Origin of the sequence: Aeromicrobium sp. IC_218 (assembly GCF_004336805.1) — a bacterium.
GTDB lineage: Bacteria > Actinomycetota > Actinomycetes > Propionibacteriales > Nocardioidaceae > Aeromicrobium.
Window position 1 is genome coordinate 166,156 of sequence record NZ_SJXM01000003.1, and the last position, 57,047, is coordinate 223,202.

A 57,047-nucleotide genomic window follows, 5' to 3' on the forward strand; every position below is an offset into this window, starting at 1 on the left:
GCACGCCGCCGTGGTGGGCACCATCGGCACCCGGGTCAAGGGCGTGCCGGCGGCGTCCGCGCTCACCACGCCCGAGGCGCCCCAGCTGCAGGCCCTGTTCGCGGTGATGCGCGAGGAGCAGGTCCGGCTGTGCGCGATGGAGGTCTCCAGCCACGCGCTCGTGCAGGGCCGCGTCGACGGGTTCGCCTTCGACGTCGCGGTCTTCCTGAACCTGGGCCGCGACCACCTGGACTTCCACGGCGACGTGCAGTCGTACTTCGAGGCCAAGGCCTCGCTGTTCACCCCCGAGCACGCGCGCCACGCGGTGCTCAACGCCGACGACGAGCACGGCCGGCTGCTGGTGGAGCGCACGAGCCTGCCCGTCACCACGTTCTCGGTCGAGGGACGCGCCGCCGACTGGCGTGCGGTCAACGTCCGCCCGCACCGGCTCGGCTCCGACCTCACCGTGCTCGGCCCCGACGGGCTCGAGCTCGAGATGAGCGTGCCGCTGCCCGGCGTCTTCAACGTCTCGAACGCGCTGGCCGTCGTGGCCGCGCTGAGCACCGCGGGGCACGACCCGGCCGGCCTGGTCGCGGGCATCGGCCGCAGCACCGGCGTCCCCGGACGCATGGAGCGGGTCGAGCGCGGCCAGGAGTTCACCGCGGTCGTCGACTACGCCCACAAGCCCGACGCCGTCACCGCGGTGCTCGCCGCGCTGCGCCCGGTCACGCCCGGCCGCCTGGTCGTCGTGATCGGCGCCGGAGGCGACCGCGACCACGGCAAGCGCCCGCTCATGGGCGAGGCCGCCGCCGAGTGGGCCGACGTGCTCATCGTCACCGACGACAACCCGCGCACCGAGGACCCCGCGACGATCCGCGCCGCGGTGCTGGCCGGCGCCCGTGACGCGTCCGGCGTCGAGGTGGTCGAGATCGGTGGCCGCCGCGAGGCGATCGCCCACGCCGTCTCCCTGGCCCGTCGCGGCGACACCGTCGTGGTCGCCGGCAAGGGTCACGAGCAGGGCCAGGAGGTCGCCGGCGTCGTGCACCCGTTCGACGACCGCGAGGTGCTGGCCGAGCTGATCGACGCCGCGGGGGAGGGACCCGCGTGATCCCGCTGACCCTGGCCGAGCTGGCCGAGACCACGGGCGGGACGCTGCACGGCGACCCGGCCACCGTCGTGTCCGGCGCGCCGTTCGTCGACTCCCGGGCCGTCGAGCCCGGCGGCCTGTTCGTGGCCGTGGCCGGCGAGCACGTCGACGGGCACGACTACGCCGACGCCGCCCTGGCGGCCGGTGCCGCTGCGGTGCTGGCGTCGCGTCCGGTCGACGGGCCCAGCGTCGTCGTCGACGACGTGGTCGTCGCGCTCGGCCGCGTCGCCCGCCACGTCGTCGACCGCCTGGACGACCTCAAGGTCGTGGGCGTCACCGGCTCGGCCGGCAAGACGAGCGTCAAGGACCTGCTCGCCCACCTGCTGGCCGGCTTCGGCCCGACGGTCGCGCCGACGGGCTCCTTCAACAACGAGCTCGGCGTGCCGCTCACCGTGCTGCGCGCGGATGCCGGCACGCGCTTCCTGGTCGTCGAGATGGGTGCGCGCGGCATCGGGCACATCCGGCTGCTGTGCGACATCGCCCCGCCGGACGTCGGCGTCGTGCTCAACGTGGGCTCGGCCCACCTGGGCGAGTTCGGCTCGCCCGAGCGCACCGCCCAGGCCAAGGGCGAGCTCGTCGAGGCGCTGCGTCCCGACGGCGTCGCGGTGCTGAACGCCGACGACGCGCGCGTCGCGGCCATGGCGTCCCGCACCGTGGCGCCCGTCCTGACCTTCGGCGGTGAGGGCGCGGACGTCGGCGTCGTCGACGTCGCCCTGGACGCGTCCGGCGAGGTCGACCTCGTCGTCGCCCACCAGGGCCGGCGGCGTCCGGCCCACCTCCCGCTCCTCGGCGAGCACCAGGCGGCCAACGCCGCCGCCGCGCTCGCCGTCGTCCGCGCTCTCGGCCTGGACGTCGACCAGGCGGTCGACGCCCTCGCCTCGGCCCGCCCGGCGTCCCCGATGCGCATGCAGCGCGAGGAGCGCGCCGACGGGCTCGTCGTGGTCAACGACGCCTACAACGCGAACCCCGAGTCCGCGGCCGCCGCCGTCGACGCGCTCGCCGCCATGGGCGGTGAGGGCGCGACGTACGCCGTCCTGGGCGAGATGCTCGAGCTCGGGGAGGGCAGCGTCGCCGCCCACCGGGCGCTCGGCGAGCACGCCGTCGCCCGCGGCGTCGACCACGTGCTCGCCGTCGGCCCCGGAGCCGCTCCGGTGGCCGAGGGCGCGGGGGATCGCGGCCACGCCGTGCCCGACACCGACGCCGCCGTCGCGTGGCTGCGCGACCGCGTCGGCCCCGGGGACGCGGTGCTGGTCAAGGCCTCCCGCGGCTCGCGGCTCGAGCGAGTCGCCGACGCCCTCCTGACGGGGTGACGGCATACTTCTCGTTGTCCTGCTCGCCCTTGACTGTCGTCCCCCGAACGGAGCCCCTGCTCGATGAAGGCCATCCTGATCGCCGGTGCGGTCTCGCTGCTCGTGACGCTCCTGGGCACCCGGGTCGCCATCAGCGTGCTGGTGAAGCAGGGGTACGGGCAGCTGATCCGCGACGACGGCCCGACCTCGCACCACACCAAGCGCGGCACCCCGACGATGGGCGGACTGGTCATCATCCTGGCCGTCGTCATCGGCTACGGGGCGGCGATGCTGTTCACCCAGACCCAGCCGAGCGCGTCCACGCTGCTGCTGCTCTTCCTGTTCTGCGGCCTGGGCCTGATCGGCTTCCTGGACGACTTCATCAAGATCTTCAAGCAGCGCAGCCTCGGCCTGCGCAGCAAGGCCAAGCTCGTCGGGCAGACGCTCATCGGCCTGATCTTCGCCGTGCTCGCGATCAACATCGAGGACGACGAGGGCTCGACGGTCATCACGCACGCCGTCTCGTTCACGCGTGACATCGACGGCTGGGTGCTGCCCACCGTCCTGCTGGTCATCTGGGTGCTGGTGCTCATCGCCGGCACCAGCAACGGCGTCAACCTGACCGACGGCCTCGACGGCCTGGCCACGGGCACCTGCGCGATGATCTTCGGCGCCTACGTGATCATCAACATCTGGCAGAGCAACCAGAACTGCGACACCAACCCGCTCGTCTCCAAGTGCTACGAGGTGCGCGACCCGCTCGACCTGGCCGTCGTGGCGTCCGCCCTCATGGGTGCCTGCATCGGCTTCCTGTGGTGGAACGCGGCCCCCGCCAAGATCTTCATGGGCGACACCGGCTCGCTGTCGCTCGGCGGCGCGATCGCCGGCCTGGCCCTCATGACCCGCACCGAGCTGCTGCTCGTCGTGCTCGGCGGCCTGCTCGTGGCCATCACGATGTCGGTCATCCTGCAGGTCGGGTTCTTCAAGCTCACCAAGGGAAAGCGGCTGTTCCGCATGGCCCCGCTGCAGCACCACTTCGAGCTGCTCGGCTGGGCCGAGGTCACGATCGTCGTCCGCTTCTGGCTGATCAGCGCGCTGTGCGTCGCGACCGGCCTGGGCATCTTCTACGCCGAGTGGGTCGCTTCCCTGTGACCGGCAGCGACGTCACGCAGCTGGGTCGCACCTCGGACTGGAGCGGCGTCCGCGCCGTCGTGGCCGGCTTCGGCCGCAGCGGGTTCGCCGCCGCCGACACCCTGCAGCACCTGGGCGCCCAGGTCGTCGTCGTGGACGAGCAGGAGCCCACCGCCATGGCCGAGCAGGCCGAGCTGATGCGCGTCCTGGGCGTCGACCTGCGGGTCGGCCCGGGCAGCACCGCGACGCTCCCGGAGCCGGTCGACCTCGTCGTCGTGTCCCCGGGATGGCGCCCGGACGCTCCGCTGCTGCGCCAGGCGCTCGACGCCGGCGTGCCCGTGTGGGGCGAGGTCGAGCTGGCCTGGCGCCTGCGCGGCGACGACGCCGCGCCGTGGCTCGTCGTCACCGGCACCAACGGCAAGACGACCACCGTGCAGATGCTCGAGGCCATGCTGCTCGCCCACGGCGAGCGGGCGATCGCGGTCGGCAACGTCGGCACTCCCGTGCTCGAGGCGGTCATGGACCCCGAGCCGTGGGACGCGCTGGCCGTCGAGCTGTCGAGCTTCCAGCTGTACTGGCAGACGTCCATGTCGGCGCAGGCGGCCGCGGTGCTGAACCTCGCGCCCGACCACCTGGACTGGCACGCCGCCGAGCCGGGCGGCGCCGACGACCCGATGGGCCACTACGCCGCCGCGAAGGGCAAGGCGTACGAGCACGCGCAGGTCGCCTGCGTCTACAACGTCGACGACCCCGCCACCGAGCGGCTGGTCGAGGAGGCGGACGTCGTGGAGGGCTGCCGCGCGATCGGCTTCACCCTCGGCGTCCCGGCCCCGAGCATGGTGGGCCTGGTCGAGGACGTGCTCGCCGACCGCGCGTTCGTGGAGAACCGCACGACGTCCGCCGCCGAGCTGGGCACGCTCCGCGACCTCGAGCAGGCGCTGGGCCGCACGCCCGCCCCGCACCAGGTGGCCAACGCGCTCGCGGCGGCCGCGCTCGCGCTGGCCCACGGCGTGCCGCCGAAGGCGGTCCGCGACGGGCTGCGCTCGTTCCGGCCCGACGCCCACCGCATCGAGCAGGTCGCCGAGTCCGGCGGCGTCACCTGGGTCGACGACAGCAAGGCCACCAACACCCATGCCGCGCTCGCCTCGCTGCGCGGTGTCGAGCACGCGGTCTGGATCGCCGGCGGCCTGGCGAAGGGCGCCTCGTTCGACGAGCTCGTCGAGCAGGCCGCCGACCGGATGCGGGCGGTGGTGCTGATCGGCCGCGACCGCGAGGTGATCGCCGAGGCGCTGCGGCGACACGCGCCCGATGTGCCCGTCGTCGAGGTCGAGCCGGGGGAGACTGACCTCATGGACCGCGTCGTGGACGCGGCCGCGTCGTTCGCCCGGCCGGGCGACACGGTGCTGCTGGCCCCCGGCTGCGCGTCCATGGACCAGTTCGAGAGCTACGGCGCCCGGGGGGACGCGTTCGCTGCGGCGGTACGACGAAGGGTGCACGAGCAGCCGTAACGGCGCAGACGAGGGAGCGGGATGGCCACCAGCACGGAGCCGGCACGCCCGACCCGCCACGGCTTCCTGGCCGGGGTGCGCAGCGCCTTCGACCGGCCGCTGACCTCCTACCAGCTCGTGCTGGGCGTCGGCACGATCCTGCTGTGCCTGGGCCTGGTCATGGTGCTCAGCGCCAGCTCGGTGCTCGCCCTGCGCCAGCACGACAACGCCTTCTACTACTTCGAGCGCCAGCTGCTCTTCGCCGTCGTCGGCGGCGTCGGAGCGGTCGTGGCCGCCAAGCTGCCGTTCCGGACGCTGCACTGGCTGACCTACCCGGTGCTGATCGGCAGCGTCGCGCTCATCGTCGCCACCTACGTGATCGGCGTCGAGATCCGGGGCAACCGCAACTGGCTCCCGCTGGCCGGCGGCTTCATGCTGCAGCCCTCGGAGTTCGCCAAGCTCGCCGTCGTCCTGTGGGTGGCGCACCTGTACTCGCGCAAGCAGAAGCTGCTCGGCCGCACGTCCCACGTGCTCGTGCCGATGCTGCCCGTGACCGCGGGCGTCGCGCTGCTCGTCGTCGGCCAGAACGACCTCGGCACCGCGCTGGTGCTGTTCGCCGTCATGCTCGGCATGCTGTGGGTGGCCGGCCTCAAGAGCCGCCCGCTCATGGCCATCCTGCTCACGCTCGGCGCCGTGCTCGTGTTCTTCGTCGCCGCCGCGCCCCACCGCGTCGCCCGTCTGCTGACGTTCATGGACCCCATGTCGGCGCCCGACACCGACGGCTACCAGTCGATCCACAGCCGGATGGCGTTCGCCAGCGGCCAGTTCTGGGGCGTCGGCCTCGGCGGCAGCCGGCAGAAGTGGGGCACGCTGCCCGAGGCCCACAACGACTTCATCCTGGCCATCATCGGCGAGGAGCTCGGCCTGTTCGGCGCCTGCGTGGTGCTCGTGCTGTTCGGCTTGCTGGCCTACGCCGGCATCCGCATCGCCACCCGCACGCGCGAGCCGTACGCCCGCTACCTGGCCGCCGGCATCACCATCTGGCTGCTCGCCCAGGCCCTGATCAACATCGGCATGGTGCTCGGCCTGCTGCCCGTCATCGGCATCCCGCTGCCGCTGATCTCCTCGGGCGGATCCAGCCTGATGACCACCCTGGTGGCCGTGGGCCTTCTGGTTAACTGTGCCAAGAGCGAGCCCGGCGCGAAGCGTGCGCTGGAGGCCCGCGCCGCGCGTCGCTCCGGCCGCGGACTCATCGGGATCGGACGGAGGGGCTGACGGGGTGCGAGTGCTGCTAGCCGGGGGAGGGACCGCCGGCCACACGTCACCACTGCTCGCGACCGCGCAGGCGCTCACCGAGATCGACGCGTCCGTCGAGATCACGTGCCTGGGCACCCCGCGCGGCCTGGAGGTGACGCTCGTCCCGCAGGCCGGCTACGACCTCGAGCTCGTCCCGCCCGTCCCGCTGCCGCGCTCGGTCGGTGCCGACCTGCTCAAGGTGCCGGTCCGGCTGCGTCGAGCGGTCAAGGCCACCGCGGACGTCATGGAGCGCGTGCGGCCCGACGTCGTGGTCGGCTTCGGCGGGTACGTCTCGGTGCCGGCCTACCTCGCCGCCCGCCGCCGGGGCATCCCGATCGTCGTCCACGAGGGCAACGCCCTGCCCGGCGTCGCCAACAAGCTGGGCGCGCGGCTCACCTCGCACGTCGCCACGAGCTTCCCCGCCACCGACCTGCCGCACGCCGACTACCTCGGCCTGCCCATCCGCCGGGCCATCTCCGGGCTCGACCGCGCCGCCACGCGAGCCGAGGCGCGGGCGTTCTTCGGCCTCGACCCCGACCGTCCGACGTTGCTCGTCACCGGCGGCTCGCAGGGCGCCCGTCGCATCAACCACGCCGTCTCGGCGGCCGCCGGCGCGCTGGCCGAGGCCGGCGTCCAGGTGCTGCACGCCGCCGGACGTCCCGAGGAGGTCCAGCCCGAGCGCGTCGAGGGTGGCCCGCCGTACGTCGTCGAGCCGTTCATCGACCGCATGGACCTGGCCCTGGCCGCCGCCGACCTCATCGTGTGCCGCTCCGGCGCGAACACGGTCATCGAGGTCGCCGCCGTCGGGCTCCCGGCGGTCTTCGTGCCGCTGCCGCACGGCAACGGCGAGCAGGCGCTCAACGCCAGCGCCGTCGTCCAGGCCGGCGGCGCGCTGCTGATCGACGACGAGGCGCTCACCGCGGCGTGGATCACCGACGTCGTCACGCCGCTCGTGCGCGACCCCGAGCGCCTGGCCGCGATGTCGGCGGCCGCGTCCGACCTCGTGCCGCGCGACGCGGACGTCCGCCTGGCGCACCTGGTGCTGCAGGCGGCCGACCGATGAGGATCGACGTCCCCGAGCACGTCGTCCCGGCCGCCGAGCTGCGCCGCGTCCACCTCGTCGGCGTCGGGGGCGCGGGCCTGTCGGCCATCGCCCGGCTGCTGGCCGCCCGGGGCGTGGAGGTCTCCGGCAGCGACGCCCACGACTCCGCCGTCCTGCAGGCGCTGCGCTCCGAGGGCGTCACCGGCCACGTCGGCCACGCCGCCGAGCACGTCGGCGACGTCGACGCCGTCATCGCCTCCACCGCCGTCCGCGAGGACAACCCCGAGGTCGTCGCCGCGCTCGAGCGGGGCGTCGCCCTGTGGCCGCGCTCGGCCGGCATGCAGTCGGTGCTGACCGGCCACCGCGTCGTGGCGGTCGCCGGCACCCACGGCAAGACCACGACCACCGCGATGCTCGCCGTCGCGCTGACCGAGGCCGGGCTCGACCCGTCCTACGCGATCGGCGCCGAGGTGCCCGCGCTCGGCACCAACGCCCACCTGGGCGGGGAGCTGTTCGTGGCCGAGGCCGACGAGAGCGACGGCGCCTTCCTGGTCTACACCCCGGCCGTCGGCGTCGTGACCAACGTCGACGCCGACCACCTCGACACCTGGGGCACGGTCGAGGCCTACGAGGAGGCGTTCGAGCAGTTCGTCTCGCACCTCGGCGAGGCCGTCGTCCTGTGCGCCGACGACCCGGTGGCGGTGCGGCTCGCGGGTCCGGCGCGCGAGCGCGGGCTGCGGGTCGTCACGGCGGGCCTGGCCGACGACGCCGACGTCCGCGCCAGCGACCTGCGGGTCGAGGGTGGCCGCACGTCCTTCGACGTCATTGCGTTCGGCGAGCCCCTCGGCCGCGCCGAGCTGGCGGTGCCCGGACGTCACTACGCGGTCGACGCGCTGCTGGCCCTGGCCGCGGGTCTGGTCGTCGGCGGCGATCCCGCGGCGCTGCTGCGCGGCCTCGGACGCCACCAGGGCGCCAAGCGCCGCATGGAGCACCGCGGCGACGCGGGCGGCGTCCGCGTCTACGACTCCTACGCCCACCACCCGACCGAGATCGCCGCCGACCTCGAGGCCGCCCGGTCGCTGGCCGGCGACGACCGTCTCGTGGTCGCGTTCCAGCCGCACCTGGTCAGTCGCACGCGCACCCACGGTGCCGCGATGGGCCGCGCGCTCGCCGCGGCCGACGAGGTGCTGGTCGCCGACATCTACCTCGCCCGCGAGGACCCGGACCCCGAGGTCACCGCCGCGCTGGTGGTCGAGGCCGCGGGGGCCGAGCACGTCCGGGCCGGCGGCTCGCTGGACGACGTCGAGCGCGAGCTCGTCCGCGTGCTGCGTCCCGGCGACCTGCTGCTCACGCTCGGTGCCGGCGACGTCACGACGCTCGGACCGGCGGTGCTGGCGGCGCTGGAGACTCGGTGAGCCAGCGGCTGTTCGAGCAGCGACGTCGCGCCGGCCGCTGGCAGCGCTGGCGGTGGAGGGTCCTGGCCCTCCTCGTGGTCGTCCTGCTCGGCGCCGCCGCCTACGTGCTCTGGTTCTCGGACGTCCTCGGCGTCCGGGACGTCGAGGTCCGCGGCGTCACCACCCTCGAGCCCGCCCAGGTGCTCGCCGTCGCGAAGGTGCCGACGGGCGAGCCGCTGGCCCGGCTCGACACCGGCGCCGTCGAGCGTCGCGTCACCGAGCAGCTGCCGCGGGTCGCCACGGTCGAGGTCCGCCGCGACTGGCCGCACGGCGTGGTCGTCGACGTCACCGAGCGGGTCGCCGTGGTGTGGACGCGCGACGACGGCACGGTCCGCGCGCTGGACGCCGAGGGCGTCGCCTTCCGCACCTTCACGCGGGCGCCCAAGGACCTGCTCGAGGTCACGTCCACGGCGACGGGGGAGCGGAGCCGCCGCCGGGCCGTCGCGGCGGCCGCCCAGGTGCTCGCCGACGTGAAGCGACGCGCGCCCGAGCTGTACCAGGACGTCCGCAGCGTCCGCGCCGACACCCGCGACGACGTCCGCCTGGAGCTGCGTCGCGGCCGCACGCTGGTGTGGGGGAGCCCGGACCAGACCACGGCCAAGCTGCGCGTCGTCGACCGGCTGCTCGACCTGCGGGCGAAGGTCTACGACGTCAGCGCGCCCGACACGCCCACCACCAGCTGACCCGTCCGAACCCGAGCACGTCCGTCGGCGTGTCGGCGCCGCGCACGGCGGTGCGGTCCGTAGATTCAGTGGTGTCGAGGTTGACATAACTATAACCCTGAGGTCAAGGGTTAGGGTTCAGCTCCGGCCCCGAGTCTTCGAAGTATCAGCGAAAGGTGCGAGCCGATGGCCGTGCAGAACTACCTCGCCGTCATCAAGGTCGTCGGTATCGGCGGTGGCGGTGTCAACGCCGTCAACCGCATGATCGAGGTCGGCCTCAAGGGTGTCGAGTTCATCGCCATCAACACCGACGCGCAGGCGCTGCTCATGAGCGACGCCGACGTCAAGCTCGACGTGGGCCGCGAGTCCACGCGCGGCCTGGGCGCCGGTGCCAACCCCGACATCGGCAAGCGCGCCGCCGAGGACCACGCCGAGGAGATCGAGGCGGCCATCAAGGGCGCCGACATGGTCTTCGTGACGGCGGGCGAGGGCGGCGGCACCGGCACCGGTGGCGCCCCGGTCGTGGCCCGTATCGCGCGCTCGCTCGGGGCCCTGACGATCGGCGTGGTCACGCGTCCGTTCAAGTTCGAGGGCCGCAGCCGCTCCATGCAGGCCGAGGCCGGCATCGAGGCGCTCCGCGAGGAGGTCGACACCCTCATCGTCATCCCGAACGACCGCCTGCTGAGCATCAGCGACAAGAACGTCAGCCTGCTCGACTCCTTCCGCCAGGCCGACCAGGTCCTGCTGCAGGGCGTCTCGGGCATCACCGAGCTCATCACGACGCCGGGCCTGATCAACCTCGACTTCGCCGACGTCAAGTCGGTCATGTCCGACGCCGGCTCGGCGCTCATGGGCATCGGCTCGGCCCGCGGTGAGCAGCGTGCGGCGGTCGCGGCCGAGATGGCCGTCTCCAGCCCGCTGCTCGAGGCTTCCATCGAGGGGGCCCGCGGCGTGCTGCTGTCGATCGCCGGTGGCTCGGACCTCGGCCTGTTCGAGATCAACGAGGCGGCCGGCCTGGTCGCCGACGCGGTCCACCCCGAGGCGAAGATCATCTTCGGCGCGGTCATCGACGACGCCCTGGGCGACGAGGTCCGCGTGACCGTCATCGCCGCCGGCTTCGACGGCGGCGAGCCCAAGGCGCGCGACGCCGAGCGTCCGGCGCTGCTCAAGGAGCGGCCGACGACGGCCGGCGAGGTGGCCGAGGCCTCCGCGTCGCCGGCCGCCGCCCCGGCTCCCGAGCCGCGTCGCGAGGTCCCGCCGGCCGCCCAGCCGATGAACGTCGACTACGACGACGACCTCGACGTCCCGGACTTCCTGCGCTGATCGTGGATCGCGACGCCGTGCTGCACGACCGGGCCAAGGCCGGCCCGGTCGTCGTCGCGCTCACCGCGCGCGCCGGCGGCGTCAGCGAGGGGCCCTACGGGCGCCTCAACCTCGGTGACCACGTGGGCGACGACCCCGCGGCGGTCGCCGAGAACCTGCGCCGGCTCGCCGACGCGCTCGACGTCGAGCGGGTCGTCGCGATGACGCAGGTGCACGGCCACGACGTGGCCGTCGTCGGGTCCGGCTCCGAGGAGCCGACCGCCGACGCCATGGTCACCGCCGAGCCGGGCGTGGCGCTGCTGGTCCGCGTGGCCGACTGCCTGCCCGTCGTCCTGGCCGACCCCGAGTCCGGGGTCGTGGGCGTCGCCCACGCCGGCCGCAAGGGGCTCGAGCTCGGGGTCGTCCCGCGCACCGTCGGGGCCATGCGCGAGCACGGTGCCGCGGGCCTGCACGCGTGGATCGGCCCGCACGCGTGCGGCCGCTGCTACGAGGTGCCGGCCGACATGGCCGCCGAGGTCGAGCGGGCGGCACCCGGCAGCGCGTCCCGCACGTCCTGGGGCACCGCCGCCATCGACCTCGCGGCCGGCGTGACGGCCCAGCTCACCGCCGCCGACGTGCTCGTCGAGCAGCTGCCCGGCTGCACGATCGAGGACGACACCTTCTTCTCCCACCGCCGTCAGGGCGGCACCGCCGGACGCTTCGCCATGGTGGTGGTCAACCGTGGATAGGCGCGCCGAGCTCGAGCAGAACCTCGCCGCGGTCGAGCGCCGCATCGCCGCCGCGTGCGACGACGCCGGACGCGTGCGCGCCGACGTCCACCTGGTCGTCGTCACCAAGACCTACCCCGCGTCCGACGTCGATCTGCTCACCGGGCTCGGCGTCACCGACGTGGGGGAGAACCGCCACCCCGAGGCCCGCGACAAGCGCGAGCAGGTCGCGGGCGACCTGCGCTGGCACTTCGTCGGCGGGCTGCAGTCCAACAAGGCCGCCGCCGTCGCCCGGTACGCGGACGTCGTACAGAGCGTCGACCGGGTCAAGCTCGTCGGCGCGCTCTCGCGCGGAGCCGCCGAGTCCGGTCGCGAGGTCACGTGCCTCGTGCAGGTCGACCTCGACGACCCCGCGTCGCACGACGGACGCTCGGGGGCGACCCCTGCCGACGTCCCGGCCGTGGCCGACGCGATCGCCGCGGCGGACGGGCTCGTGCTCGGCGGCGTCATGGCCGTCGCGCCGCTCGGGGCCGACCCGGCTCCCGCGTTCGACCGGCTCGCGGAGGTCGCGGAGCGGCTGCGGACCGACCACCCCGGGGCCACCACGATCTCGGCGGGCATGAGCGGCGACCTCGAGGCCGCCGTCCACGCCGGCGCGACACACCTGCGCGTCGGGCGCTCGGTGCTCGGCGAACGCGGCACCACGCACTAATCTCAGACTTGTCATTTCCCCAGGAGGAGCAACCATGGCTGGCGCAATGCGGAAGATGGGCGAGTACCTCGGTCTCGTCGTCCAGGCCGACGACGAGGACTACGTCGAGGAGCCCACCCCGGCGCGCACCCCCGCGCCCCGTCAGCAGCCTGCGCCCGTGGCGCACATCGAGGAGCGGCGCAAGCCCGCCCCGGTGGCGACCGCGGCGGCTCCGGCGGTCGAGTCGCTGGCGCGCATCGAGACGGTGACGCCGCGCTCGTACAACGACGCGCGCACGCTCGGCGAGCACTACCGCGCCGGCGTCCCGGTCATCATGAACCTCTCCGAGATCGACGAGGACGACGCCAAGCGGCTGGTCGACTTCGCGGCCGGGCTCGTGTTCGCCGTCCGCGGCACCATCAACCGCGTCACCCCCAAGGTGTTCCTGCTGTCGCCGGAGAACGTCGTCGTGAGCGACGAGGACCGGCAGCGGATCGTCGAGGGCGGATTCTTCAACCAGAGCTGAGCGCGCGTGGAAATCGTCGGATCCTTCATCGCGCTGGTCCTGTGGCTGGCGCTCGTCCTGCTCATCGCGCGGTTCGTCCTGGACTGGGTGCAGCTGCTCGCCCGCAGCTGGCGTCCCAGCGGCTTCGTGGCCGTGCTCTGCGAGGCCATCTACACCGTCACCGACCCGCCGCTGCGGCTCGTGCGGGGCGTCGTCCCGCCGATCCGTCTGGGCGGTGCGTCGCTCGACCTGTCGCCGATGATCCTCATCATCGTGATCTACCTGCTGCAGATCATCAACCGCATCATCTTCTTCTGAGCCGTCGGCACGGAGCCTGTGGCAGCCAGCCGTCGGCACGGAGTACGGTGGACCCTGAACATCTTCCTGACCGTGACACATTTGAGGTGAACTCATGCCGTTGACGCCCGAGGACGTGCGCAACAAGCGCTTTACCCCCGTCCGTCTTCGCGAGGGCTATGACATGGGCGAGGTGGACCAGTTCCTCGACGAGGTGGAGGCGGAGCTCGAGCGCCTGACCAAGGAGAACGAGGAGCTCAAGGCCCAGCTCGCGGCTGCGTCCAGCGGTGAGGCCACCGGTGTCATCTCGGCGGTCCCCGCGCCCGCCACGACCGGCACGTTCCCGGCCGTCCAGGAGCAGGCCCCGGCCCCCGAGCCGGAGCCCGAGCCGGAGCCCGAGCCCGAGCCGGAGCCGGCCCCGCAGCCGGTCGCCCCGCCCGTCGTGGCCGCCGTGCCCGAGCCCGAGCGCAAGACGAGCATGTCCGAGGCGTCCACCGCCGCGGCCCGCCTGCTCGAGATCGCCTCGACCAACGCCGACCAGCTCATGGAGTCGGCGAAGGAGGAGGCCGACCGCATCGTCGGCGAGGCCAAGACCAAGGCCGAGCGCATCCTCAACGAGGCGCGCGGCAAGGCCGACCGCCTCGAGACCGAGTCGCGCATCCGTGCGCAGAAGCTCGACGAGGAGACCAACGAGCGTCGTCAGCAGTCCATCGCCGCGATCGAGCGGGAGCGCTACGAGCTCCAGCGCGACGTCGAGCACCTGCGGGCGTACGAGCGCGAGTACCGCGCCCGGCTCAAGAACTACTTCCAGAGCCAGCTCGACGGCCTGGAGGTGCAGGAGAACGGCACCTCGACCCCGGTCGAGGCCCCGGCGCAGGCCGAGCCCAAGCGACTCCGCTCGCTGCTCGGCGACGACGACTCCTCGCTGTAAGCACGTCAGGACCACGAGGGCCCCGCACCGTTCGGTGCGGGGCCCTCGTGTGTCCGGGGCGGTGGGGCCCGGGTCAGCCGGTGACGGGGTCGGCCCGAGCCGGCCGACGCGGGCGACGGGTCGCGAGGACGCCGAGGCCTGCCGTGGCCAGCACGAGCAGCGGGGACAGGCCGAGGAAGACCCGGGCGTCCCGGCTCAGGCCGACGTCGTGCGTCGTGCCGGCCACCTGCACGGTGCCGGACCACCGGTCCTTGCGGACCTCGTCGCCGGGCTCGAGCAGCCGGGCGACCCGGCGGTCGAGGTGACGCGGAGGGCCGTCGTCGAGGGCGACCATCCAGACGTCGTCGACGCCCGGATGCTTCTCGTGACGGACCTCGACGGACGTCACCGTGCCGTCGAGCGACAGGGGGAGCGTGGAGCGGGCGACGAACGCCCAGGCGCCGATCCCGACGAGCAGCACGCCGGTCACGACCAGTGCCACGACGGGCCCGCGCAGGCGCTCAGGCGAAGGCAAGGACGAACCCTCCCACCAGCAGCACGAGCGCGGCGACGCCGGCCACGAGCGCGGACCGGTCGCGGGGCGCCGCCGCGACCATGCCGAGGCCGGCGAGCACCGCGCCCAGGCTCTGGTTGGCCAGGTCGACGGGATCGAACTCGGCGAGGCGGAAGATCGTCGCCTCGGTGCCGACGCCGAGCAGGACCGCCAGCCAGGTGAGCGCGACCACGACCCGAGGTCGTCCCGGAAGCACGAGCGCGGCGACCGCGAGCAGGGCGTACGTGCCGCCCGCACCGGCCAGGAAGTGCCCGGCGTAGTCGGTGCGGTCGGGGAACAGCACCCCGTACGCCGCGCCGACGAGCAGCACGACGACCACCGACGGCAGCGCCGCCGGGACGCGCACGAGCGCGTCCCCGGCCGGTCGCTGCGCCGTGCTCACGCCTTGGCGAGGTCGAAGGCGAGGCCCAGCTCGTCGTCGCGGAACGCCGACGCGTCCGCCGACTCCTCGACCGAGACGGCCAGCACCTCGTCGGCGATGAGGCCGGCGTGGGCGCGCAGCGCCTCGGCGGCCTCGCCGGTCGCGGTCCAGCGCAGCGTGATGCGGTCGCTGACCTCCAGGCCGGACGACTTGCGCGCCTCCTGCACGAGCCGGACGGCCTCGCGGGCCAGGCCGGCGCGGCGGAGCTCGTCGTCGAGCTCGAGGTCGAGCGCGACCGTCTCGCCCTGGTCGTTGACGACCGACCAGCCCTCGCGCGGACGCTCCGACAGCAGCACCTCCTCGGCGCTCACCTCGACGTCCTCGCCCTCGACGACGACGGTCGCGGTGCCACTGCCGGCCAGCGCGTGGGCCAGCGCCGCGGCGTCGGCCGCGGCGATCGCGTTCGCGACCAGCGGGGTGCGCTTGGCGAAGCGCTTGCCGAGCACGCGGAAGTTGCCCTTGGCGCTGTAGTCGACCAGGTCGCCGCCGGCGTCGGCGAACGAGCCCAGCTCGCGGACGTTGAGCTCGTCGCACACCTCGCGGCGCAGCTCCTCGTCCAGGGCGGCGAAGGCGGCCGACGGGACGAGCGCGCGGCGCAGCGGCTGGCGCGTGCGCACCTTCGCCTCGGCGCGGGCGGCCCGGCCCAGCTCGGTGACGCGGCGAGCCAGGTCGACCGAGTCGGCCAGCCCCTCGACGGCGAGCGAGGAGTCGGCCGTGGGCCACGCGGCCAGGTGCACCGACGGCGCGGCGTCCGGGTCGACGGAGCGGACGACGTCCTGCCAGACGCGCTCGGCCAGGAACGGCGCGAGCGGGGCGAGCAGGCGCGTGACGACGTCCAGCACCTCGTGCAGCGTCGACAGTGCCGCGGCGTCGCCGCGCCAGAAGCGGCGGCGCGAGCGGCGGACGTACCAGTTGGACAGGTCGTCGATGAAGGTCGCGAGCAGCGAGCCGGCGGCCTGCGTGTCGAAGCGCTCGAGCGCCTCAGTGACGTCGCCGACGAGCTCGTGGGTCTGCGACAGCAGCCAGCGATCCAGCACCGGACGGTCGGCGGGCGCCGGTGCGGTGCTGGTGGCCGGCGACCAGCCCTCGGTGTTGGCGTACAGGACGTGGAAGGCCACGGTGTTCCAGTACGTCAGCATGACCTTGCGGACGATCTCGGCCAGCGCGTTGTGACCGATGCGGCGGGCCGACCACGGCGAGCCCGAGCAGGCCATGAACCAGCGCAGCGCGTCGGCGCCGTGCTCGTCCATGAGCGGCATGGGCAGCAGGATGTTGCCCAGGTGCTTGCTCATCTTGCGGCCGTCCTCGGCCAGGATGTGGCCCAGGCAGACGACGTTCTCGTACGAGCTCTGCTCGAAGACCAGGGTGCCGACGGCCATGAGCGAGTAGAACCAGCCGCGGGTCTGGTCGATCGCCTCGCAGATGTACTGCGCGGGGTAGGCGCGCTCGAGCTTCTCGGCCGAGCCCGGCACGTGCGGGTAGCCCCACTGCGCGAACGGCATCGAGCCGGAGTCGAACCACGCGTCGATGACCTCCGGCACGCGGCGGTAGGTGCCGGCCTCGCCGTCGACGGTGAAGGTCACGTCGTCGATGTAGGGCCGGTGCGGGTCGAGGTCGGCCAGGTCGCGGCCGGCCAGCTCGCCGAGCTCGGCCAGCGAGCCGACGCACACGACCTTGCTCGGGTCGGCGTCGTTGCGCCAGATCGGCAGCGGCGTGCCCCAGTAGCGGCTGCGCGACAGCGCCCAGTCGATGTTGTTGTCGAGCCAGTCGCCGTACCGACCGTGCTTGATCGTCTCGGGGAACCAGGACGTCTTCTCGTTCTCGGCGAGCAGCTGGTCCTTCACCTCGGTGGTGCGGACGTACCAGGCCGGCAGCGCGTAGTAGAGCAGGGCCGTGTGGCAGCGCCAGCAGTGCGGGTAGGCGTGCTCGTAGGCCAGCTCGCGGAACAGCAGGCCGCGCTGCTCCAGGTCGGCGACCAGGGTCGTGTCGGCGGTCTTGAAGAAGACGCCGCCGACGAGCGGCACGTCGTCCTCGAAGTGGCCGTCGGGGCGCACCGGGTTGACGACCGGCAGGCCGTACGCCTTGCCAACCGCCATGTCGTCCGCGCCGAACGCGGGGGACTGGTGCACCAGGCCGGTGCCGTCCTCGGTGGTGACGTACTCGGCCAGGACGACGAAGTGGGCGTCCGCGTCGAAGTCGACGAGCGCGAACGGGCGCTCGTACGTCCAGCGCTCCATGTCGCGGCCGCTGATCGTGTCGGTGACCTCCCAGCCCTCGCCGAGCGCCTTGGCCACGAGCGGCTCGGCGACCACGACGGACTCGGTGCCGTTCGTGGCGCGCACGTAGGCGACGTCGGGGTGGACGGCGACGGCCGTGTTCGAGACGAGCGTCCAGGGCGTGGTCGTCCAGACCAGCAGGGGGGTGCCGGCCCACGGGCCGCTGGTCAGCGGGAAGCGGACGTAGACCGACGGGTCGACGACGTCCTCGTAGCCCTGCGCGAGCTCGTGGTCGCTCAGGGTGGTGCCGCAGCGCGGGCAGTAGGGCGCGACGCGGAAGTCCTCGCTGAGCAGGCCCTTGTCGAAGATGGTCTTGAGCGCCCACCAGACGCTCTGGACGTACTCGCTGTCCATCGTCCGGTACGGGTCGGACATGTCGGTCCAGTAGGCCATGCGCTCGGTCATGTCCTCGAACAGGTCGACGTTGCGCAGCACCGACTCGCGGCACTTGGCGTTGAACTCGGCGATGCCGAACGCCTCGATGTCGGGCTTGCCGTTGAAGCCCAGCTCCTTCTCGACCGCGATCTCCACGGGCAGGCCGTGGCAGTCCCAGCCGGCCTTCCGCTCGACGTGGAAGCCCTGCATCGTCTTGAAGCGGGGGAAGACGTCCTTGAACACGCGGGCCTCGACGTGGTGCGTGCCGGGCGTGCCGTTCGCGGTCGGCGGGCCCTCGTAGAACGTCCAGCGCGGGGCGTCCCGGGTGGCCTCCAGGGACGCGTCGAACGTCCGGTTCTCGTCCCAGAACGACAGGATCTCGCGCTCCATCGCCGGCAGGTCGACGTGGGCGGGGACGGGGCGGTACCGAGGCGTCTGCGTCACGACGTGGAAGTCTACGGGGGAGCGCCCGGCTGGACGTCCACGGCCGAGGGCCGCCGAGTTGTCGCGCGCCCGGGGCGGGTCTACTGTCCGGGCATGCCCACCGAGAAGCTGGCCGTGCGCGAGGGCGAGGAGCCCTGGACCGACGCCGAGCGCGACGAGGTCCGCGCCGAGCTGCAGAACGACCTGGAGCGGCTGCGCCGCGAGCTGGACCTGTCCGCCCAGGACCTGCAGGACCTGCTGCGCGACGGTGCCGACGGCGCCGGTCGCGACCAGGCCGACGAGGGCTCGGTCGCCCTCGAGCGCGACTCCGAGATGAGCCTGGCCGCCAACCAGCGGATGCTGCTGGTGCAGACCGAGAAGGCGCTCGAGCGGCTCGGCTCGGGCGTGTACGGCGACTGCGAGTCCTGCGGCCAGCCGATCGGCAAGATGCGGCTGATGGCGTTCCCGCGGGCCACGCTGTGCGTGACGTGCAAGCAGCGCGAGGAGCGTCGCTGAGCCCAGCCGACCGCGCGGTCGTGTGGGTGGACTCGTGGCAGATGGAGTGCTGCGGCGATCCGTTCGCCGTTGGCGACGAGGTGACGTGGTTCCTCGACGATCGGACCGACCTCGCGTGGTGCGAGGCCGTGCTCGGGCCGGAGGTCGCAGGCCGCATCACCCACGCCGAGGAGCACCACGAGGACGGCGGGGAGCTTCCCGAGCGCACGGGGCGAGTCGTGAGCATCAGCCGGGCCTTGTGCGACTACGCGCCGACCACCGGCGACCGACGGTTCCTCCACCCCGTCCCCGGATCATCCGTGCTCGTGGCGGTCGACCGGTCCGACGAGGAGGACGGGGCCGCACCGAGGGGTCTCACCTTCATCGGATGGGTCGTCGACCTGGAGCTCCTCGAGGTGGACCACCCGGCACAGGTGTGAGGCGGCGCCTCCGCCGACCCCGGCGGCTGACGCGGCCGGAGGGCTGTGCGGCGTGTGGGAGACTCGCCCTGACATGGAAGCAGCGCGAGGAGCGTCGCTGACCCCGGCCGAGGACGGCCCCGGATCGCGACCATACGTCCTGACCTTCACCCTCGTCGCCCTCGGCGTGTGGGTGATCGACCAGCTCACCAAGCTGTGGGCGGTGGACCGGTTGCAGGGCGAGCCCTCGATCGAGGTGCTGCCCCCGGTGCTGAACCTGACGTTCGTGCGCAACCCCGGCGCCGCCTTCGGCATGGGCACCTCCATGACCGTCGTGCTCAGCATCGTCGCCGTCGCGGTGGCCGTCGTGGTCGTCCGCGCGGCGTCCCGGCTGCGCGACCGCGGCTGGGCGATCGGCCTGGGCCTGCTGCTCGGCGGCGCGATCGGCAACCTGACCGACCGCATCCTGCGTGAGCCGGCCGTCCTGCGCGGCCACGTCGTGGACTTCCTGGACTACGGTCCGTTCGTCGGCAACGTCGCGGACGTCGCGCTGACGTTCGCCGCCGTGATCATCGTGTGGCGCACCCTGCGCGGAGTCGGCCTGGACGGCCAGAAGGTCGAGGACGACGCATGACCACCCCCATGGAGCACAAGGTCCTGCGCGTCCCCGAGGGCCTGGCCGGCGAGCGCGTCGACGCCGCCCTGGCCCGGCTGCTCGGCCTGTCGCGCACCCGCGCGAGCGAGCTGGTCGCCGAGGGCCACGTCCTGCTGAACGGCCAGCCGCCGATGAAGTCCGAGCGGGTCGAGCCCGGCGCGCTGCTCGAAGCGTCCATCCCGGCGCCGCGCACGGCCGAGGTCGTCGCGCAGGCCGTCGAGGGCATGCGGATCGTCCACGACGACGACGACCTCGTCGTGGTCGACAAGCCGATCGGCGTCGCCGCCCACCCCAGCGTCGGCTGGGAGGGCCCCACCGTGCTGGGCCACCTCGCCGCCGCGGGCTACCGGATCTCGACGTCCGGCGCCCCCGAGCGCCAGGGCATCGTGCACCGCCTCGACGTCGGCACGAGCGGGCTCATGGCCGTGGCCAAGTCCGAGCACGCGTACACGGTGATGAAGCAGGCCTTCCGCACCCGCACCGTCGACAAGACGTACCACTCGCTCGTCCAGGGCCACCCGGACCCGCACACCGGCACGATCGACGCACCCATCGCGCGTCACCCCAAGCACGACTTCAAGTTCACGGTGAAGGCCGACGGACGTCCGAGCATCACGCACTACGACACGCTCGAGGCGCACCGCTACGCGTCCCTGCTGACGATCAAGCTCGAGACCGGCCGCACCCACCAGATCCGCGTGCACATGAGCGCGATCAAGCACCCGTGCGTCGGTGACCTGCAGTACGGCGCCGACCCCGTGCTGGCCCGCAAGGTGGGCCTGGAGCGGCAGTGGCTGCACGCGGTGAAGCTCGGCTTCCTGCACCCGCGCACCAACGAGTACGTCGAGTTCGAGTCGACCTACCCGGACGACCTGCAGCAGGCGCTCGACCGCGTCCGCAGCCTGGACTAGGTCACCCATCGCGTCCGCTCGCCTTCGCGCTGAGTGTGACGTTTCGGGGGTGGATCGGGCCGTGGGAGCCCTGAAACGTCACACTCAGCGGGACGGTCACGTCCAGGCTCGGGCGCCGGGCCACGCGTGCCACCAGGCGGGTTGCAGCGTCGTCCAGGTGCCGGGACCCGTCCGTGCGGCGTGTCCCGCGGCGCGACGGAGCCGGCGCACCAAGGCGGGTCGGTCGCGGTGGTCCAAGGCGGACACCCGGACGACCACGAGCCCGGCCTGCTCCAGCCGTTCCTCGCGCCGGTTGTCCTGCGCGTGCTGCTCGCGCTCGCGGTGGTGGTCACCGTCGACCTCCACGACGAGCCCGCGTCGCCGGTCCAGCAGGTCCACCACCCCGAGCAGCGTGCCCGCGAGGTCGAAGACGGGCACGTTGACCTCCAGTCGTCCGAGGTCCGCGTCCAGCCCGGCCACCAGGCGCGTGCGTGTCTCCCACGGACTGCAGGAGCGCTCGCTGCCGAGATCGAGTGCCCGCCGCGCCTGCACCAGGCCGCGGACCTTGTGGTGTGCGTCCACCACGGAGCGCACCCGGCGCAACGTCGTGTGCGGCAGGCCGGACGTGGACGAGACCGCCATGTCGAGCGCCACGACGGCGGCACGGAGGTCGCGCGCGGCCCGCATCTCGTCGAACACGGCACGGGCGAGCGACGTGACCCGGTATGCCTGGAGGTGGACGACCTCGTCGGGATGGAGCAGCCCGCGGAACGGTTCGATCCCAGCGCGACGCCTCACCTGCGTGCCCGGAGGGCAGTGCACCAGCACCGGTCGCAGGCCGGAGGGGGTGCGGCCGTCGAACCAGGCGCATCCCATCAGTGCGAGCGCGGCCCAGCCGCCGACCACGCCGTGCGGCCCGGCGACCGCCACGGCGCGCGCGACGTGGTCCAGCAGGTCGGACGACGTGGCGTCGGCCGGCCGCACCACGCCGTGCCCGGTCCGTCGCCACGACGGACCGCGCAGCAGGTCGGGCGTCGCCCCGGCCGCCAGGGCCGCGGACGTCCGACGGGAGTGGAGGAGGGGGTCGTCCATCGTCGAAGCGTCACCCGGGAGAGCCTCGGGGCACCGTGCTGCGTCCACATCCGTCCCCGCTGAGCGTGACGCTCCGGGGGTCGGATCGACCGCTGGAGCCCCGAAACGTCACACTCAGCGTGAACGGGACCGAGCAGCGGGGGTGACCCGCCGGGCTCGGGGGACGTGACGCACGTCCTGCCCGGGGGACGGGTGCGCAGTGCGACAATGAGGCGCATGACCCGTGCGCTGCAGCAGTCCGAGAAGCTGAGGGACGTCCTCTACGACATCCGCGGACCGGTCAGCGCCCGAGCCGCCCAGCTGGAGGCCGAGGGCCACCGCATCCTCAAGCTCAACATCGGCAACCCGCAGCCGTTCGGGTTCGACGCGCCCGCCGAGATCCTGCAGGACGTCATCGCCGCCCTGCCGGTCGCCCAGGGCTACTCCGACTCGCGCGGCATCCTGTCGGCCCGTCGTGCGGTCGTGCATCACTACCAGCTGCAGGACGGCTTCCCGGCCCTCGACATCGACGACGTCTGGCTGGGGAACGGCGTCTCGGAGCTGATCTCGATCGCGCTCCAGGCGCTGCTCGACAACGGCGACGAGGTGCTCATCCCGGTGCCGGACTACCCGTTGTGGACCGCGGTGACGAACCTGGCCGGCGGACGTCCCGTGCACTACCGCTGCGACGAGGACAACGGCTGGAACCCCGACCTCGAGGACCTCGCGTCCAAGATCACCGATCGCACCAAGGCGATCGTGGTCATCAACCCGAACAACCCGACCGGCGCCGTCTACTCGCGCCAGACGCTCGAGGGCATCGCCGAGCTCGCGCGCAAGCACGGCCTCGTGCTCATGGCCGACGAGATCTACGACAAGATCCTGTACGACGACGCCGAGCACGTGCCGCTCGCGAGCGTCGCGCCGGACGTCATGACGCTCACCTTCAACGGCCTGTCCAAGGCGTACCGCGTGTGCGGCTACCGCGCGGGCTGGATGGTCGTGTCGGGCCCGACCGACCACGCGTCCAGCTACCTCGAGGGCGTCAACCTGCTGGCGTCCATGCGGCTGTGCCCGAACGTGCCGGCCCAGCACGCGATCCAGGTCGCGCTCGGCGGCTACCAGTCGATCAAGGAGCTCATCCTGCCCGGCGGACGCCTGCTCGAGCAGCGCGACACCGCGGTGAACGAGCTGCGCAAGATCCCCGGCGTGAGCGTCGTGGCGCCGCGCGGCGCGCTGTACGCCTTCCCGCGGCTGGACCGCGAGATGTACCCGGTCAAGGACGACCAGCAGCTCGCGCTCGACCTGCTGATGAAGGAGAAGATCCTCATCACGCCGGGCACCGGGTTCAACTGGCCCGACCCCGACCACCTGCGCATCGTGACCCTGCCGTGGGCGCGCGACCTGGCCGAGGCGATCCAGCGTCTGGGCAGCTTCCTGTCGTCGTACGAGCAGGTCTGACGCCCCTGCGGTGAGTGGGTGGCGCAACCGTCCTCGACGGTTGTCAGACCCTGGTGTGAGCATGTGACGCAGACCACGAGGAGTCCGCGATGACCGACATGATCCGCGCCAGGGGACTGGTGAAGCGCTACAAGGAGGTCGAGGCCCTGGCCGGCCTCGACCTCACCGTGCCGCAGGGCACGGTGCTGGGCCTGCTCGGCCCCAACGGCGCCGGCAAGACGACCGCCGTGCGCATCCTGGCCACGCTGCTCGAGCCGGACGCCGGCTCGGCCGAGGTGGCCGGGGTCGACGTGCTGGCCGACCCCGACGGCGTCCGCAGCCGCATCGGCTTGTCCGGCCAGTACGCCGCCGTCGACGAGCACCTGACCGGCTACGAGAACCTCGAGATGGTGGGCCGCCTATACGGCATGAAGCGCGCCAGGGCCGGGGGCCGGGCGCGCGAGCTGCTCGAGCGCTTCGACCTGGCCGACGCGGGCGACCGCCCGGCCAAGACCTACTCCGGCGGCATGCGGCGCCGGCTCGACCTGGCCGGGGCGCTCGTCGCCGAGCCGCCCGTGCTCATCCTCGACGAGCCCACCACCGGTCTCGACCCGCGCAGCCGCCAGCAGATGTGGTCGGTCATCCGCGACCTCGTCTCGTCCGGGGCCACGCTGCTGCTGACCACGCAGTACCTGGAGGAGGCCGACCTGCTCGCCGACGACATCGTCGTCATCGACCACGGCCGGGCGATCGCCCAGGGCACCGCCGACGAGCTCAAGGCGCAGACCGGCGGTGAGCGCATCGAGGTCGTCGTCGCCGATCCCGCCCGGCGCGGCGACGCGGCGCAGGTGCTGGCCACGGTCGCGCTCGGCGAGGTGCAGACCGACGAGAACGGACGCGGGGTCACCGCGGCGGTCGAGGGCGACGGCGCCGGCCGGCTCATGACCGTCCTCGAGGGACTGCGCCGCGCCGGGGTCGACGTGCTCGACGTCGGCCTGAGGCGGCCCACGCTGGACGACGTGTTCCTGACCCTCACCGGACGTCCGGCGGAGGAGATCGCCGACGAGGAAGCCCGCACCGAGACCGAGGAGGTGGCCCGATGAGTGCCGTCCGCGTCGCCACCGACGGCTGGGTCGTGGCCAAGCGCAACCTGATCAAGATCAAGCGCGTGCCGGAGATCCTGGTCTTCGTCCTGCTCTCGCCGATCATGTTCGTGCTGCTGTTCGCGTACGTCTTCGGCGGCGCGATCGACCCGGGCGGCGGCGTGAACTACCGCGAGTTCCTCATCGGCGGCATCTTCGCCCAGACCGTGGTGTTCGGCGCCACGTTCACCGGCGCGGGCCTGGCCGAGGACATGCAGAAGGGCATCATCGACCGGTTCCGGTCGCTGCCCATGTCGCGCTCGGCGGTGCTGGTCGGCCGCACGGCGTCCGACATCGTCTACAACGTGCTGTCGCTCATCATCATGGCGCTGACCGGCCTGCTGGTCGGCTGGCGCATCCGCGAGTCGATGCTCGAGGCGCTGGGTGCGTTCCTGCTGCTCATCGTCTTCGCCTACGCGATCAGCTGGGTGATGGGCTACGTCGGCCTGCTGGTGCCGAGCGTCGAGGTGATCAACAACGCCTCGTTCATCGTCATCATGCCCCTGACCTTCGTCTCCAACGCGTTCGTGCCGCTGGAGTCGTTCCCGAGCGGGCTGCAGACGTTCGTGGAGTGGAACCCGGTCTCGTCGCTGACCCAGGCGGTCCGCGAGCTGTTCGGCAACACCAGCGACGCGGTGCCCGTCCCGGACGTCTGGAGCATGCAGAACCCGGTCCTGTACACGCTGATCTGGGTGGTGCTGATCCTCGTGGTCTTCGTGCCGCTGTCGATCCGCCAGTACCGGCTGTCGACGTCGCGGTGAGCGGGGCGCGCCTGCCGATCTCGTCGGTGCCCTGACGTAGGCTGGAGCCCTTCCCCGAAGCGCCCCGGCACACGCCCTGCGTGCCGTCGTTCGTCCCTGCCTGAGGAGGCCCTCGCACCCATGCCGAGCGACTCGTCCTTCGTGCACCTGCACGTCCACACGGAGTACTCGATGCTCGACGGGGCGGCGCGCCTGGGGCAGATGTTCGAGCGCACCGCGCAGCTCGAGATGCCGGCGATCGCGATGACCGACCACGGCAACGTGCACGGCGCCTACGACTTCTACGCCCAGGCCAAGAAGGCCGGCGTGAAGCCGATCATCGGCATGGAGGCCTACCTCACGCCCAACACCCACCGCAGCGAGAAGAAGCGGGTGCAGTGGAACAAGGGCGGGGGAGACGACGTCTCCGGCGGTGGCGCCTACACGCACATGACGCTGCTGGCGCAGTCCACCGAGGGCATGCACAACCTGTTCCGCATCTCCAGCCGGTCCAGCCTCGAGGGCTACTACTACAAGCCGCGCGCCGACCGTGAGCTGCTGGTTGAGCACGCCAAGGGCCTCATCGGCACCACCGGCTGTCCGTCGGGCGAGATCCAGACCTGGCTGCGCATCGGCAACTACGAGAAGGCGCGCGAGAGCGCCGCGGAGTTCCGCGAGATCTTCGGCAAGGACAACTTCTTCCTCGAGCTCATGGACCACGGTCTGAGCATCGAGACGCGGGTGCGTGACGGCCTCATGCGCCTCATGAAGGACCTCGACCTCCCGCCGATCGCGACCAACGACTCGCACTACTCCCACCCCGAGGAGTACAAGGCGCACGAGGCGCTCCTGTGCGTCCAGTCCGGCAGCAACCTCTCCGACCCGAACCGGTTCAAGTTCGACAGCCAGGACTACTACATCAAGTCCCCGGCCGAGATGCGCGAGCTGTGGGAGGACAAGCACGGCCTCAAGGAGGCGTGCGACAACACGCTGCTCATCGCCGAGCGGTGCGAGGTCGAGTTCACCGAGTCGACCGGCGGCTACATGGCGCGCGCCGACGTGCCGGACGGCGAGACCGAGGAGTCCTGGTTCGTCAAGGAGGTCTGGGCCGGCATCGAGCAGCGGTACCCCGGCGAGCGGCTGACCGACGAGGTCCGCGCCCGCGTCGAGATGGAGCTCGACGTCATCCGCACCAAGGGCTACTGCGGCTACTACCTGGTGGTCGCCGACTTCATCAACTGGTCCAAGGACAACGGCATCCGCGTGGGGCCGGGCCGTGGCTCGGGCGCCGGCTCGATCGCCGCCTACGCGCTGCGCATCACCGACCTGTGCCCGATCGAGCACGGCCTGATCTTCGAGCGGTTCCTCAACCCCGAGCGTCCCTCGATGCCCGACTTCGACATCGACTTCGACGAGCGTCGTCGCGGCGAGGTCATCCAGTACGTCTCCAACAAGTACGGCAGCGACCGCGTCGCGCAGATCGCCACCTTCGGACGGATCAAGTCCAAGCAGGCGGTCAAGGACGCCAGCCGCGTGCTCGACTACCCGTTCGCGATGGGCGAGCGCATCACCAAGGCGCTGCCGCCGGACATCATGGGCAAGGGCGTCCCGCTGGGCGACCTGTTCAACCCCGACCACAAGCGCTACGGCGACGGCGCGGAGTTCCGCGCGCTCTACGAGCAGGACGCCGACGTCCGCACCGTGGTCGAGACGGCCAAGGGCCTGGAGGGCCTGATCCGCCAGTGGGGCGTCCACGCCGCCGGCGTCATCATGTCCAGCGAGCCGCTCGTCGACATCGTGCCGATCATGAAGCGCGAGCAGGACGGCGCGATCATCACCCAGTTCGACTACCCCATGTGCGAGTCGCTGGGCCTGGTCAAGATGGACTTCCTGGGCCTGCGCAACCTCACGGTGCTCGACGACGCCCTGGTCAACATCAAGGCGAACCGCGACGAGGAGGTCGTCCTCGAGGACCTCCCGTTCGACGACCAGCCGACCTTCGACCTGCTCTCGCGCGGTGACACGCTCGGCGTCTTCCAGCTGGACGGCGGCCCGATGCGCGCCCTGCTGCGCAGCATGAAGCCGGACAAGTTCGCCGACATCTCCGCCGTCGGCGCCCTCTACCGGCCGGGCCCCATGGGCGCGGACTCGCACAACAAGTACGCCCGGCGCAAGAACGGGCGCGAGAACATCGACCCGATCCACCCCGAGCTGGAGGAGCCGCTCAAGGACGTCCTCGGCGAGACGTACGGCCTGATCGTCTACCAGGAGCAGGTCATGGCGATCGCCCAGGTGCTGGCCGGGTTCTCGCTCGGACAGGCCGACAACCTGCGCCGCGCCATGGGCAAGAAGAAGAAGTCCGAGCTCGACAAGCAGTACGCCGGCTTCCAGGCCGGCATGCTCGAGCGCGGCTACTCGCAGAAGGCGATCACCACGCTGTGGGAGATCCTGCTGCCCTTCTCCGACTACGCCTTCAACAAGGCGCACTCGGCCGCCTACGGCGTCGTCTCGTACTGGACGGCCTACCTCAAGGCCAACTACCCGGCCGAGTACATGGCCGCGCTGCTCACCAGCGTCCGCGGCGACAAGGACAAGTCGGCGGTCTACCTCAACGAGTGCCGCCGCATGGGCATCAAGGTCCTGCCGCCGGACGTCAACGACTCGGTCGCCAACTTCGCCTCCGTCGGCACCGACATCCGCTTTGGCCTCGCCGCCATCCGCAACGTCGGCGAGAACGTCGTGGCCGAGATCGTCGCGACCCGCGAGGACAAGGGCGCGTTCACGTCGTTCACCGACTTCCTGCAGAAGGTGCCCGACCGCGTCTGCAACAAGCGCGTGGTCGACTCGCTGATCAAGGCGGGCGGGTTCGACTCCATGGGGCACCAGCGCCGCGCGCTCGTCACCATCGCCGAGGACGCCGTCGACCAGTACGGCGTGCTCAAGAAGGGCTCGGACGTCCAGGACTCGCTGTTCGGCGGCACCGACGACGAGCTCGCTGGCGTCACGATCACCGTCCCGACGATCCCCGAGTGGGACAAGACCCAGCTGCTGGCCTACGAGCGCGACATGCTCGGCCTGTACGTGTCCGACCACCCGCTGCTCGGCCTCGAGCACGTGCTGCGCGCCAGCAGCGACTGCACGATCGGTGAGCTGAACGCCGACGCCGACCGCCCGGACGGCTCCACCGTGCGGCTGTGCGGCCTGGTGAGCGCGGTGTCCAAGCGCATGACCAAGAAGGGCGACACCTGGGCGATCGTCACCCTGGAGGACCTCGAAGGTGCGATCGACGTGCTCGTCTACCCCTCGGCGTACACGCTGGCCGGCCAGTCGCTCGTGCAGGACGCGATCGTCGTGGTCAAGGGCCGGGTCAAGCGCAAGGACGAGGGCCTGGAGGTCAGCGCGATGGAGGTGACCCAGCCGACGCTCAGCACGAGCGGCTCGGAGGGTCCGATCGTCGTCACGCTGCCGGTCGCCCGCTGCACCCAGGACACGATCGCCCAGTTCAAGCACGTGCTGGGCTCCTACCCGGGCACCGCCGAGGTCCACCTGCGCCTGCAGAGCGCGCAGGGCACCAAGCTCATGCGGCTCGATCGGGGCCTGCGGGTGACGCCGTCGTCGTCGCTGATCGCGGACCTCAAGGAGCTCCTCGGCCCGAGCTGCCTGTCATGAGGCGCCGTCCCGTCGCGAGCCTGCTGGTCCTCGCCGTGCTGCTCGGTGCCCTCGGCGGCGCGGTCTGGGCGGGCCTGGCCGACCCGGCGCGGCTCGAGGTGCGTGACCAGGGCATCGTCCTGACCGAGAGCGCCGCCACCGCGGCGATCGACGTCGTCGTGCTCTACCTCGGCGTCGGCGTGGTGCTGTGCGCGCCGCTCGGCGTCCTGGTCGCACGTCGTGTGCCGGGGCCGCGCGGCGTGGCTGTGACGATCATCGCCAGCCTGGTCGCCGCCGCGGTCGCGTACGCGGTCGGGCGCGTACTGGGCCCGCCCGACGCGGCGACCCTCACCGGCCTGGCCGCCGGCGACACCGTGCCGCAGCAGCTGGGCATCGGCAACGTCGTGCCCACCGTGGTGTGGGCGGCCGCCGGCCTGGTCGGGCTGCTGGCCGCGACCGCCGTCGGCGACCGCGAGCCCGAGACCGCGCCCGAGGTGCCCGTCCCGCGCTAGTCAGCGGGCGACGTCGGCCAGCACCGCGTCGGTCACGCGCTGCAGGTCCGCCGGCGACAGCTCGATGTCGAGCCCGCGGCGTCCGCCCGAGACGAGCACGGTGTCGTGCAGCTCGGCCGTCTCGTCCAGCACGGTGCGGTGCGCCTTCTTCTGGCCGACGGGGGAGATGCCACCCAGGACGTAGCCGGTGGCGCGCTGGGCGGCGGCCTTGTCGGCCATCTGCGCCTTCTTGCCGCCGAGCGCGGCGGCCATCGCCTTGAGGTCCAGCGAGCCGGACACCGGCACCACGCCCACGCACAGCTCGCCGTCGACGTCGACCATGAGTGTCTTGAACACCCGGTCGGGATCGACGCCGAGCGCCTCGGCGGCCTCCAGGCCGTACGACTCGGCGCGCGGGTCGTGGTCGTAGGGACGCTCGGTGAAGTCGATGCCCAGGCGCGTCAGCAGCGCGGTCGCGGGGGTGCCCGAAGCCATGGGCGTCACCCTAGCGACGTCCGATCCGGTCGATCCGGAGACCGACCGCGCCAGGCCCGACTAAGGTCGTGTCGCTCGACTCCGAAGGGAATCCCATGCCGTCCTCCGCCCTGGCCCGCGCCGTCGCCCTGGTCCTGGCCGCCTCGAGCCTGGCCCTCGTGCCGAGCACCGCGCAGGCGTCCGACCCGCTCACCAGCGACGCGGACGGGCCGGTGGAGGTCCAGCGCGACCGTGGCGGCCGGGTCTTCGCCTCGACCCGGGCCGGCGACAGCCTCGACAACCCGCGGGTCCGGTCGAGCACCTCGCCGCGCTCTGCGGCCCGCGCCCACCTGGACCGCTACGGTGCCGACCTCGGGGTCGAGGACGCCACCGACTTCGAGGTCGTGGCCACGACGCCGCTGGCGTCCGGCGGGGACGTCGTCCGCTCCCAGCAGCAGGCCGAGGGCCTGCCGGTGCTGGGCGGCGAGGTCGTCATGGTGCTCGAGGGTGACCGGTCGCTGGCGAGCGTCCAGGCCAGCGTCGTGGACGTGCCCGACGTCACCGGCCCGAAGGTCGGTCGCGCGGACGCCGAGGCCCGCGCCCTCGCCGTCGTGCGCAAGCACACTGACGGCGTCCGGGTGGTCTCGGCCCGTCGCGTGGTGCTCGACCCGACCCTGTTCGAGCTGCCGGCCGGTGCGGCCACCGCGTGGGAGGTCGAGGTCGGCAACGGGCTCGACGTCCGCCGCCACGTCTACGTCGACGACCGCACCGGCGGTGTCGTCCGTGTCGTGGACCTCGTCCAGCACCTCGACCGGGTGGTCTGCGACGCGGCCAACGTCCGGGGCGCCGCCGCGTCCTGCACGTCCGGCTTCGCCCGCCAGGAGGGGCAGCCGGCGACCGGCCGGACCGACGTCGACCAGGCCTACGAGCACGCGGGCGAGGTCGCCGCGCTCTACGAGTCGGCCGGCGTCGACCTGGCCGCGATGCTGTCGACGGTGGAGGGCGGGTCGCGCCTGGCGTCGACCGTGCGGTTCTGCGAGCCCGAGGACCCCACGCTCCCGGCGGAGCAGCAGGAGCCCTGCCCGTGGGTCAACGCCGCCTGGAACGGCAGCCAGATGCTCTACGGCCAGGACTACGCGGCCGCCGACGACGTGGTGGGCCACGAGATGACGCACGGCTTCGTGCAGCACACGTCCAACCTGTTCTACTTCGGCCAGCCCGGCGCGATCAACGAGTCGATGGCCGACGTCGTCGGCGAGCTGCTCGACCAGCGCCAGGGCACCGACGACGACACGGACTGGCACCTGGGCGAGGACCTGCCCGGCGGCGCGATCCGCAGCATGAGCGACCCGTCGGTGACGGGCGACCCCGATTCGACCGCGAGCCCGAGCTGGCACACGACGCCGGACGACGCCGAGGGCGTCCACGTCAACAGCGGCGTGGGCAACAAGACCGCCTACCTCGTCTCGCAGGGCGGCAGCTTCGGCGGCCAGACGATCACCGGCATCGACGCGGGCGACCCGACGCGGGCCAAGACCCTGCTGCTCTACCTCGACACCATCCGCTCGCTCGGCAGCGCCAGCGACTACGCCGCGCTCGGCCGCACGCTCGTCTCGGCGTGCCAGCGACTGGTCGGCACCCACGGCTTCACCACCGGCGACTGCTCACAGGTGCAGAAGGCCGTCGCTGCGACGCAGCTCGCGAAGCGGCCGGCCGCGCTGGGCAAGGACCCGTCCGCGTCGATGACCTGCCCCGACGGCGCCCGGCCGTCGGTCGTCCGCACGCTGAAGGACTTCGCGAGCCCGGCACCGGACGTGTGGCAGCAGGTTCCCCGGGACCCGTCGTTCGCCGTGCCGGCGCCGGGGGAGACGGCCTGGTACGCCGACGACTACGCGGCGATCGGCCAGGGAACCGTGCCGCTCATCACGCGGGGCGTCCGGCTGGACCCGCAGAAGCGCACGTACCTGTTCCTGGAGCACTGGTACGCCTTCGAGACCGACGCCGACACCGGCGCCCACTACGACGGCGGGATCGTCGACACGTCCAGCCCTGACACCCTGGCCGCGTCGCGCTGGGTCAACGGTCCGGGCGGCGTGCTGGCCGGCAGTGACGTGGTCGGCTTCGCCGGTTCCAGCCGCGGCTGGACGTCCAGCCGGCTCGACCTCACCGGCCTGCGTCCGAGCGGGTCCGGCACCGTCGACCTCGCCCTGGCGCTGAGCGTGGACGACAGCGGCTTCGAGCAGGGCTGGTACGTCCGTCAGGCCACGGTCTACGCCTGCCCGGGTGGACGTCTGTCGGCCGGAACCACTGCGGTGCAGGGGACGCCGCGCGTCGGCTCCCGGCTGACGGCGACGCCGCGGGCGTGGGGCCCTGGGCCGGTGGCGCTGTCCTACCAGTGGCTGCGGGGCAGCACCCCGATCGCCGGCGCGCGCCAGCGCACGTACGCGCCCACGACCCGTGACGTCGGTGCCCAGCTGCGCGTGCGCGTCACGGGCACCAAGGCCGGCTACGTCACCCGCACGGTCGTGTCCGGTGCCACGGGCCGGGTCCAGGGCGTCCTGGTGGCGAAGAGCCCGGCGGTGAAGGGCACGGCGAAGGTCGGCTCCCGCCTGCGGGCGTCCGTGCGGTGGACGCCACGCAGCACCCGGTCGACCTACCAGTGGCTGCGCAACGGCCGCGTGATCAAGGGGGCGACCCGGTCGACCTACCGGCTCGTGGCCAAGGACCGCGGCCGGCGGATCTCGGTGCGGATCACCGGCCGGGCGAAGGACCACGTGACCCGCACGGTGACGATCCGCGTCACGGGCAAGATCCGCCGCTGAGCCCGCGCCGCGGGCCGGCGTCCATCGCGTCGAGCGAGGGACGAGGGCCCGCGGCGGCCCCGGTAGGATCGACCGGTGCCCTTCCTGCGACAGATCGACCTGCGTCCCGTCGACGACCCCCGCGAGTACGCCGCCGCCGTCCCGCGCGGCGAGGTGGAAATCGACCATGCGCTGCAGGCCGTCGCGGGCATCTGCGAGCAGGTGCGCGCCGAGGGCGACGAGGCCGTGCTGGCGCTGGGGGAGCGCTTCGACGGCGTCCGCCCGGCGGCGCTGCGGGTCCCGGCCGAGCAGCTGATTGAGGCGCTGCGCACGCTCGACCCCGACGTGCGCGCCGCGCTCGAGCAGTCGATCACGCGCCTGCGCGCCACGTGCGAGGCCGAGCTCGAGCAGAGCGTCACGACGACGGTCGCGCCCGGCGCGGTGGTCGAGCGCCGCATCGTCCCGATGCAGCGGGTCGGCCTGTACGTGCCCGGCGGCCTCGCGCCGCTGATCAGCACCGTCGTCATGAACACGGTGCCCGCGCAGGTGGCCGGCGTCCCGTCCATCGCCATCGCCACGCCGCCCCAGGCCGAGTTCGGCGGAGCGCCACACCCGGCGATCCTGGCCGCGTGCGCGTTGCTCGGCGTCGACGAGGTCTACGCCGCCGGCGGCGCCCAGGCGATCGCGATGCTGGCCTACGGCACCGAGTCGTGCGCGCCGGTGAACCTGGTGACCGGGCCGGGCAACATCTACGTCGCCGCGGCCAAGCGTTTCGTCCGCGGCCAGGTGGCCATCGACTCCGAGGCCGGCCCGACCGAGATCGCGATCGTCGCCGACGACACCGCGGACGCGGCCTTCGTCGCCGCCGACCTGATCAGCCAGGCCGAGCACGACCCCATGGCCGCCTCGGTGCTCATCACCGACAGCGAGGCGCTGGCCGCCGCCGTCGAGGCCGAGCTCGAGACCCAGGTCGCCGCGACCAAGCACGCCGAGCGCGTCACCACCGCGCTGACCGGCCGCCAGTCCGGCGTCGTGCTCGTGCGCGACACCGACCAGGGCGTCGAGGTGGCCAACGCCTACGCCGCCGAGCACCTCGAGGTGCAGACCCGCGACGCCGCTGCGGACGCCGCGCGCGTCGTCAACGCCGGGGCCGTCTTCGTCGGCCCGTTCGCACCGGTCTCGCTCGGTGACTACGCGGCCGGCTCGAACCACGTGCTGCCCACGGCCGGCTGCGCGTGCCACTCCTCGGGCCTGTCGGTGCGGGCGTTCTGCAAGAACGTCCAGGTCGTCACGTACACCGAGGCCGCGCTGCGCGAGGTCGGCCACCACGTCGTGACGCTCGCCGAGGCCGAGGACCTGCCCGGTCACGGTGCCGCCGTCAGTGTCCGTACGGCGCGGTGACCGCGCGATGAGCGTCCCGGACTGGGTGCCGCTGCGCGACGAGCTGCGTGACGAGGAGCCGTACGGCGCCCCGCAGCTCGACGTCCCGGTGCAGCTGAACACCAACGAGAACCCGTACGGCCCGAGCGACGCGGCCGCGGACGACATCGCCGCCGCCGTGCGCGAGGTCGCCCTCGGCCTGAACCGCTACCCCGACCGCGAGGCCACGGCCCTGCGCGAGGGACTGGCCGACTACCTCGGCCACGGCCTGACGTCCGCGCACGTGTGGGCGGCCAACGGCTCGAACGAGGTCATGCAGCAGGTGCTGCAGGCGTTCGGCGGCCCCGGCCGCACGGCGCTGTCGTTCGCGCCGACGTACTCGATGTACCCCGAGTACGCCCGCAACACCCACACCCGCTGGGTGGCTGGACGCCGGCGTGACGACTTCGGCATCGACGTCGACGCCGCGCTGGCGCTCATCGAGGCCGAGCAGCCGGACGTCGTGGTGCTGACCAGCCCGAACAACCCGACCGGCACCGCGCTCGACCCGGCGCACACGCGCGCCGTCCTGGAGGCGGCGCCCGGCGTCGTGGTGGTGGACGAGGCCTACGCCGAGTTCCGCCGCGACGGGGTGCCCAGCGCGCTGGAGCTGCTCGCCGAGTTCCCGCGGCTGCTGGTGACGCGCACGATGAGCAAGGCGTTCGCCCTGGCCGGCGGCCGGCTCGGCTACGTGGCCGCCGACCCCGCGATCATCGACGCGCTGCGCATCGTGCGCCTGCCGTACCACCTGTCGGCGGTCTCGCAGGCCACGGCGGTCGCGGCGCTGCGTCACCGTGAGGAGCTGCTCGGCCAGGTCGACCAGCTGCGCCGCACGCGCGACGAGACCGGGGCCTGGCTCACCGAGCAGGGCTTCGAGGTGGCGGCGTCGGACGCCAACTTCGTGCTGTTCGGCCGGTTCGACGACCGGCACGCCGTCTGGCAGGCCGTCTTGGACCGCGGTGTGCTCATCCGGGAGACTGGACCCGACGGATGGCTGCGCGTGTCGATCGGCACGCCTGCCGAGATGGAAGCGTTCAAGCAGGCACTGACGGAGGTGGCTTCGAGATGACCCGTACGGCTCGCATCGAGCGAAAGACGTCCGAGTCCCACGTCGTCGTCGAGATCGACCTCGACGGCACGGGCCGCACGGACGTCGACACCGGCGTGGGGTTCTACGACCACATGCTCACGGCCCTGGGCCGCCACTCGCTGATCGACCTCACGGTCCGCAGCGTGGGCGACCTGCACATCGACGCGCACCACACCGTCGAGGACACCGCGATCTGCATCGGCGAGGCGCTGCGCGAGGCGCTCGGCGACAAGGCGGGCATCCGGCGCTACGGCAACGCGACGATCCCGCTCGACGAGGCCATCGCCACGTGCGTCGTGGACGTGTCGGGACGCCCGTACTTCGTGCACGCCGGCGAGCCGGAGCGGCAGATCACCGCGATCATCGGCGGCCAGTACGTGGGCTCTCTCACGTCGCACGTCCTGGAATCGATCGCGCACCACGCGGGGTTGACGATGCACATGACCCTCCTCGCCGGCCGCGACCCGCACCACATCGCCGAGTGCCAGTTCAAGGCCCTCGCCCGCGCGCTGCGCGAGGCGGTGGCCCTCGACCCGCGCGAGACCGGCGTGCCCAGCACCAAGGGAGCACTGTGACGGCGAAGGTCGCCGTCCTCGACTACGGCTCGGGCAACCTGCGCTCGGCCCTGCGCGCCGTCGAGCGCGCCGGGGCCGAGGTCGTGCTGACGACGGACCAGGACGTCGCGCTCGAGGCCGACGGCCTGCTGGTGCCCGGCGTCGGCGCCTTCGCCGCCTGCATGCAGGGCCTGCGCGAGGTCGACGGCGAGCGGCTCATCGAGAAGCGGCTCATCGCGAACCGTCCGGTCATGGGCATCTGCGTGGGCATGCAGATCCTGTTCGCCCAGGGCATCGAGCACGGCGTGCAGGCCGACGGCTGCGGCGAGTGGCCGGGCACCGTCGAGGAGCTGCAGGCCCCCGTGGTGCCGCACATGGGCTGGAACACCGTCGAGCCCGGCGCCGGGTCGCGGATGTTCGAGGGTCTGGAGGACGCGTCGTTCTACTTCGTGCACTCCTACGGCGTGCGCGAGTGGCTGCTCGAACCGCCGCCCGCGTTCCCGCAGCCGGTCGTCACCTGGACGTCGTACGGCCCGGAGCGCTTCGTGTCGGCGGTCGAGAACGGCCCGCTGTGGGCGACGCAGTTCCACCCGGAGAAGTCCGGCGACGCCGGCGCGCAGCTGCTGCGCAACTGGGTCGGAACGCTCTAGTCAGGCGGTCTCGGCGGCCGCGTCGAGCAGGATCTCGACCAGGTCGTCGGGCCGGGTGAGGTGCGGCCAGTGGCTGGTCGGCAGCCAGGCGACCTCGAGCTCGTCGTAGGCGTCGAGCTCGGCGGCCACACCCGGGTAGTCGCGCCGCCACTCGTCGAGCTGGGCCTCGTCGAACCCGGACGCGACCACCAGCGCGGGCACCGCGAACCGGCGTCCGGCCGAGAGGTCCCACCCGTCCCGCGCCACCTGGGCGGGGAACGGCACCGCCGCCTGCTCGATCTCGGCGCGGAGCTCGGGGGACAGGTCGCGCTGCTCGGGCTCGCTCAGCTCGTCCCACGAGAACGGCACCTCGTCGCCGGACGGATCCGGGCTGCCCGACGGGTCGAGCGGCATCGGCGACGAGTCGACGTAGACGGTCAGCCGCACGAGCTCGGGGTGCTCCTCGGTGACGACCTGCACCAGACGTCCGGCGAAGCTGCTGCCGGCGAGCACGACCGGCTCGTCGGCCGCGCGCACGGCGTCGAGCACCGCCTCGACGTGGTCGGCCAGCCGGACCCCGGTGCGGTCGTCGTCGGGACCGGTGCCGGGCAGGCCGGCCAGCAGCACCCGGTGGCCGCGCTGCTCGAGCAGCGGCACGAGGTGGCGCCAGGACGACGCGTCGAGCCAGAACCCGCGGACGAGCACGAAGGTGGCCATGCCGCCACGGTAGGCGCGTCCGCCGACATCGTCACCCACTCGCGTGGCGGTGAGTCAGCGGCCACCGAGCCTGTCGCCGGTGAGCCAGCGTCCACCGAGGCGCATCGTGTGGACGCCAGGTCACCGCCACCGAGGCCGCGTGGACGCCAGGTCACCGCCGACACGTCCACGGCGCGCACCGCGGCGGGGCGGGGGAGCGGTGGTCGGTACGATTCCCCGGTGACTCTCGAGCTCCTCCCCGCTGTCGACGTCGCCGACGGACAGGCCGTGCGCCTGGTCCAGGGCGAGCTCGGCAGCGAGACGACGTACGGTTCGCCCCTCGACGCCGCCCTGCAGTGGCAGAGCGACGGCGCGGAGTGGATCCACCTGGTCGACCTCGACGCCGCGTTCGGCAAGGGCTCCAACCGCGAGCTGCTCGCCGAGGTCGTCGGCCGCCTGGACGTCAAGGTCGAGCTCTCCGGCGGCATCCGCGACGACGCCTCGCTCGAGGCCGCCCTCGCGACCGGCTGCCGCCGCGTCAACCTCGGCACCGCCGCGCTCGAGAACCCCGCGTGGTGCGCCAGCGCCGTGGCCCGCTTCGGCGACCAGATCGCCGTCGGCCTGGACGTCCGCGGACGCACCCTGGCCGCGCGCGGCTGGACGCAGGACGGTGGCGACCTGTTCGAGGTGCTCGAGCGGCTCGAGCGCGACGGCGTCTCCCGCTACGTGGTCACCGACGTCACCAAGGACGGCACCCTGCAGGGCCCGAACCTGGACCTGCTGCGCCAGGTCTGCGAGGTCACCGACAAGCCCGTGGTCGCCTCCGGCGGCGTCTCGAGCCTGGACGACCTGCGCGCCATCGCCTCGCTCACCGGCACCGGCGTCGAGGGCGCCATCGTCGGCAAGGCGCTCTACGCCGGCGCGTTCACGCTGCCCGAGGCGCTCGCCGCCGTCGCCGAGGCCTGAGCCCGGCCGAACCCGTCCGACGACCCCTCCGGCCCCGCGGCCGGAGGGGTCGTCCGCGTCCGAGGCCGCGGCGCCCTAGAGCAGCAAGTCCCAGGCGGTCCGCACGAGGGCGTACAGGCCGTACCCGGCGCAGCCGAGCAACGTGAGCATGACGATCAGGCCGACGTAGTCCGAGAGCGCCCACGCCTCGTCCTCGTCCTCCGGAGCGGGATGAGGGAGCTCGCGCGTCGCGAGGTGCTCGGCCGCGTGGGCCTGCGAGCAGAAGCGCAGGTCGAGACGGTTCCCCGAGACGATCCACGAGTCGTCCCACTCGTCGGCGTCCACCCCGCGGCGGACCGTCAGAAGCAACGCGCCCTCGGTCTCGGGGTCGAACAGCTCACGGCACTCGTCGCAGCGCTGGGTCATCGGCACGGCCAGACCCTAGCGGCGCGGGGACCGTCGGTGGCCAGCGGTAGATTGCTCGGGTGTCTCTCGCCGTCCGTGTGATCCCCTGCCTCGACGTCGACGCCGGCCGCGTCGTGAAGGGCGTCAACTTCGTCGACCTGGTGGACGCCGGTGACCCGGTCGAGATGGCCAAGGTCTACGACGCCGAGGGCGCCGACGAGCTGACCTTCCTCGACATCACCGCGTCCTCCGACGACCGGTCCACGACCTTCGAGGTCGTCGGCAGCACCGCCGAGCAGGTGTTCATCCCGCTGACGGTCGGCGGCGGCGTGCGCGAGGTCGACGACGTCAACCGCCTGCTGCGGGCCGGCGCCGACAAGGTCGGCATCAACACCGGCGCCATCGCTCGTCCGGAGGTCATCGCCGAGATCACCGGCCGGTTCGGCAACCAGGTGCTGGTGCTCAGCGTCGACGCGCGGCGCAGCGACGAGCAGCCCAGCGGCTACGAGGTCACCACCCACGGTGGTCGCCGCTCGGCCGGCCTGGACGCCGTGGAGTGGGTAAAGCGGGCCGGCGAGCTCGGCGTCGGCGAGGTGCTGCTGAACTCCATGGACGCCGACGGCACGAAGCAGGGCTTCGACCTGGAAATGATCCGGGCGGTCCGCAGCGTTACGAGAGTGCCGCTCGTCGCGAGCGGCGGTGCCGGACGGCTGGAGCACTTCGCCCCCGCCGTGCACGCCGGGGCCGACGCCGTGCTTGCCGCCAGCGTGTTCCACTTCGGCGAGCTGACCATCGGACAGGTGAAGGACAGCCTGCGCCGCGAAGGAATCCATGTCCGTTGACACCGCGGCGCCCGACGACCTGACGGGCACCGACGACCGCATCATGCGGCGGGGCTTCGGCCTGCTGGGCCGCGGCATCGTCGCCGAGAAGTGGTGGTTCACCGTCTCGGTCGTCGGCAGCCTGCTGTACGGCGCCATGACGGTCGCGGACGCGTGGGTGCTCGGCTGGGCGACCGACCACGTGATCCGCCCCTCCTTCGAGCGCGGCGACGTCGCCGAGGGTGCCCTGTGGACGTCGGTGTTCCTGTTCATCGGCGTCGCGGTGCTGCGTGCGCTGGGCATCGTCGGCCGCCGGCTCGTCGGCGGCCTGGTCTACTACCGGCTCATCGCCGACTACCGGCGCCGCGTCACCCGCCAGTACCTCTCGCTGCCGATGTCGTGGCACCACCGCCACCCCACGGGCCAGCTGCTGAGCAACGCCAACGCCGACGTCGAGGCCACGTGGGCAGTCTTCATGCCGCTGCCGATGGCGCTGGGCGTCGTCGCGATGCTGCTCACCGCGATCGTCGCCATGGTCGAGGCGGACGTCGTCCTCACCCTCGTCGGCCTCGTCGTGTTCCCGGCCCTGTTCGGCATCAACGTCTTCTACCAGCGCTGGCTGTCGCCCAAGGCCGCCCGCGCCCAGTCGCTGCGCGGCGACGTCAGCGCGGTCGCCCACGAGTCGTTCGACGGCGCCACGGTCGTGAAGTCCCTGGGCCGCGAGGCCGACGAGACCGAGCGCTTCCGCGCCGCCACCGAGCGCCTGCGCGACGCCAACATCGAGGTCGGCCGCATCCGCAGCGTCTTCGACCCGCTGCTCGAGGCGCTGCCGAACCTGGGCATCCTGCTCGTCATCGTGCTCGGCGTCGGCCGGGTCGCGAGCGGCGCCGCCGAGCCCGGCGACGTCGTCCAGGTGGCCTACCTGTTCACCGTGGTCGCGTTCCCCGTGCGGGCGATCGGCTGGGTGCTGGGCGAGCTCCCTCGCAGCGTCGTCAGCTGGGACCGCGTCGACAGCGTCCTGGCCGCCACGGGCTCGATGCAGTACGGCGACCGCACGCTCCCGGGTGCCGGCGCCGTCCAGCTCGACCTGCGCGACGTCACCTACACGTTCCCCGACGCCGATCGGCCGGTGCTGTCGCACCTCGACCTGCACGTCGGACGCGGCTCGGTCACCGCCGTCGTCGGCTCCACCGGCAGCGGCAAGAGCACGTTGACCTCGCTGCTCGTGCGGCTGGTCGACCCTGAGCAGGGCCGGGTCGAGCTCGACGGCGTCGACGTGCGCACCCTGACCCACGACGACCTCGCCGCCGCGGTGGCGCTCGTGCCGCAGTCGACCTTCCTGTTCGACGACTCGGTGCGCGAGAACGTCACGCTGGGCTCCGAGCACGTCGACGACGCCACGGTCTGGGACGCGCTGCGCACCGTCCAGGCCGAGGACTTCGTGCGCGCGCTGCCCGACGGCCTCGACACCCAGCTGGGGGAGCGTGGCACCACGCTGTCCGGCGGCCAGCGCCAGCGGCTCGCCCTGGCCCGCGCCCTCGTGCGCCGACCCCGGCTGCTCGTCATGGACGACGCCACCAGCGCGCTCGACCCCGACGTCGAGCGACGCATCCTGTCCGAGCTCGCCGCGCGCACGTCCGACGGCACCGGGCCGACCGTGCTCGTCGTCGCCTACCGCAAGGCCACGATCGCCCTGGCCGACGAGGTCGTCTTCCTGCAGGCCGGACGCATCGCCGACCGCGGCCCCCACCACGAGCTCGTCGTCCGGTCCGCGGCCTACCGCGACCTCGTCGACGCCTACGACCAGGCCCGGGAGGCGCAGTGACCACCACGACCGCCGAGCGCCGCACCGCGGCGCCCGCTCCCGCCACCGAGGCGCACGAGGTGACCGGCTGGGCCGTCCTGCGTCGCGGCCTCGCCCTCTCGCCGCAGGTCATGGAGGGCCTGGGCGTCACGCTGCTGCTGGCCCTGCTGAGCACGGTGGGCGCCTCGGTCGTCCCGATCGTCGTGCGCGCCGCCATCGACGACGGCCTCGGCGACGGCTCGCAGATGGACGAGGGCCGGATCTTCCTCTACGCCGGGCTCACACTGGTCGTCGTCCTCCTGACGGCCGGCGCCGGCTACGCGATGCGCGTGCGGCTGTTCACGCGCAGCGAGGTCGCGCTGTCCGACCTGCGCGTCCGGGCCTTCCGGCACGTCCACGACCTGTCGGTGCTGACGCAGAGCAGCGAGCGCCGCGGCGTGCTCGTCTCCCGCGTGACGTCCGACATCGACCAGATCTCGCTGTTCCTGCAGTTCACCGGCGTGATGATCGTGGTCAGCGTCGGGCAGATGCTCGTGGCGACGATGATCATGGCCTACTACTCGTGGCAGCTGACGCTCGTCGTGCTGGTCTGCTTCCTGCCGCTGTGGCTCTCGCTGACGCTGTTCGCCAAGCACATGAGCCGGGCCTACGACACCGTCCGCCGCACCGTCGGCGAGATGATCGCGGTCATCGCCGAGCCCGTGGTCGGCGCCTCGGTCGTCCGCTCGTACGCCATCGAGCGCCGAACCCAGCGCCGCGTCGACGCCGGCATCGACCGCAACTACCGCGCGAACATCCGCGCTCAGAGCATCGTCGCCGTGACGTTCGCGTCCGCCGGCGTCGCGGGCGGCCTGGCCAACGCCGGCGTCATCGCGCTGGGCGTGGTGCTCGGCGTGGCCGGCGGCCTGTCCATGGGCACCGTCATCGCCTTCGCCTTCCTGGTCGGCCTGTTCGTCGGCCCGGCGCAGCAGGCGACCCAGGTCATCACCGACGCGCAGAACGCCATCGCGTCGTGGCGCCGGGTCATCGCGCTGCTCGACACCCCGGCCGACGTCGTCGACCCGGGGGAGCGTGGCACGACGATCCCCGACGAGCCGCTCGGCGCCCGCTTCGCCGACGTGGCCTTCGCCTACCCCGGCGGCCCGCGCGTGCTCACCGACGTCGACGTCGAGATCGCGCCGCGCCAGCGGGTGGCGGTCGTGGGCGAGACCGGCTCGGGCAAGACGACCTTCGCCAAGCTGCTCACCCGGCTGATGGACCCGGTCGAGGGGGCCGTCCTGCTCGGCGGGGTCGACCTGCGCGACGTCCCGTTCAGCGACCTGCGCCGCCACGTCGTGATGGTGCCGCAGGAGGGCTTCCTGTTCGACGCCACGCTGCGCGAGAACCTGCAGTACGGACGATCCGGCGCCACCGACGCCGAGCTGGAGACCGCGTTCACCGACCTCGGCCTGGCCGACTGGTACGCCGGCCTGCCGCAGGGGCTCGACACGCCCGTCGGCCAGCGCGGCGAGTCGCTGTCGGCCGGCGAGCGCCAGCTCGTCGCGCTCGTCCGCGCCGCCCTGGCCGACCCGGCGTTCCTGGTGCTCGACGAGGCCACGAGCGCGGTCGACCCGCAGACCGAGCTGCGCGCCACGCGGGCGCTCGACACCCTGCTGTCCGGGCGCACGAGCGTCACCATCGCGCACCGGCTCAGCACCGCCGAGTCCGCCGACCGCGTGCTCGTGTTCGACGCGGGCCGCCTCGTCCAGGACGGCAGCCACGCCGAGCTGCTGGCCGAGGGCGGCGTGTACGGGCGGCTGCACGCCAGCTGGGTCGCCCAGTCGAACCTGCCTGGGAGGATGGACGCGTGAACGACCTCGACCCCGCCGTCGCCGAGCGGCTCAAGCGTGACCCGAACGGGCTCGTCCCCGCCGTCGTCCAGGAGGCGTCCACCAAGGACGTCCTGATGCTGGCCTGGATGGACGACGAGGCGCTGCGCCGCACGCTCGAGTCCGGCCGTGCGACGTACTGGAGCCGCAGCCGGCAGGAGTACTGGGTCAAGGGCGAGACCTCCGGGCACGTCCAGCAGGTGCGCGAGGTGCGGCTCGACTGCGACGGCGACACGCTCCTGCTCGTCGTCGACCAGACCGGCGCCGCCTGCCACACCGGCGACCACACCTGCTTCGACGCGGACCGCCTGGCATGAACGCCCGCCGGCTGTACGGCCCGGTCGTCCTGGCCCTCCTCGCCGTCGGCGGCCTGGCCTTCCTCGGCGCCACCCGCGTGTGGGCCGAGGCGACGGTCGAGGCGGACGGGCTGCTGCCCGACGACGTCTCGGTCACCGGCCGCGACGTCGCCCCGGCGGCCGCCGCGCTGGCCCTCGTGGTCGTCGCGGCGTCCCTCGCCGTGCTGGCCGCCTCCGTCCGGGTGCGTCGCGTCGTCGGCGTGCTCGTCGTCGTGGTCTCGGTGCTCGCCTGCGTGCTGGTGCTGACCGCCGACGTCACCGGCAGCGCGTTTACGCAGGCGGTCGAGGAGTCCACGGCCTACACCGGCACCAACGACCCCGACGTCGTCGTCGAGTCCGTGTGGCGGCTCGTGACCGCGGGGGCGTTCGTGCTCGCGGCCCTGCTCGGCGCCGTCGTCGCCGCGCTGGCCGGACGCTGGCCCACCATGGGCCGACGCTACGACGCGCCGGCCGCGCACGGCCCCGACGACCGGGTCGCCACCGAGGACGCCTCGCCCGCCGACCTCTGGAAGGCGCTCGACGAGGGCCGCGACCCGACGCAGTAGGCTGTGGCCGCACGCATGCACGCACCGCCACTCGAGGAGAGACCCATGCACCACGGCTCCACCCCCGCCGCCTGGACGGCCGTCATCATGGCCCTGGTCGGCCTGACGATCGGTGGCGTCGGACTCGTCCCCGAGCCGAACTGGGTGATCTTCTGGATCGGTGTCGGCGTGACCATCGCGGCTGGCATCGTGGGTCCGGTCATGTCCGCGGCCGGTCTGGGCGCCAAGCGCGCCGAGGCCGACCACCACTGATCTCGCGACTCCGAGGAGCCCGATGACCGACGGCCCGCAGTACCCCTCGTACCCCGGCGACCCGCAGCAGCCGGGGCAGACCCCGCCGCCGCAGCAGGGGGGCTACCCCCAGCAGCCCGGACCGCAGCAGCCCGGCACGTACCCGCAGGGCTACGGCCAGCAGCCCTACCAGCCGGCTCCGCCGCCGCAGGGCTACGGCTACCCGGCGCACCCGTACGCCGGCTGGTGGTCGCGCGTGGGCGCCGTCATCCTGGACTCGCTGGTCACGCTCGCCGTCATGCTCGTGCCGCTGGTGATCGGGCTGATCATCCTGTTCTCGACCGCCGAGACGCAGACGCGGCTCGACGGCACGGAGGAGATCACCGACGCCGGCAACCCGCTCGGCGTCATCCTCATCGTCCTGTCGTTCGTCGTGGCGTTCGCCTTCACGATCTGGAACTCGATCGTGCGCCCCGGCCGCACCGGGCAGAGCCTGGGCAAGCAGTGGCTGGGCATCAAGATCGTCCGCGAGAACGACGGCCAGCCGATCGGCGTCGGCATGTCGTTCCTGCGCTACATCATGTACTCGATCTTCGTGAACGCGTGCTTCCTGGACGTCCTGTGGCCGCTGTGGGACGCGCGCAAGCGCACCTGGCACGACATGGTCGTCAGCTCGGTCGTCGTGCGCGCCTGACATGAGCACCGTCTCCACCCGTGACGCCCGTTGGTCCGCCCTCCGCGGACCGGCGGGCGTCGCCGTCGGCGGGCTGGCGCTGGGCGTCCTGCTGCACGTGCGCGACCCGCACGACTCCGGCTCGTACGGCTACTGCCCGTTCCTGCTGCTCGGCGACCGGCCGTGCCCGGGTTGCGGGGGGCTGCGCGCGGCGAACCTGCTGACCAACGGCGACGTGGTCGGGGCGATCTCCAGCAACCTGCTCGCCGTGGTGCTGGTCGGTGTCCTCGCGGTGGCGTGGGTGGTGTGGGTCGTACGGCGCTGGCGGGGCGAGCACGGCGCTCGGATGATCGTCCTGAGCGGCCGCGCGGGGGCCGTCCTCATCGCCGCGGTCGTCGCGTTCGGCATCGTCCGCAACCTGCCGTTCGGGGCCTGGCTGGCACCGTGATCGACCCCGAACGAGAGGACCCCCGGCACCACGAGGTGCCGGGGGTCCTGTCGTACGAGGGACGGTCAGTTGCCGACGACCGCCAGGTTGATCACGATGCCGGCGATCCACAGGACGATGGCGACGATGCCCAGGACCAGACCCGCGGTGGCCATGCCGGCCCCGGTCTGGCGTCCGCCGCTGGCGGCGATCTCCTTCTTCGCAGTGTTCGACAGCACGATCGCGACGATGCCGGCGATGCCGCAGCACAGCAGCCCGACGATGCCCAGGATCATCGACCACAGCGCCTTCTTGTTCTGCTCCGGCGGCGCGCCGTAGCCACCGTCGCCGTAGCCGTACCCACCGGGCGGCGGCGGGGGGACGTCCCCTCCGGAGCCGTAGGGCGGAAGCCCACCGGGCTGGTTCGGGTCGTTGCTGAAAGGCGGCTCGTTGGTCGTCATGCGCGCGAGCGTAGTGAACTCCGCGGGCCGGCGCGCGCTGCGACGCGCGTCCGTGGACGATCGCTCAGAGCGTCAGCACCAGGTCGAGACCGTTGATCGCCATGGAGACGACGGTGCCCAGGAGGCCGACCGCGCCCAGCACGATGCCGGCGAGCGCCATGCCGCCACCGTCCTGGCGCCCGCCGGACGCGGCGACCTCCTGGCGCGCCAGCACACCGAGCACGATCGCTGGCACGCCGAGCAGGAAGCAGCAGCAGACCAGGCCGACGATGCCCAGGATCATCGACCACAGCGCCTTCTTGTTCTGCGCGGGCGGTGCGGGCCAGCCAGCTCCCGTCCAGCCGGCACCGTGGGGTGGCTGCGGCGACTGCTGGGGCGGCAGCCAGCCGTACGGCGGCAGGTCGGTCGCGGTCGCCCTCGCCGGGCGGCTCGTGGTCGGTCACCGGGGGAGCCTACTGAGCGGCGGACGGGACGTCCGGCGTCCGGGTGAACCACAGGTAGGCGTGGCCCCAGGCGCCGTAGACGACCGGCAGGGCCAGCACGAGGCCGACGCACGCCACGAGCACCCCGGCCAGCACGATGCCGAGCGTCAGCAGCATGAGGCTGACGACGTCGCCGAGGTGCTGGACGACGAGCTCGCCGCTGCGGCGCACCGCGTCCACCGGTCCGAGCCGCTCGACCAGGACGACGTAGGGCGTGAACCCGGTCAGCACCGCCACGGCCACACCGGGAAGCACGCACAGCAGGGTGCCGACCGTCGTCATCGTGGCCACGAGGAGCCCGGTGAGCACCACGTCGGGCAGGGGGAGCGACCGCGCGGCACGGACGACGTCGAAGTCGTGTCCGTCCAGCGCGTCCAGGCCCGCTCGCACGAGTACCGCGGCCAGCACCTGCCAGAACGCGACGAGGACGATCGCCCAGCACGCCCAGGCGATGCGGCTCGTGCCGGCGACGGCCTGCACGCCGGCCACCGACAGCACCCCGGCGAGCACCACGAGCGCGCTGCCGCCGACCACACGGGCCGGGTCGGCCGCCACGACGCGCCAGGCCGCGGCGAGCGAGTCGAACGGCTCCAGCTCGGGCGGGGGAGGCGCGGCGGGCGGGTCGGAGGCCATGGCCGGAGCGTAGCGACGCGCGAGACGACGATCCCGGCGGCGCGGCCGGATGCTGGGCTGTCGTCCGGCGTGACGAGCGCTCGGACTAGGCTGGGACGCATTCCGGCCCGTGCCGCGGCCGGTGCATCGGAGGAGGCCACGATGACCGTGCTCGACGACATCCTTGCGGGCGTCGCCGCGGACCGTGAGCAGCGCATGGCGCAGACCACGCTCGAGGACCTCAAGGAGCGCGCCGCGCGCCAGCTGCCCTCGATCGACCCCATGCCCGCCTTCCGCGCCGACGGCGTGTCGGTCATCGCCGAGGTCAAGCGGTCCAGCCCCAGCAAGGGAGCGCTCGCCGAGATCGCCGACCCGGCCGCGCTCGCGGCGGCCTACGAGTCCGGTGGCGCGGCCACGATCAGCGTGCTCACCGAGCAGCGCCGCTTCGGCGGCTCGCTCGACGACCTGCGCGCCGTCCGGTCGCGCGTCGACGTGCCGCTGCTGCGCAAGGACTTCATCACCACCTCCTACGAGCTGTGGGAGGCACGCGCCGCGGGCGCCGACCTGGCGCTGCTCATCGTCGCCGCGCTCGAGCAGAACGCGCTGGAGAGCCTGATCGAGCGCTCCCGGTCGATCGGCCTCACGCCGCTCGTCGAGGTGCACGACGAGGAGGAGGCGCGTCGGGCGGTCGACGCCGGCGCCGACCTGGTGGGCGTCAACGCCCGCAACCTCAAGACGCTCGAGGTCGACACCGGCACCTTCGCGCGGGTCGCGCCGGTGCTGCCCGATCACGTGGTCAAGGTCGCCGAGTCCGGCGTGAAGGGCCCGCACGACGTCATCTCCTACGCCCGCTCGGGCGCGAACGTCGTGCTGGTCGGCGAGACCCTGGTGCGGGGCGACGACCCGCGGGCGTCCGTCGCCGACCTGGTCGCGGCCGGGCAGCACCCGGCGCTGCAGCACCGATGGTGACCCGGCGCTCCACCCCGCCGCCCCTTGTCACGACCGGCGAGACTCGTCCCACAGGCGAGTGACCGCCGGCTGTCGCCCGCTCGCTCCTTGCAGAGGAACTCCGTCATGACCTACGCACAACCCGACGCCACCGGCCACTTCGGCCGCTTCGGCGGACGCTTCATGCCCGAGGCGCTCATCGCCACCCTCGACGAGCTCGACACCGCCTGGACCGAGGCCAAGGCCGACCCGGTCTTCACCGCCGAGCTGGACCGGATGCTGCGCGAGTACGCCAACGTCCCGAGCCCGCTGTACGACGCGACCCGCTTCTCCGAGGCCGCCGGCGCGCGCATCCTGCTCAAGCGCGAGGACCTCAACCACACCGGCGCGCACAAGATCCGCAACGTCCTGGGCCAGGCCCTGCTGGCGAAGCGCATGGGCAAGCCGCGCGCGATCGCCGAGACCGGCGCCGGTCAGCACGGCGTCGCCTCGGCCACCGCGTGCGCGTACCTGGACATGGAGTGCACGGTCTACATGGGCGAGGTCGACACCGAGCGCCAGGCGCTCAACGTCGCGCGCATGAAGATGCTCGGCGCCGAGGTCGTGCCCGTCCGCACGGGCAGCCGCACGCTCAAGGACGCCATCAACGAGGCGCTGCGCGACTGGGTCGCCACCGTCGAGCGCACCACGTACCTGTTCGGCACCGCCGCGGGTCCGCACCCGTTCCCGGCCATGGTCCGCGACCTGACCCGCGGCATCGGTGACGAGTCCCGCCGGCAGAGCCTGGAGCTGCTCGGCCGCCTGCCCGACGCCGCCATCGCCTGCGTCGGCGGCGGCTCGAACGCGATCGGCCTGTTCACCGGCTTCGTCGACGACGCCGACGTGCGCCTGTACGGCGTCGAGGCCGGCGGCGACGGCGTCGAGACCGGGCGTCACGCGGCCACCATCACCGGCGGTGACGTCGGCGTGCTGCACGGCGCCCGCTCGTTCCTGCTGCAGGACGAGGACGGCCAGACCATGGAGTCGCACTCCATCTCGGCCGGCCTGGACTACCCGGGCGTCGGCCCCGAGCACTCGTACCTGGCCGACACCGGCCGGGCGTCGTACTTCCCGGCCACCGACGCCGAGGCGATGCACGCCTTCGACCTGCTGTGCAAGACCGAGGGCATCATCCCGGCGATCGAGTCCGCCCACGCGCTGGCCGGCGCGCTGCGCGTGGCGAAGGAGCTCGGCCCGGACGCCACCATCCTGGTGAACCTGTCCGGTCGCGGCGACAAGGACGTCCACACCGCCGCGGAGTACTTCGGGCTCATCGACGGTCCGGTCGTCCTGGAGGAGGGGGTGGAGGAGTGAGCGCGATCGACGAGCTGTTCACCCGCACCCGCGCCGAGGACCGCGCCGCGCTCGTGGGCTACCTGCCGGCCGGCTTCCCCGACCAGCGGACGTCCGTCGCGGCGGTCGAGGCGATGGTCGAGGGCGGCGTCGACCTGGTCGAGGTCGGCCTGCCCTACAGCGACCCGGTGATGGACGGACCCACCATCCAGGCGGCCGCCGAGGCCGCGCTGGCCGCCGGCACCAAGGTCGGCGACGTGTTCGACGTGGTCGCCGCGAGCGCCGCCACCGGCGCGCCGACGGTCGTCATGACCTACTGGAACCCGGTCGAGCGCCTCGGCGTCGCCACCTTCGCCGAGCGGCTCGCCGCCGCCGGCGGCTCGGGCCTCATCACGCCCGACCTCACGCCCGACGAGGCGGGGGAGTGGACGCAGGCGGCCCACGAGCACGGCCTCGACCAGATCTTCCTCGTCGCGCCGTCGTCGACCGACGAGCGCCTGGCCATGACCGCCGAGGCGGCGAGCGGCTTCGTCTACGCCACCGCCGTCATGGGCGTCACCGGCCAGCGCCAGCAGACCAGCAGCCTGGCGCCGACCCTCGTCGAGCGCCTGCGAGGCGTCACCGACAAGCCGGTCGGCGTCGGCCTGGGCGTCAGCAACGGCGAGCAGGCCCACGAGGTCGCCGCGTTCGCCGACGCCGTCATCGTCGGCTCGGCGCTCGTGCGCTGTCTGCTGGACGCACCCACCCCCTCGGCCGGCGTCGACGCCGTCCGCGAGCTGGCCCGCGAGCTCCGCGCGGGCGTGGAGAGGCACTGATGCTCACCTACCTGCCCAGCCCCGACAGCGGCGTCTGGCACCTCGGGCCCCTGCCGCTGCGGGCGTACGCGTTCGGCATCATCATCGGCGCGCTGCTGTCGATCTGGATCGCCGAGCGTCGCCTGCAGGCCCGCGGCGGACGCCCCGGGGTCGTCGGCGACATCGCCATGTGGGCGATCCCGGCGGGCATCGTCGGCGCGCGGATCTACCACGTGGTCACCGACTACGAGCTGTACTTCGGCGGTGGGCAGGACTGGACCGACGTCTTCCGCATCTGGGAGGGCGGCCTGGGCATCTGGGGCGCGATCAGCGGCGGTGCGCTCGGCGCCTGGTACGGCTGCCACCGCTACGGCGTGCGCATGCGGGCGTTCGCCGACGCGCTCGCGCCGGGCCTGCTCGTCGCGCAGGCGGTCGGACGCATCGGCAACTGGTTCAACCAGGAGCTGTTCGGCAAGCCCACCACCGTGCCGTGGGCGCTCGAGATCGACCCCGACAACCGACCGTCCGGGTACGAGCAGTTCGAGACCTTCCACCCCACGTTCCTGTACGAGGCGGTCTGGAACCTGCTGGGCGCCGCGCTCATCGTGTGGCTCGGGCACCGCTTCCGGCTGCACGGCGGCCGCGTCTTCGCGCTGTACGTGATGGTCTACACGGCCGGACGCTTCTGGATCGAGCAGCTGCGCATCGACCCGGCCAACGAGATCGGCCCGTTCCGGCTCAACGTCTGGACGTCCGTCGTCGTGTTCCTGCTCGGGCTGGCCTACTTCGTCTGGGCGACGCTCAAGCACGTCGACGAGCCCGGCGCGATGATGCCCGGCCACGAGGTCGACGGTCCCGACAGCGCCGACGACGCTGACGACGACGCGGTCGCGGCCGACGCCGACGACGCGACGGACCCCGAGGTCGCCTCCGCGGCGGAGGTGCCGGAGGACTCCGAGCCGGGAGCCCCGCGAGCATGACCGACGAGGCGTCCCTGGGCGAGATCGGGCACGAGCACGCCGACGTCACGGGGGGCTGGCTGCGGCCGGCCGTGTTCGGCGCGATGGACGGGCTGGTCTCCAACTTCGCGCTCGTCATGGGTGTCTCGGGCGGCACGACCGACACCGACGCGGCCGTGCTGGCCGGTCTCGCCGGCCTGGCCGCCGGCGCGTTCTCGATGGCGGCGGGGGAGTACACGTCCGTCGCCAGCCAGTCCGAGGCCGCTCTGCGCGAGGTGCAGAAGGAGCGGGCCGAGATCCTCGGCAACGGCCCGGCCGAGCAGGCCGAGCTCGCCCGGACGTTCGTCGAGAAGGGCATGGACGAGGACGTCGCCCTGGAGGCGGCCGCCGACATCCACCGCGACCTCGAGAACGCCGTGCGCGTCCACGCCGAGGTCGAGCTCGGCGTGGACGTCGACGACCTGCCCTCCCCGACGCTGGCCGCGGTCTCGTCGTTCGGCTCGTTCGCGGTCGGCGCGGTGCTGCCGCTGCTGCCGTTCCTGCTGGGCGCCGACTCGGTCTGGCCGGCCGTCGCGGTCTCCCTCGTGGCGCTGTTCGCGTGCGGCGCGCTCGTCACGCGCCTGACCGCGCGTCCGTGGTGGTACGGCGGCCTGCGCCAGCTGTTCCTGGGCGGCGTCGCCGCGGCGCTCACCTACGGGTTCGGCGTGCTGGTGGGCGGCTCGGTCGGCTGACCCTGCCCGGTGCGCCGGTTCGGGCCCTCACGTGATCTGCGTGTAATGTGGCCGTGCTGACTCGGGCCAACGTCGTCCCAGGTCTGGAAGATCGACGACGTGTGGAGGTCATGCATCATGCGCACCCACCCCGCCCAGGGGCTCTACGACCCGGCCTACGAGCACGACGCCTGCGGCGTCGCGTTCGTCGCCACCCTGACTGGTGAGCCCAGCCGCGACATCGTGCACAAGGGCCTCACCGCCCTGCGCAACCTGGACCACCGCGGCGCCGTCGGCGCCGAGGAGAACACCGGCGACGGCGCCGGCATCCTCATGCAGGTCCCCGACCGCTTCCTGCGCGGCGTGGCCGACTTCGACCTGCCCGCCGCCGGCGAGTACGCCGTGGGCATGGCCTTCCTGCCCGAGGACGCCGACGCGGCGCACGCCGCCCGCGTCGCGGTCGAGAAGATCGCCGCCGAGGAGGACCTGCTCGTCCTCGGCTGGCGCGAGGTCCCGGTCGAGCCGTCGCTGCTCGGCTCGATGGCCCGCAGCGTCATGCCGCGGTTCGAGCTGCTGTTCGTCCGTTCCGAGCGCGAGCACCGCGCCGGCCTGGAGCTCGACCGCCTGGCGTTCTGCCTGCGCAAGCGCAGCGAGCGCGAGCTCGGCGTGTACTTCCCGTCGCTGTCCAGCCGCACGCTGGTCTACAAGGGCATGCTCACGACCGAGCAGCTCGACGCGTTCTTCCCCGACCTGCTCGACGAGCGCATGGAGTCGGCGCTGGCCGTCGTGCACAGCCGATTCTCCACGAACACGTTCCCGAGCTGGCCGCTGGCCCACCCGTTCCGCTTCATCGCGCACAACGGCGAGATCAACACCGCCCGAGGCAACCGCAACTGGATGCGCGCCCGTGAGGCGCTGCTCGAGAGCGACCTGATCCCCGGCGACATGAAGCGCCTGTACCCGATCTGCGACCCCGAGGGCTCGGACTCGGCGTCCTTCGACGAGGTGCTGGAGCTGCTGCACCTGGGCGGACGCTCGCTGCCGCACGCGATGATGATGATGATCCCCGAGGCGTGGGAGAACGACGCCGAGATGGACCCGTCGCGTCGCGCGTTCTACGAGTTCCACTCCAGCGTCATGGAGCCCTGGGACGGCCCGGCGTGCGTCTGCTTCACCGACGGCACCCAGATCGGCGCCGTGCTCGACCGCAACGGCCTGCGTCCGGGACGCTTCTGGATCACCGAGGACGGCCTGGTCGTCCTGGCGTCCGAGGCCGGCGTGCTCGACCTCGACCCCGAGACGATCGTCCGCAAGGGCCGCCTGGAGCCGGGCAAGATGTTCCTGCTCGACCTGGACGAGCACCGCGTCGTCGAGGACCACGAGGTCAAGGGCGAGCTCGCCGCCGAGCACCCCTACGACGAGTGGCTGTACTCCGGTCTCGTCCGCTTCGAGGACCTGCCCGAGCTCGAGCACATCGTCCACACCCACGCCTCGGTGACCCGCCGCCAGCAGGTCTTCGGCTACACCGAGGAGGAGGTGCGCCAGCTCATCGCCCCCATCGCCCGCACCGGCTACGAGCCGATCGGCGCCATGGGCACCGACACGCCCATCGCCGCGCTGTCGGACCGCTCGCGGAACCTGTTCGACTACTTCAACCAGCTCTTCGCGCAGGTCACGAACCCGCCGCTGGACGCCATCCGCGAGGAGGTCGTCACGTCGCTCGCCGGCACCATCGGCCCCGAGCGCAACCTGCTGGCCCCGAGCCCGGCGTCCTGCCGCATGCTGCAGCTGCCGTTCCCGGTCGTCGACAACGACGAGCTGGCCAAGGTGCGGCACATGAATAAGGACGGCGACATGCCGGGCTTCTCGGTCCACGTCGTCCGTGGTTTGTACGAGGTCGCCGGCGGGGGCGAGGCGCTCAAGGCCAAGCTCGACGAGATCTGCGCGGACGTCTCGCGCGCCATCGCCGAGGGCGCCCGCATCATCGTGCTCTCGGACCGTCACTCCGACGCCGACCTGGCGCCGATCCCGTCGCTGCTGCTGACCTCGGCGGTCCACCACCACATGGTCCGCGAGAAGCTGCGCACCCAGGCCGGCCTGATCGTCGAGGCCGGCGACGTGCGCGAGGTGCACCACGTCGCGCTGCTCGTCGGCTACGGCGCCACCGCGGTCAACCCGTACCTGGCGCTGGAGACGGCCGAGGACCTCGCCCGCGAGGGCGTCCACGTCGAGTCCGTCGAGCCCGGCAAGGCCGCGCGCAACATGGTCTACGGCCTGGGCAAGGGCGTCCTCAAGGTCATGAGCAAGATGGGCGTCTCGACCGTCGCCTCGTACACCGGCGCGCAGATCTTCGAGGCCGTCGGTCTGTCGCACGAGGTCGTCGACGCCTACTTCACCGGCACGGCGTCCAAGCTGGGCGGCGTCGGCCTGGACGTCATCGCGGCCGAGGTCAAGGAGCGCCACGAGAAGGCGTACCCGCTGCGCGGCCGGTCCGGCCCGCGGATGCTCGAGACCGGCGGCGAGTACCAGTGGCGCCGCGGCGGGCCGGAGCACCTCTTCGACCCCGAGACGGTGTTCCGCCTGCAGCACTCGACCCGCACCGGTCGCTACGACGTCTTCAAGCAGTACACGCAGCGCGTGGACGACCAGTCCGAGCGGCTCATGACGCTGCGCGGGCTGTTCGAGCTCAAGCGCGGCGAGCGTCCGCCGGTGCCGGTCGACGAGGTCGAGCCGGTCAGCGCGATCGTCAAGCGGTTCTCCACCGGCGCGATGAGCTACGGCTCGATCAGCCAGGAGGCGCACGAGACGCTCGCGATCGCCATGAACCGGCTGGGCGCCAAGTCCAACACCGGTGAGGGCGGCGAGGACCCCGAGCGGCTGCACGACCCCGAGCGCCGCTCGGCGATCAAGCAGGTGGCGTCCGGTCGCTTCGGCGTCACGAGCGAGTACCTGACCAACGCCGACGACCTGCAGATCAAGATGGCGCAGGGCGCCAAGCCCGGCGAGGGCGGCCAGCTGCCCGGCCCGAAGGTGTACCCGTGGGTGGCGCGCACGCGTCACTCCACCCCGGGCGTCGGCCTCATCTCGCCGCCGCCGCACCACGACATCTACTCGATCGAGGACCTCAAGCAGCTCATCCACGACCTGAAGAACGCCAACCCGTCGGCCCGCGTCCACGTGAAGCTGGTCTCCGAGGTCGGCGTCGGCACGGTCGCGGCGGGCGTGGCCAAGGCCAAGGCGGACGTCGTGCTCGTCTCGGGCAACGACGGCGGCACGGGCGCGTCCCCGCTGACCAGCCTCAAGCACGCCGGCGGTCCGTGGGAGCTCGGCCTGGCCGAGACCCAGCAGACCCTGCTGCTCAACGGCCTGCGCGACCGCATCGTCGTGCAGACCGACGGCCAGCTCAAGACCGGCCGCGACGTCGTCATCGCCGCGCTGCTGGGCGCCGAGGAGTTCGGCTTCGCCACCGCCCCGCTGGTGGTCAGCGGCTGCATCATGATGCGCGTCTGCCACCTGGACACGTGCCCGGTCGGCGTCGCGACGCAGAACCGCGAGCTGCGCGAGAAGTTCACCGGCAAGCCCGAGTTCGTCGTGAACTTCTTCGAGTTCGTCGCCCAGGAGGTGCGCGAGCTGCTCGCCGAGCTCGGCTTCCGCTCCCTGGAGGAGGCGGTCGGCCGCGCCGAGCTGCTCGACACCCGCAAGGCGGTCGACCACTGGAAGGCGTCCGGCCTGGACCTCTCGCCGGTGTTCTACGTGCCCGAGCTGCCCGAGGACGCCGCGCGCCACAACGTCCAGACCCAGGACCACGGCCTGGACAAGGCGCTGGACGTCCAGCTCATCGAGCTGAGCGCGGACGCGCTCGAGCGCGGCGAGCCGGTGCGCGCCCAGCTGCCCATCCGCAACGTCAACCGCACGGTCGGCACCATGCTCGGCCACGAGGTGACCAAGCGGTACAAGGGCGAGGGCCTGCCCGAGAACACGATCGACCTGACGTTCACCGGCACCGCCGGCCAGTCGTTCGGCGCCTTCGTCCCGCGCGGCGTCACGCTGCGCCTGGAGGGCGACGCGAACGACTACGTCGGCAAGGGGCTGTCGGGCGGACGCATCGTGGTGCGCCCGCCGCGCGAGGCGCGGTTCACCGCCGAGGCGCAGACCATCGCCGGCAACGTCATCGGTTTCGGTGCGACGTCGGGCGAGATCTACCTGCGCGGACGCGCGGGGGAGCGGTTCTGCGTGCGCAACTCCGGTGCCACCGCGGTGGTCGAGGGCGTGGGCGACCACGCGCTGGAGTACATGACCGGTGGCCGCGTGGTCATCCTGGGACCGACCGGCCGCAACGTCGCGGCCGGCATGAGCGGCGGCGAGGCCTACGTGCTCGACCTCGACGCGTCGCTCGTCAACCCCGAGATGGTGGAGGTGCGCGACGTGCCGGCCGCTGCGGCGGAGGAGCTGCACGAGCTGGTGCGCAAGCACCACGAGGAGACCGGCTCGGCCGTGGCCGAGCAGCTGCTGCAGGACTGGACGTCCTCGGTCGCCCGGTTCCGCGAGGTGATGCCGGTGAACTACCGCAAGGTGCTGGACGCGAAGGCCGAGGCCGAGCAGCTGGGCCTGACCGAGGACGAGACGACGGAGCGCATGATGGAGGTGGCCGCTCGTGGCTGATCCCCGAGGATTCATGAAGTACCCCCGCCAGGGCGCCGAGCGGCGTCCGGTCGAGGAGCGGGTCAAGGACTGGAACGAGGTCTACCCCGGAGGCGTCGGCCGCGCGCTGCTGCCGATCATCTCCGAGCAGGCCGGACGCTGCATGGACTGCGGCATCCCGTTCTGCCACTCCGGCTGCCCGCTGGGCAACCTGATCCCGGAGTGGAACGACCTGGTCTGGCGCGACGACTGGGACGAGGCGATCGATCGTCTGCACAAGACGAACAACTTCCCCGAGTTCACCGGCCGGCTGTGCCCCGCGCCGTGCGAGACCGCCTGCGTCGTGGGCATCAACCGCGACCCGGTGACGATCAAGAACGTCGAGGTCTCGATCATCGACAAGGCGTGGGACCGGCACAACGTCAAGCCGGAGCCGCCCGAGTGGCTCACCGGCAAGACGGTGGCGGTCATCGGCTCCGGCCCGGCCGGCCTGGCCGTGGCCCAGCAGCTGACCCGTGCCGGCCACACCGTCGCGGTGTACGAGCGCGACGACAAGCCCGGCGGACTGCTGCGGTACGGCATCCCCGAGTTCAAGATGGAGAAGGTCCAGGTCGACCGCCGCGTCGACCAGATGAAGCGCGAGGGCACGGTGTTCCGCACCGGCGTCCGCGTGGGGGAGTCGCTCACCGGCGCCCAGCTGCGCGACCGCTACGACGCGGTCGTGCTGGCCATCGGCTCGACCGTGCGCCGTGACCTTCCCGCCCCGGGCCGCGAGCTCGGCGGCATCCACCAGGCCATGGACTACCTGCCCCAGGCCAACCGGGTGGCGCTCGGCGAGACCGTCGACGGCCAGATCCTGGCCACGGGCAAGGACGTCGTCATCATCGGCGGCGGCGACACCGGCGCCGACTGCCTGGGCACCGCGATCCGCCAGGGCGCGCGCTCGGTCACGAGCCTGGAGATCATGCCGCAGCCGGGCGAGGACCGTCCCGAGAACCAGCCCTGGCCGACCTACCCGATGCTGTTCCGCATCGCCTCGGCGCACGAGGAGGGCGGCGAGCGGGTCTACTCGGTCTCGACCCAGGAGTTCCTGGGTGACGACGAGGGACAGGTCCGGGCGCTGCGCATCGTCGAGGTCGCCTTCGTCGACGGCAAGCTGACCGAGAAGGCCGGCACCGAGCGCGAGATCCCGGCGCAGCTGGTGCTGTTCGCGATGGGCTTCACCGGTCCGGAGACCGGCGGCCTGGTCGAGCAGCTCGGCTGCGAGCTGGACGAGCGCGGCAACGTCAAGCGCGACAAGCAGTACATGTCGAGCGTCGACGGCGTGTTCGTCGCCGGCGACTGCGGCCGCGGCCAGTCGCTCATCGTGTGGGCCATCGCGGAGGGCCGC

Annotated in this window: 54 protein-coding genes (2 of these 54 only partly in view); 44 read left to right on the forward strand and 10 right to left on the reverse strand. The window is 72.7% G+C overall.

Annotated features, from left to right (window positions below; translation table 11 throughout):
* The 14 genes from E0W78_RS04915 to E0W78_RS04980 all read left to right on the forward strand — a co-directional run.
* A protein-coding gene (locus tag E0W78_RS04915) for a UDP-N-acetylmuramoyl-L-alanyl-D-glutamate--2,6-diaminopimelate ligase (RefSeq protein WP_207392638.1) crosses the window boundary here: on the forward strand, positions 1-1,087 show its 3' portion. 425 nt of this gene lie to the left of the window's left edge; only the last 1,087 of its 1,512 coding nucleotides appear in the window; its start codon lies off the left edge, out of view; it ends in the stop codon at positions 1,085-1,087.
* On the forward strand, positions 1,084-2,436 hold the full coding sequence (gene murF / locus E0W78_RS04920) for a UDP-N-acetylmuramoyl-tripeptide--D-alanyl-D-alanine ligase (RefSeq protein ID WP_131402740.1): 1,353 nt from the start codon (positions 1,084-1,086) through the stop codon (positions 2,434-2,436). Before E0W78_RS04915 ends, murF begins: the two co-directional genes overlap by 4 nt.
* A gap of 63 nt (positions 2,437-2,499) precedes the next feature.
* Positions 2,500-3,567, forward strand: a complete 1,068-nt coding sequence (gene mraY / locus E0W78_RS04925) for a phospho-N-acetylmuramoyl-pentapeptide-transferase (RefSeq protein ID WP_131402741.1) — start codon at positions 2,500-2,502, stop codon at positions 3,565-3,567.
* Positions 3,564-5,054 (forward strand): UDP-N-acetylmuramoyl-L-alanine--D-glutamate ligase, encoded by a 1,491-nt coding sequence (gene murD, locus E0W78_RS04930; RefSeq protein WP_242686235.1) that lies wholly within the window; start codon positions 3,564-3,566, stop codon positions 5,052-5,054. Before mraY ends, murD begins: the two co-directional genes overlap by 4 nt.
* 21 nt (positions 5,055-5,075) lie before the next feature.
* Entirely contained in the window at positions 5,076-6,308 is a 1,233-nt protein-coding gene (gene ftsW, locus E0W78_RS04935) for a putative lipid II flippase FtsW (protein WP_131402743.1), read from the forward strand.
* A 4-nt stretch (positions 6,309-6,312) separates the two neighbouring features.
* A complete protein-coding gene (murG, locus tag E0W78_RS04940) occupies positions 6,313-7,392 on the forward strand; it encodes an undecaprenyldiphospho-muramoylpentapeptide beta-N-acetylglucosaminyltransferase (protein ID WP_131402744.1) in 1,080 nt (359 codons plus the stop codon).
* Positions 7,389-8,786 carry a UDP-N-acetylmuramate--L-alanine ligase gene (murC, locus tag E0W78_RS04945; protein WP_131402745.1) on the forward strand — a complete coding sequence of 466 codons (1,398 nt, stop codon included), beginning with the start codon at positions 7,389-7,391 and terminating at the stop codon, positions 8,784-8,786. Before murG ends, murC begins: the two co-directional genes overlap by 4 nt.
* Entirely contained in the window at positions 8,783-9,508 is a 726-nt protein-coding gene (locus tag E0W78_RS04950; RefSeq protein ID WP_131402746.1) for an FtsQ-type POTRA domain-containing protein, read from the forward strand. The genes murC and E0W78_RS04950 overlap by 4 nt, the downstream gene beginning before the upstream one ends.
* A gap of 165 nt (positions 9,509-9,673) precedes the next feature.
* Complete coding sequence (gene ftsZ, locus E0W78_RS04955; RefSeq protein ID WP_131402747.1) at positions 9,674-10,810, forward strand: cell division protein FtsZ; 1,137 nt, start codon at positions 9,674-9,676, stop codon at positions 10,808-10,810.
* Positions 10,811-10,812: 2 nt separating this feature from the next.
* Positions 10,813-11,538, forward strand: coding sequence for a peptidoglycan editing factor PgeF (gene pgeF, locus E0W78_RS04960; RefSeq protein ID WP_242686236.1), 726 nt, complete (start codon positions 10,813-10,815; stop codon positions 11,536-11,538).
* The gene (locus E0W78_RS04965) at positions 11,531-12,229 is read left to right on the forward strand and encodes a YggS family pyridoxal phosphate-dependent enzyme (protein ID WP_131402748.1); all 699 of its coding nucleotides are present in this window, start codon (positions 11,531-11,533) and stop codon (positions 12,227-12,229) included. The genes pgeF and E0W78_RS04965 overlap by 8 nt, the downstream gene beginning before the upstream one ends.
* A 34-nt stretch (positions 12,230-12,263) precedes the next feature.
* Complete coding sequence (gene sepF / locus E0W78_RS04970; RefSeq protein WP_038951890.1) at positions 12,264-12,734, forward strand: cell division protein SepF; 471 nt, start codon at positions 12,264-12,266, stop codon at positions 12,732-12,734.
* A 6-nt stretch (positions 12,735-12,740) separates the two neighbouring features.
* The gene (locus tag E0W78_RS04975; RefSeq protein WP_131402749.1) at positions 12,741-13,031 is read left to right on the forward strand and encodes a YggT family protein; all 291 of its coding nucleotides are present in this window, start codon (positions 12,741-12,743) and stop codon (positions 13,029-13,031) included.
* A gap of 94 nt (positions 13,032-13,125) precedes the next feature.
* The gene (locus tag E0W78_RS04980; RefSeq protein ID WP_131402750.1) at positions 13,126-13,941 is read left to right on the forward strand and encodes a DivIVA domain-containing protein; all 816 of its coding nucleotides are present in this window, start codon (positions 13,126-13,128) and stop codon (positions 13,939-13,941) included.
* A 73-nt stretch (positions 13,942-14,014) separates the two neighbouring features.
* On the opposite strand, the gene E0W78_RS04985 is transcribed toward E0W78_RS04980, so the two are convergent.
* The 3 genes from E0W78_RS04985 to ileS are packed head-to-tail and all read right to left on the reverse strand — an operon-like array spanning position 14,015 to position 18,010.
* A complete protein-coding gene (locus E0W78_RS04985; protein ID WP_131402751.1) occupies positions 14,015-14,455 on the reverse strand; it encodes a hypothetical protein in 441 nt (146 codons plus the stop codon).
* Positions 14,442-14,876, reverse strand: coding sequence for a hypothetical protein (locus tag E0W78_RS04990; protein WP_131402752.1), 435 nt, complete (start codon positions 14,874-14,876; stop codon positions 14,442-14,444). The genes E0W78_RS04985 and E0W78_RS04990 overlap by 14 nt, the downstream gene beginning before the upstream one ends.
* On the reverse strand, positions 14,873-18,010 hold the full coding sequence (gene ileS / locus E0W78_RS04995) for an isoleucine--tRNA ligase (RefSeq protein ID WP_278249420.1): 3,138 nt from the start codon (positions 18,008-18,010) through the stop codon (positions 14,873-14,875). Before ileS ends, E0W78_RS04990 begins: the two co-directional genes overlap by 4 nt.
* Before the next feature lie 93 nt (positions 18,011-18,103).
* On the opposite strand from ileS, the gene E0W78_RS05000 reads away from it, so the two are divergent.
* From E0W78_RS05000 to E0W78_RS05015, 4 genes are all read left to right on the forward strand, one after another.
* Entirely contained in the window at positions 18,104-18,505 is a 402-nt protein-coding gene (locus E0W78_RS05000; RefSeq protein ID WP_131402753.1) for a TraR/DksA family transcriptional regulator, read from the forward strand.
* Positions 18,506-18,531: 26 nt separating this feature from the next.
* Positions 18,532-18,924, forward strand: a complete 393-nt coding sequence (locus E0W78_RS05005) for a DUF6578 domain-containing protein (RefSeq protein ID WP_347559430.1) — start codon at positions 18,532-18,534, stop codon at positions 18,922-18,924.
* A gap of 73 nt (positions 18,925-18,997) precedes the next feature.
* On the forward strand, positions 18,998-19,537 hold the full coding sequence (lspA, locus tag E0W78_RS05010; protein ID WP_131402755.1) for a signal peptidase II: 540 nt from the start codon (positions 18,998-19,000) through the stop codon (positions 19,535-19,537).
* Entirely contained in the window at positions 19,534-20,469 is a 936-nt protein-coding gene (locus E0W78_RS05015; protein WP_131402756.1) for an RluA family pseudouridine synthase, read from the forward strand. Before lspA ends, E0W78_RS05015 begins: the two co-directional genes overlap by 4 nt.
* A 96-nt stretch (positions 20,470-20,565) precedes the next feature.
* Here the strand turns inward: E0W78_RS05015 and E0W78_RS05020 are convergent, their stop codons facing one another.
* Positions 20,566-21,540, reverse strand: coding sequence for a DUF559 domain-containing protein (locus tag E0W78_RS05020; protein WP_131402757.1), 975 nt, complete (start codon positions 21,538-21,540; stop codon positions 20,566-20,568).
* A gap of 216 nt (positions 21,541-21,756) precedes the next feature.
* On the opposite strand from E0W78_RS05020, the gene E0W78_RS05025 reads away from it, so the two are divergent.
* From E0W78_RS05025 to E0W78_RS05045, 5 genes are all read left to right on the forward strand, one after another.
* The gene (locus E0W78_RS05025) at positions 21,757-22,980 is read left to right on the forward strand and encodes a pyridoxal phosphate-dependent aminotransferase (protein ID WP_131402758.1); all 1,224 of its coding nucleotides are present in this window, start codon (positions 21,757-21,759) and stop codon (positions 22,978-22,980) included.
* Positions 22,981-23,069: 89 nt separating this feature from the next.
* On the forward strand, positions 23,070-24,062 hold the full coding sequence (locus tag E0W78_RS05030) for an ATP-binding cassette domain-containing protein (protein ID WP_131402759.1): 993 nt from the start codon (positions 23,070-23,072) through the stop codon (positions 24,060-24,062).
* A complete protein-coding gene (locus tag E0W78_RS05035; protein WP_131402760.1) occupies positions 24,059-24,862 on the forward strand; it encodes an ABC transporter permease in 804 nt (267 codons plus the stop codon). The genes E0W78_RS05030 and E0W78_RS05035 overlap by 4 nt, the downstream gene beginning before the upstream one ends.
* A gap of 120 nt (positions 24,863-24,982) precedes the next feature.
* Entirely contained in the window at positions 24,983-28,510 is a 3,528-nt protein-coding gene (gene dnaE / locus E0W78_RS05040) for a DNA polymerase III subunit alpha (RefSeq protein ID WP_131402761.1), read from the forward strand.
* Positions 28,507-29,001, forward strand: coding sequence for a hypothetical protein (locus E0W78_RS05045; RefSeq protein WP_131402762.1), 495 nt, complete (start codon positions 28,507-28,509; stop codon positions 28,999-29,001). Before dnaE ends, E0W78_RS05045 begins: the two co-directional genes overlap by 4 nt.
* Here E0W78_RS05045 and ybaK read toward each other — a convergent pair whose 3' ends face one another.
* Positions 29,002-29,475 carry a Cys-tRNA(Pro) deacylase gene (gene ybaK / locus E0W78_RS05050; protein ID WP_131402763.1) on the reverse strand — a complete coding sequence of 158 codons (474 nt, stop codon included), beginning with the start codon at positions 29,473-29,475 and terminating at the stop codon, positions 29,002-29,004.
* A 95-nt stretch (positions 29,476-29,570) separates the two neighbouring features.
* On the opposite strand from ybaK, the gene E0W78_RS05055 reads away from it, so the two are divergent.
* From E0W78_RS05055 to hisH, 5 genes are all read left to right on the forward strand, one after another.
* Positions 29,571-32,276: a M4 family metallopeptidase gene (locus E0W78_RS05055; protein ID WP_131402764.1), complete on the forward strand. Its 2,706-nt coding sequence runs from the start codon at positions 29,571-29,573 to the stop codon at positions 32,274-32,276.
* Between the two features lie 84 nt (positions 32,277-32,360).
* Positions 32,361-33,656, forward strand: a complete 1,296-nt coding sequence (hisD, locus tag E0W78_RS05060; RefSeq protein ID WP_131402925.1) for a histidinol dehydrogenase — start codon at positions 32,361-32,363, stop codon at positions 33,654-33,656.
* 7 nt (positions 33,657-33,663) lie between these two features.
* Positions 33,664-34,743 (forward strand): histidinol-phosphate transaminase, encoded by a 1,080-nt coding sequence (locus E0W78_RS05065; RefSeq protein ID WP_131402765.1) that lies wholly within the window; start codon positions 33,664-33,666, stop codon positions 34,741-34,743.
* The gene (gene hisB, locus E0W78_RS05070) at positions 34,740-35,339 is read left to right on the forward strand and encodes an imidazoleglycerol-phosphate dehydratase HisB (protein WP_131402766.1); all 600 of its coding nucleotides are present in this window, start codon (positions 34,740-34,742) and stop codon (positions 35,337-35,339) included. Before E0W78_RS05065 ends, hisB begins: the two co-directional genes overlap by 4 nt.
* Positions 35,336-35,968, forward strand: coding sequence for an imidazole glycerol phosphate synthase subunit HisH (gene hisH / locus E0W78_RS05075; protein ID WP_131402767.1), 633 nt, complete (start codon positions 35,336-35,338; stop codon positions 35,966-35,968). Before hisB ends, hisH begins: the two co-directional genes overlap by 4 nt.
* Here hisH and E0W78_RS05080 read toward each other — a convergent pair whose 3' ends face one another.
* Positions 35,969-36,664 (reverse strand): alpha/beta hydrolase, encoded by a 696-nt coding sequence (locus E0W78_RS05080; RefSeq protein ID WP_131402768.1) that lies wholly within the window; start codon positions 36,662-36,664, stop codon positions 35,969-35,971.
* Positions 36,665-36,883: 219 nt separating this feature from the next.
* Here E0W78_RS05080 and priA point away from each other — a divergent pair, with 219 nt between their 5' ends.
* Positions 36,884-37,609, forward strand: a complete 726-nt coding sequence (gene priA, locus E0W78_RS05085; protein WP_131402769.1) for a bifunctional 1-(5-phosphoribosyl)-5-((5-phosphoribosylamino)methylideneamino)imidazole-4-carboxamide isomerase/phosphoribosylanthranilate isomerase PriA — start codon at positions 36,884-36,886, stop codon at positions 37,607-37,609.
* A 75-nt stretch (positions 37,610-37,684) separates the two neighbouring features.
* Here the strand turns inward: priA and E0W78_RS05090 are convergent, their stop codons facing one another.
* Entirely contained in the window at positions 37,685-38,020 is a 336-nt protein-coding gene (locus tag E0W78_RS05090) for a hypothetical protein (RefSeq protein ID WP_131402770.1), read from the reverse strand.
* Positions 38,021-38,073: 53 nt separating this feature from the next.
* Between E0W78_RS05090 and hisF the strand changes: the two genes are divergently transcribed.
* Genes hisF through E0W78_RS05130 form a run of 8 tightly spaced genes read left to right on the forward strand, consistent with a single transcriptional unit; the run spans position 38,074 to position 44,739 of the window.
* Entirely contained in the window at positions 38,074-38,835 is a 762-nt protein-coding gene (gene hisF, locus E0W78_RS05095) for an imidazole glycerol phosphate synthase subunit HisF (RefSeq protein ID WP_131402771.1), read from the forward strand.
* A complete protein-coding gene (locus E0W78_RS05100) occupies positions 38,825-40,639 on the forward strand; it encodes an ABC transporter ATP-binding protein (protein WP_131402772.1) in 1,815 nt (604 codons plus the stop codon). The genes hisF and E0W78_RS05100 overlap by 11 nt, the downstream gene beginning before the upstream one ends.
* Entirely contained in the window at positions 40,636-42,468 is a 1,833-nt protein-coding gene (locus E0W78_RS05105) for an ABC transporter ATP-binding protein (protein WP_242686237.1), read from the forward strand. The genes E0W78_RS05100 and E0W78_RS05105 overlap by 4 nt, the downstream gene beginning before the upstream one ends.
* Complete coding sequence (gene hisI, locus E0W78_RS05110; protein WP_131402773.1) at positions 42,465-42,803, forward strand: phosphoribosyl-AMP cyclohydrolase; 339 nt, start codon at positions 42,465-42,467, stop codon at positions 42,801-42,803. The genes E0W78_RS05105 and hisI overlap by 4 nt, the downstream gene beginning before the upstream one ends.
* The gene (locus E0W78_RS05115) at positions 42,800-43,387 is read left to right on the forward strand and encodes a Trp biosynthesis-associated membrane protein (protein ID WP_131402774.1); all 588 of its coding nucleotides are present in this window, start codon (positions 42,800-42,802) and stop codon (positions 43,385-43,387) included. Before hisI ends, E0W78_RS05115 begins: the two co-directional genes overlap by 4 nt.
* Before the next feature lie 45 nt (positions 43,388-43,432).
* Positions 43,433-43,639, forward strand: a complete 207-nt coding sequence (locus E0W78_RS05120; RefSeq protein ID WP_131402775.1) for an HGxxPAAW family protein — start codon at positions 43,433-43,435, stop codon at positions 43,637-43,639.
* Between the two features lie 22 nt (positions 43,640-43,661).
* Positions 43,662-44,312 (forward strand): RDD family protein, encoded by a 651-nt coding sequence (locus E0W78_RS05125; RefSeq protein WP_131402776.1) that lies wholly within the window; start codon positions 43,662-43,664, stop codon positions 44,310-44,312.
* Between the two features lies 1 nt (position 44,313).
* Positions 44,314-44,739: a DUF2752 domain-containing protein gene (locus E0W78_RS05130; protein WP_131402777.1), complete on the forward strand. Its 426-nt coding sequence runs from the start codon at positions 44,314-44,316 to the stop codon at positions 44,737-44,739.
* Positions 44,740-44,804: 65 nt separating this feature from the next.
* Here the strand turns inward: E0W78_RS05130 and E0W78_RS05135 are convergent, their stop codons facing one another.
* From E0W78_RS05135 to E0W78_RS05145, 3 genes are all read right to left on the reverse strand, one after another.
* On the reverse strand, positions 44,805-45,179 hold the full coding sequence (locus E0W78_RS05135) for a DUF4190 domain-containing protein (RefSeq protein WP_131402778.1): 375 nt from the start codon (positions 45,177-45,179) through the stop codon (positions 44,805-44,807).
* A gap of 64 nt (positions 45,180-45,243) precedes the next feature.
* Complete coding sequence (locus tag E0W78_RS05140; protein ID WP_131402779.1) at positions 45,244-45,462, reverse strand: DUF4190 domain-containing protein; 219 nt, start codon at positions 45,460-45,462, stop codon at positions 45,244-45,246.
* Positions 45,463-45,631: 169 nt separating this feature from the next.
* Entirely contained in the window at positions 45,632-46,294 is a 663-nt protein-coding gene (locus E0W78_RS05145; protein WP_131402780.1) for a hypothetical protein, read from the reverse strand.
* Between the two features lie 141 nt (positions 46,295-46,435).
* Here E0W78_RS05145 and trpC point away from each other — a divergent pair, with 141 nt between their 5' ends.
* From trpC to E0W78_RS05180, 7 genes are all read left to right on the forward strand, one after another.
* The gene (trpC, locus tag E0W78_RS05150; RefSeq protein WP_131402781.1) at positions 46,436-47,242 is read left to right on the forward strand and encodes an indole-3-glycerol phosphate synthase TrpC; all 807 of its coding nucleotides are present in this window, start codon (positions 46,436-46,438) and stop codon (positions 47,240-47,242) included.
* 105 nt (positions 47,243-47,347) lie between these two features.
* Positions 47,348-48,574: a tryptophan synthase subunit beta gene (gene trpB, locus E0W78_RS05155; RefSeq protein ID WP_131402782.1), complete on the forward strand. Its 1,227-nt coding sequence runs from the start codon at positions 47,348-47,350 to the stop codon at positions 48,572-48,574.
* Positions 48,571-49,368, forward strand: a complete 798-nt coding sequence (gene trpA, locus E0W78_RS05160) for a tryptophan synthase subunit alpha (protein WP_131402783.1) — start codon at positions 48,571-48,573, stop codon at positions 49,366-49,368. Before trpB ends, trpA begins: the two co-directional genes overlap by 4 nt.
* Complete coding sequence (gene lgt / locus E0W78_RS05165) at positions 49,368-50,327, forward strand: prolipoprotein diacylglyceryl transferase (protein WP_131402784.1); 960 nt, start codon at positions 49,368-49,370, stop codon at positions 50,325-50,327. The genes trpA and lgt overlap by 1 nt, the downstream gene beginning before the upstream one ends.
* Positions 50,324-51,037 (forward strand): VIT1/CCC1 transporter family protein, encoded by a 714-nt coding sequence (locus E0W78_RS05170; RefSeq protein WP_131402785.1) that lies wholly within the window; start codon positions 50,324-50,326, stop codon positions 51,035-51,037. The genes lgt and E0W78_RS05170 overlap by 4 nt, the downstream gene beginning before the upstream one ends.
* A 117-nt stretch (positions 51,038-51,154) precedes the next feature.
* A complete protein-coding gene (gltB, locus tag E0W78_RS05175; protein WP_131402786.1) occupies positions 51,155-55,678 on the forward strand; it encodes a glutamate synthase large subunit in 4,524 nt (1,507 codons plus the stop codon).
* On the forward strand, positions 55,671-57,047 hold the 5' portion of the coding sequence (locus E0W78_RS05180; protein ID WP_131402787.1) for a glutamate synthase subunit beta. Its footprint extends 90 nt past the window's final position; the window shows 1,377 of its 1,467 coding nt (coding positions 1-1,377); its start codon is at positions 55,671-55,673; its stop codon lies beyond the right edge, outside the window. The genes gltB and E0W78_RS05180 overlap by 8 nt, the downstream gene beginning before the upstream one ends.

Coding starts and splice junctions, on each gene's coding strand:
- mraY (WP_131402741.1), top strand. CDS start 2,500: ATGAAGGCCATCCTGATCGCCGGTGCGGTCTCGCTGCTCGTGACGCTC.
- ftsW (WP_131402743.1), top strand. CDS start 5,076: ATGGCCACCAGCACGGAGCCGGCACGCCCGACCCGCCACGGCTTCCTG.
- murC (WP_131402745.1), top strand. CDS start 7,389: ATGAGGATCGACGTCCCCGAGCACGTCGTCCCGGCCGCCGAGCTGCGC.
- ftsZ (WP_131402747.1), top strand. CDS start 9,674: ATGGCCGTGCAGAACTACCTCGCCGTCATCAAGGTCGTCGGTATCGGC.
- sepF (WP_038951890.1), top strand. CDS start 12,264: ATGGCTGGCGCAATGCGGAAGATGGGCGAGTACCTCGGTCTCGTCGTC.
- E0W78_RS04980 (WP_131402750.1), top strand. CDS start 13,126: ATGCCGTTGACGCCCGAGGACGTGCGCAACAAGCGCTTTACCCCCGTC.
- E0W78_RS05000 (WP_131402753.1), top strand. CDS start 18,104: ATGCCCACCGAGAAGCTGGCCGTGCGCGAGGGCGAGGAGCCCTGGACC.
- lspA (WP_131402755.1), top strand. CDS start 18,998: ATGGAAGCAGCGCGAGGAGCGTCGCTGACCCCGGCCGAGGACGGCCCC.
- E0W78_RS05015 (WP_131402756.1), top strand. CDS start 19,534: ATGACCACCCCCATGGAGCACAAGGTCCTGCGCGTCCCCGAGGGCCTG.
- E0W78_RS05020 (WP_131402757.1), bottom strand. CDS start 21,540: ATGGACGACCCCCTCCTCCACTCCCGTCGGACGTCCGCGGCCCTGGCG.
- E0W78_RS05025 (WP_131402758.1), top strand. CDS start 21,757: ATGACCCGTGCGCTGCAGCAGTCCGAGAAGCTGAGGGACGTCCTCTAC.
- E0W78_RS05030 (WP_131402759.1), top strand. CDS start 23,070: ATGACCGACATGATCCGCGCCAGGGGACTGGTGAAGCGCTACAAGGAG.
- E0W78_RS05035 (WP_131402760.1), top strand. CDS start 24,059: ATGAGTGCCGTCCGCGTCGCCACCGACGGCTGGGTCGTGGCCAAGCGC.
- dnaE (WP_131402761.1), top strand. CDS start 24,983: ATGCCGAGCGACTCGTCCTTCGTGCACCTGCACGTCCACACGGAGTAC.
- E0W78_RS05045 (WP_131402762.1), top strand. CDS start 28,507: ATGAGGCGCCGTCCCGTCGCGAGCCTGCTGGTCCTCGCCGTGCTGCTC.
- ybaK (WP_131402763.1), bottom strand. CDS start 29,475: ATGGCTTCGGGCACCCCCGCGACCGCGCTGCTGACGCGCCTGGGCATC.
- E0W78_RS05055 (WP_131402764.1), top strand. CDS start 29,571: ATGCCGTCCTCCGCCCTGGCCCGCGCCGTCGCCCTGGTCCTGGCCGCC.
- E0W78_RS05065 (WP_131402765.1), top strand. CDS start 33,664: ATGAGCGTCCCGGACTGGGTGCCGCTGCGCGACGAGCTGCGTGACGAG.
- hisB (WP_131402766.1), top strand. CDS start 34,740: ATGACCCGTACGGCTCGCATCGAGCGAAAGACGTCCGAGTCCCACGTC.
- E0W78_RS05080 (WP_131402768.1), bottom strand. CDS start 36,664: ATGGCCACCTTCGTGCTCGTCCGCGGGTTCTGGCTCGACGCGTCGTCC.
- E0W78_RS05100 (WP_131402772.1), top strand. CDS start 38,825: ATGTCCGTTGACACCGCGGCGCCCGACGACCTGACGGGCACCGACGAC.
- E0W78_RS05115 (WP_131402774.1), top strand. CDS start 42,800: ATGAACGCCCGCCGGCTGTACGGCCCGGTCGTCCTGGCCCTCCTCGCC.
- E0W78_RS05120 (WP_131402775.1), top strand. CDS start 43,433: ATGCACCACGGCTCCACCCCCGCCGCCTGGACGGCCGTCATCATGGCC.
- E0W78_RS05125 (WP_131402776.1), top strand. CDS start 43,662: ATGACCGACGGCCCGCAGTACCCCTCGTACCCCGGCGACCCGCAGCAG.
- E0W78_RS05130 (WP_131402777.1), top strand. CDS start 44,314: ATGAGCACCGTCTCCACCCGTGACGCCCGTTGGTCCGCCCTCCGCGGA.
- E0W78_RS05135 (WP_131402778.1), bottom strand. CDS start 45,179: ATGACGACCAACGAGCCGCCTTTCAGCAACGACCCGAACCAGCCCGGT.
- E0W78_RS05140 (WP_131402779.1), bottom strand. CDS start 45,462: ATGATCCTGGGCATCGTCGGCCTGGTCTGCTGCTGCTTCCTGCTCGGC.
- E0W78_RS05145 (WP_131402780.1), bottom strand. CDS start 46,294: ATGGCCTCCGACCCGCCCGCCGCGCCTCCCCCGCCCGAGCTGGAGCCG.
- trpC (WP_131402781.1), top strand. CDS start 46,436: ATGACCGTGCTCGACGACATCCTTGCGGGCGTCGCCGCGGACCGTGAG.
- trpB (WP_131402782.1), top strand. CDS start 47,348: ATGACCTACGCACAACCCGACGCCACCGGCCACTTCGGCCGCTTCGGC.
- lgt (WP_131402784.1), top strand. CDS start 49,368: ATGCTCACCTACCTGCCCAGCCCCGACAGCGGCGTCTGGCACCTCGGG.
- E0W78_RS05170 (WP_131402785.1), top strand. CDS start 50,324: ATGACCGACGAGGCGTCCCTGGGCGAGATCGGGCACGAGCACGCCGAC.
- gltB (WP_131402786.1), top strand. CDS start 51,155: ATGCGCACCCACCCCGCCCAGGGGCTCTACGACCCGGCCTACGAGCAC.